Origin of the sequence: Pseudanabaena sp. SR411, assembly GCF_002251945.1 — a bacterium.
Taxonomy (GTDB): Bacteria; Cyanobacteriota; Cyanobacteriia; order Pseudanabaenales; family Pseudanabaenaceae; genus Pseudanabaena.
Map to the genome: position 1 here is coordinate 1 of NZ_NDHW01000111.1, position 56,973 is coordinate 56,973.

The following is a 56,973-nucleotide window of genomic DNA, read 5'->3' on the forward strand; positions in this document are numbered from 1 at the left end:
CCCTGCCACGATCCCTAGATGGTCTAGATTCGATACTTTCATCTCTGTATTAATATTTACCTCCTCTTTTTTGATTTTCGATGATTTTGATTTTCGGTAATTATTTTACCCTTCCATTACGAGCGGAATGTAGGTTATATTGCTATAAAAAGGCAGGGAGTCAAAAAACCGATTTCGGTGCTGGAAACACCAAAATCGGTTTCATAATGAGAATTGCTGTCCTGAACTCAAGTTAATTAAGGATTAGATTCACTAAGGTTCGCACCGCAAAACCAGTACCTCCAGCATTGTTGTAACCCGACTCACGCTCAGTCCAGACTGGACCCGCCACATCAAGGTGCGCCCATGCCGTTGTTTTTTCCACAAATTGCTTCAGGAATAAAGCCCCTGTAATTGCACCACCAGCACGCGAACCTGTATTTTTAAAATCAGCAACCACTGACTTCAACTGATCAAAATAGGGTTCTTCAAGAGGCATACGCCAGAATTTCTCGCCAGCATCTTTTGCCGCTTTGGCGATCGCCTCAGCCCAAGCATCATCAATCGACCACATCCCTGCAATATCTTCGCCTAGAGCAACTACACAAGCACCAGTCAGGGTCGCCAGATCAACGATCGCATCCACACCCAATTTATCGGCATAGACCAGAGCATCCGCAAGGGTCAAACGACCTTCGGCATCAGTATTATTCACCTCAATAGTTTTGCCATTGGAAGCAGTAAGGATATCCCCCGGACGCATCGCACTACCATTGACCATATTTTCGCAAGTAGCCACGATGAAATGCACCTCGATATCAGTGGGTTGGAGTTTAGCGATCACCTTAGCTGCTCCGAGCGCGGCTGCCGAGCCGCCCATATCAGTTTTCATTAGTTCGATGCTACTACCCACACCCGTTTTCAGATTCAGACCACCAGAGTCAAAGGTTAAGCCCTTGCCGACGATCGCCAATTTGCGTTTAGGTGCGCCGTTGCTGTAGGTGAGGTGAATGAACTTCGGTGGAATATCAGAGGCTCTGGCCACACTGAGGAATGCACCCATGCCCAGAGCTTCGCAATCGGCTTGTTCAAGAATCTTGACAGTGAAATAATCTGACTCATTAGCGATCTCGATCGCAGTTTCCGCAAGCGTAATCGGGGTCACAATATTTGCAGGCGCTGATACTAATTCTCTTGCCAAAATCACACCATCGACAATCTGCTGCGCCTTAGCGATCGCAGGGCTTGCTAATTCAGGATCAGTTTCTAAAATCTCAACTTGATCGAGGAACTGGGGGTTAGCATTTTTGGATTTAAACCGTTTGTCTTGATGCGCTGCAAGTAACACACCTTCTGCGATCGCTTGAGCCGTTAAACTCACATCTTGGTTATAGACAGGAAAAGCTAGAGCTAATTTTTTTACCTTCTCCTTATTGGCAAATTTCACGGCAGTTGCCGCAGCTTTACGCCAGATATCTGGATTAGCTTTAGCTGGATCACCCAATCCGATCAAAATCACCTTACGGATGGCATAGTCAATACCCACTCGCCCACTGACCGAAGCCCCAATTTCTCCCGTAAATTCTGACTCAGTAATCAAATCCGTTAAGGTACAAGCTAAAACCTGAATATCCAAGTTTTTTAATGGTTGAGATAGTTGTAAAGCTTTTTTTGCTGAGTTGTCAGCTTGCTCATTACTAGCTTGTGGACTAGCAAAAACAGCGATCGCAAGGGCATCACCATGCCAAGTTTGCGGAGCGGTTACTGATGGGAGAATATTCATTTTAGATACAGTCTGTAAAATTTGTCGCGACGTTATACCTAATATTAAAGCTTAGAAAGCAGAAGGGGCGTGAATTACTGTTTTCCTATCAAAGCAGTTTTGGTATGTGCTGCTTATACCGCACTATAGTAAGACTTGAGTTAGCTAGGACAAACCAAAACCCCAAAGAGTAATGGCGGCGCTTCGCGCCGCCATTACTCTTTGGGGTTTAACAATAGCCTTGCTATACAAGCCCAAACATCATTTTTTGCAATCAAATTTTGTAATCAAAATCTAGAGACTTTTGTGGGTAATATCTCTAAATTTCTAGGTTTATACTACAATCTGTTATGCAAACATACAGATACAAACATCTTTACCCGATAGCATGATGATTGTGATGTAGGAGCTATCAGAAGATGCTTTGACTAAGGTATGTTGGTTGCTATTTTAATGCGAGGAGTGACGGACTGAATTATGCGAATTTCTTCCAGTTGGTTGACGCTTGGTGCGAGTTTATCGCTTCTGATTCCAGCTTGGACAGCCAATGCTCAAGAATTTACCATGCCCATGACACCTTATACAAAGGTCGTCCTAGAGCCTGATGCTACAATCACACACACTTCATTGATCGCTTCAGAAGTGAAGATCCCAGCAAAAGTGGATAGCCTGAAAATTAATACGGCAAATACTGGATTAGTCAGTAATCAGCAACCGATCCTCCAAGATATCCAGTTAATGATCGCGGCTTTACCCAAAGTCGCACCTCCAGACGAGTCAAAATTACCTGCTTCAGAGTCAACTATCCTGCAAGATAGCCTGCGATCGCAACCTGAAAAAGTCAGTTCTTCGACCGAACCTGCCAGAGTGATTCCTAGCGCTGCCGCGTCTAATTCAGGGCAACTCGATCCTGCACAGACACTAGTTGTACCTACTACCCCTAGTCAAGTCAAGCTAGACAGCACCAAACCTGTCTCCCTCACCGAACTTCTGGACTTAGTTGAAAAGACTAATTCTGATGCAATTCGAGCCAGAATTGCAATTGATCGCGCTCGTGCAGTCTTACAAGAAGCCGAAACCTTGCGATCACCCACGGTTTCAGGCTCAGTGCAATACAGTTATAGCGATTCAGCCCAAGCGCGTCTAAATAGTATTAACAACAATACGCCACTAGGTAAAACCACTAGTAATCCACTCACTGGCACTATCGGAGTTGACTACAATATTTTTGATTCAGGGGCTAAGGATGCGGCCATTCGGATCGCAGAAAACAACTTACGCATCGCTGAAGCAGATCTCAGTCGGATCAGACAAAATATTCGCCTCAGTATTGTTACAGGCTATTACAACTTGCAAAATACCGATGAAACCATTCGGATTCAACGCAAAGCTGTTGAAAATGCTGAAAGAAGCTTAAAAGATACCAAAGCTAGAGAAAGAGCAGGTGTTGGCACAAAATTTGATGTATTGCAATCTGAAGTGCAACTTGCTAATGCTAAGCAAGATTTACTCAATGCCGAAGCGGCTCAGTTGGTAGCCAGACGCGAGTTATCTCGTCAACTAAATTACCCTGCGATCGTTGAGATTACGGCTGCCGATAAAATTGCACCTGTACCTGAATGGAAGTTACCAATAGAAGAAACAATCTTACTAGCAGTAAGGAACCGTGCTGAGCTAGATATTCGCAAATTAGAGCGTGAAGTAGCCCGTGATCGCGCTAATAGCTCCCTAGCACAATTAGGACCTCAAGTTAATGTATTTGGGAACTTTAATACTGCTGCTGAATTTACCAGTGGTAGTGGTGTAGGCGTTGGTTACCAAATAGGAGCAAGCCTAAATTGGAATCTCTATGATGGAGGTAAAGCCGCCGCGCAAGTAAATCAATTTAAAGCCGATCAAGCTATTGCCGAAACTCGTTTTGAGCAAGATGCTCGCCAAGCTCGTTATGACGTAGAAGAGTCATACATCAATCAGCGATCGCGCCTTCAACAAATTGACACAGCAACTAAAGCTGTCCAACAAGCAGAAGAAGCCTTACGTTTAGCTCGTCTCCGCCTTGACGCAGGAGTCGGCACACAACTTGAGGTAATTACTGCCGAGGCAGCACTCACTACTGCTGATGTCAACCGCGTACAAGCAATCATTGGCTACAACCAGTCTCGCGCTAACCTTGAACGAGCCATTAGTGGTTTATAAAAAGAGATTTTTGAAAAGTGTTGCTTTGCAACACTTTTCAAAAATCTCTTGGTTTGAGAGCGATGCACTGTAAGATTTCTATTATTAGAATTGCTATTATTTGGTGTAAAGCTCCAAAGCTAGAGCTTAATTTTATGATGACGGTAACAGATGCGGTTATTTATACTTGTCTCTTCACGATTGTGTTGATTACCTTTAGTCTCCAATCAAGCATTAAGCAACTTGAGAAAAAGATAAAACGAATGGATCTTTCTTTAAGCTTGCTATTAAATCGCATGGAAATTGAAGTTCCTTCTCAACTCTCGGATCGAGTCAAGCAAGTGGCTCTTGATCCCTATAGAAAGCTAGAAGCCATCAAGCTCTACCGAGAAGAAACGGGAACAGGGCTTAGAGAAGCTAAAGAAGCAATAGAAGAGTTTATTGAGCATAATCAATAACCTGCAAAGTAAAAGATGAGAGACGACGCTCAGTGTCGTCCCTCATCTTTTGTTTTTTTGAACTGCTATACGAAACCCTAAAAGAGCAATGGCGGCGCTTCGCGCCGCCATTGCTCTTTTGGGGTTTCGTATCCTAAGCAAAACTTGCATTGCTATACATATCACGATCTTTTTTAAGCATGTTAAAAAAATACATGGGTTTGGGTAACATCATGCTTGTTACAAAACAGGGCAGCCATACTCAAAAAGTTGCCAAAGACGATGGGACCTAGTTAAGGTCTAAGATGAGGATAAATCATGAAAGCAGTGCGATTAAATCTTGAAGATAGACAGGCTTGGCAGAAATTGCAGCATGTTCTGACGAGTCTTGCTTCCGATTATATGGATCTAGTGGCTGCTGAGCAAACAGAATTTAAGTTTGAGCAGCAAGTTCTATCCATTGCTTTTACCCTGATAGCTTCTGATATCGATCGCGATCGCCTAAACGAATTTACACAAAATATTGATCGATATTTCAATCGCCTACAATTAATTGGGGTGCGGCGCATTGAATGGGAATTTTATGTAATAGGGGAAGCAGTACCATTTTTAACACAAGGACGCGACATTCGATTGATCGCTGCACCTGCACCTTTACCGCAAAATGCCCTTGCGCGTAATGATGCTAGAAAAACACCTGTACGGAATGTGCAAGCAAGTTCTCTAGCTAAAGGCAAATCGAAAGTTGGTAATATTGTACGCCGTTTTCGTGGCTGGTTAGCTGATCCCAAAACGCTCCAAGCAGCACGCACAGCCAGCCGTATTACAATTCGCGATCCTAGAGGTGCATTGGATGCAGTGCGAATTAATGCGATCACTAAGTTTAATGACACGATTCAATGGGTTGATACTTTCCCTTGGGAAACTTGGACAAAGGAAAAAACTCAGCAAATCAAACGCCGCCATCAACGAAACTTGTTTCGTGCAGTCATTGAAGATATCCTGATTTTGGGAGTAATGCTGATTGCTCTATATTGGTTGACCGAAGCTTTATCAGGTCCAAGCATTAATCTTGCACTCATGCCCAATCGTCATCACGACACCAACATAACCGATGTCCAGTATCGTTGTGGCAATCCTGCTGTGTCTCTGAAAAATTATATTTGTTTAGGGAAGGGGATGCGTTACGACCAAGTAGCAAGTATCTTGGGCAGTGAAGGTAAACCCTTGGGGATCGACCATAATTTTGGCGATCGCGCTGTGGTAGTTAGCTGGGCAGGTTCAGACTTGAGCATGAATGTCACCTTTGTAGACGACAAACTAGTTTCAAGGGCCTATCGTCAACTGACCGCAAGCAAATAAAATACAAAAGGTTCGCTCTGTCAGCCTTTTACATAATTAACATAAAATACAAAAAAGCTCGCAATGCGAGTTTTTTTTGTAACCAACAGGAAATTTGCCTTGAAACGATCGCTAAAAATATTGGGTTGTTTGAATTTGTGCTTAATACTCACAAGCATCATGTCAGGATTACCTGCGATCGCTGCCAATCCTAAAACAAATTTATCGCAGTCTCCCAAATTAAACCCAACCGATAAACGCGCCGCCGATGAGTATCGTCAGATGGGGCTTGCCTATCGTCAGCAAGAACGATTTGATGAGGCGATCGCCGCTTTGCAAAAGTCAGTCACCCTCGATCCTCAAAATCTTGATGGCAGGATCATCCTCGGCTGGACACAGCATCTCGCTAAAAAAGATGAGGCAGCCGCCACATCACTTTGGGAAGCAATTTATTTGTCGCCAACATCACTACAAGCTTTTAATGCGATCGGCATCGTTTACTTAGTGCGTGGCGATTTACCTCAATCTGTGGTTCTGCATAGCTGGGCGGCGATCTTGAAAGCCGACAACGAAATCGCCCATTACAATCTCAGTCTGGCTTATCAACGCTTAAACCAATATGATCTGGCGATCGCCTATGCTCAAAAAGCGATCGAACTTGAACCCAATAATCCCCATCCTTTTGTGGCTAGGGCGATCGCGCAATGGACATCAGGTGATCAGCCCAGTGCCAAAAAAACTTTTCGCGATGCGATCGCTGTTGATCCTCGATATCGTAATCCTGAATTTTTAAACTTTCTTAACGAAGCAGGATTTAGCAGCGATCAAATTCAAACAGCCAAACAAGTTTTATCAAGCTTATAGTTATCCTAAAAGTTAGACAGATCAATGCTTTTCGTGGATCTAGTTGCATTTAAGAACCGAATCTAATTTCTGAATTTTCACTGTCTTATCTGTAGAAAATATGTGATTATTGGGATCGTACTTGTACTAGTGGTGGGTAAGCTATTATTACTTATCTAGTTTAGAATCTTTTAAAATCTGAAAGATATTATTTGGGTAGCGCAACGCAGAGGATAGATAGTGGAAAACCCAAAAACATTTCGTATAGATCGTGGCATCGGTCAATATGACTTTAATGATTACTATGCTGTGTTGGGTCTACCGATAACAGCCGAATCTTCCCTTGTGCGTAGACGATATCTTTTAATCGCCAAATGCTTGCATCCTGATATTCACGGGCGATCGCATTCCGAGAAGCAAGTAGCTACTCAATACCTATCCAAGTTAGTTAATCCTGCCTACAATGTACTGTCCCAAGAACGAGAGCGGACAGAATATTCAGCAATTCTCAAACTGCTGGGCAAACGCTTAATGAAACGTAATCAAAAATTTTCACCACAGTCAGACATTGCCAAAAAGTATTTGATTTCTTCACAGGATGTCAATTATGAGCAAACAATTAATGAAATAGCCAAAGTTCAGTATCAAGATCTAGACCGAGCCTTAGAACACATTGGCTTATTAAGTGAACTGAATTTAGTGCATATTCTGCTGCAAGAGGGTTACAGACACGCCCCAAGTACACCGAATGTAAGTTCTTCCTATACGACTCCTGCGAAGTCTACCAGTGATGATAACACCACCATTCAAACTGGCACTACGGGAATTACAGGGGTTAATAGAACAAGTTCAGCTTATCCCAATAGTGCTGGCAGCAGTTATCAAATGCGGAGTGAGTCTCAAGCACCATTGCGTAATGCCAACACGGGTAATACTACGGCTAATAATTCCGCAAAAAATACTTATCAAGCTAGTAATGCCAGCCAAGCTAGCAGCACAAATAATGCTGCTAATGGTTCACTTAATCAATATATTCGCCAAGCTGAAAGCTACATCAATCAAAAATTATGGGCTTCGGCTTTGAAGGAACTGCGTAGTGCGATCCAAATTGATTGCAACAATAGTAAATGCCATGCTTTGTTGGGATTTGTCTATATGAATCAAAAATTATCAGGCATGGCGAAAGTGAGTTTTCAGCAAGCGTTAAAACTGAATCCTGATGAACCTATAGCCAAGCAGTATATTGACCAAGTAAGTGGTACAAATTCTGGCGGTACTGGTACTAATGGAGCGAAACCAGATCCGAAAGCCAAGAATGATAAGAAAGGTGGATTTTTTGGCTGGTTAGGTGGTGGTTAGCTGCAAACATTATAGGCAGGGCGAAGCTCTGCCTATAATGTTTGCATTATGGAAAATTTATCGCAGGCAGCAATTAAATTAGCGATCCAACAAAAAGCGATCGCCCTTGGTTTTAGTAAAGTTGGAATAGCCAAGGCGGAGTCTGGGATTGAGGCGGAACGCTTGCAGCAATGGCTAGAACTAGGATATCAAGCGGATATGGATTGGATGACCAATCCTAAGCGTCAGGATATTACGCAGGTGATGACGGGGGTAAAGTCAGTAATTTGTGTAGCGCTAAATTACTACACACCTCACCAGCATTCAATCGATCGCACCGTTGGTAAGATTTCCCGCTATGGTTGGGGACGAGACTACCACAAGGTTTTAACCAAGAAGCTCAAAGCTTTGGTAACTTGGTTAAATACTCAAGGGGAGAATATTCAAACTCGTTATTATGTGGATACTGGCCCAATCGCGGAAAAAGCCTTTGCTCAGAGAGCGGGGATCGGTTGGATTGGCAAGCATAGCAATGTGATTACGCGGGACTATGGTTCTTGGTTATTTTTGGGAGAAGTGTTAACTAACCTAGAATTAGAACCTGATCACCCACACACCGATCATTGCGGTACTTGTACGCGCTGCATTGATGCTTGTCCAACAGGGGCGATCGCACAGCCCTTTGTGGTCGATGCCAATCGCTGTATTGCTTTTCATACGATTGAAAATAAAGCCGCACAAATTCCCGAAGCGATCGCCACTAATTTACAAAACTGGGTGGCCGGCTGTGACATTTGCCAAGATGTTTGCCCTTGGAATCAGCGTTTTGCCCAAGAAACTCTTGAGTCAGATTTTCAGCCTTTTCCCCACAATGTTGATCCCCGATTGGAAGATCTAGCAAACATGACGGAAGAGGAATGGGATCAAAATTTTACAGGTTCAGCTTTGAGAAGGATTAAACACGATCGCTGGCAACGCAATGCCAAAACTGCGATCGACTCAGCCATTTAGCTTGTGTAGATTTATTTAATAAAACAGCTTAAATTAGAAGCATCTCCAAACATCAATTTGAGTAATTAAATCATCTTGGCTGATCTAAAGATTGTTCGACATATTAAAGACGGTGCTGAGCGTTGGAATACTTGGCGCGAAAAAACTCAGCCTGATGAGATCGATCTGCAAAAAGCGGACTTATCTGGGTTGAAGCTGGTCGGTGCAAATCTGTCACAAGCAAACTTAAGTAAAGCCAACTTTAGTAAGGCTGATTTAACTCAAGCGGATCTATCGGGTGCAAATTTAAGTGAAACTGCCTTTGTAAATACCAATTTGAAGGGAGCCAATTTAAGTGGCGCAATTTTGCATCAGGTCAATTTTGGGCAAGCAAATCTTCAAGATGTTAATCTCACTGGTACGGATCTGCGATCGCTAGAACTGAGAGGTATAAATCTTGGAGTTGCTAATCTCAGTGGTGCGGACTTACGCGGCGTTAATCTCAGTGGCGAAAGTTTCAAAAAAGCAAATCTCAGTGGTGCAAATTTCAGTGGTGCAAATCTTCAAAATACTGATTTTAGTAGTGCAAACTTAAGTAATGTGAACTTCAGTAAGGCAACGCTAAATCGAGCCAAATTGAGAGGAGCATTATTAACCCGTGCAAATTTATGCGGAGCATCCCTTGATTTTGCCGATATCAGTATGGCGGGATGTCTGATGGCAAATTTTAGTGAGGCAATTTTAAATAATGCAATTTTGAACAACGCAAACTTAGGCGGCGCGATTTTAAGTGGAGCGCAACTAGTTGGAGCATCTCTATGTAATACATTTTTGAATGATGCTTCTCTGAGCATGGCTAATTTTACCAAAGCTAATCTCAGTGATGCTGATTTAAGTCAAACCTATATGTATAGGGCTATTTTGTCACAGACAACTTGTATCGAAACGAAATTTCGTCATGCAGAAATGCAGGAAGTGGATCTGAGTATGGCAATTCTTAAAAAAGCAAATTTTGCGATCGCGAACCTTCAAAATGCATACTTTGGTGGTGCAGATTTGAGTGGTGCGGTCTTAATTGGAACTAATTTAGAAAGTGCAAATCTGGCTAATGCTAATTTAACTGATGTAGTTATTGAAAGCACTATTTGGACAGGCGCAAATCTTCAAGGAGTAATAGGCTTTTCTCAGAAATAATGCTGCTAGATTAGAGGCAGCGCAAAGCGCTTGCTGTTTACATAAAACCCAAAAAGCTTGAGGAAGCGCTTTGCGCCTCCTCAAGCTTTTTGGGTTTTGAAATGCTAGGATTCAGTGACAAGTCATTGTTTATAAATTCTATAGGGATCAGCATGGGAAGCGTTGCATATTTGGATTGCCCAACAGGAATCGCGGGTGATATGTGCTTAGGTGCGTTGGTGAGTGCGGGTGTACCGTTAGAGTATTTACAAGATATTGTATATAAATTAGGACTTGATCGCGAAGTTAAGTTATGGACAGAATCTGTTCATCGAGGTGGTATCGAAGCTACAAAAATGCATGTCGAATTACTCAACTATAGTGGCGTTGAGCCACCCATTGTCGAGCCTAAACAAGCTCATTTTCATGCTGATCATATTCATTCCCATAGCCATGAAGCACATAGTCATGATTCTCATCAAGAGCATTCCCATCCAGTGAATTCTCATCCAGTGCATCGCCACTTACCTGATATTGAGAAGATTATCCGTAATGCTAAATTACCCAAACAGGTTGAGACTTGGAGTTTAGCAACATTTAAAGAACTCGCGATCGCGGAAGGAGCAGTACATGGTATTGCGCCTGAAGCGGTACATTTTCATGAAGTGGGGGCAATCGATGCGATCATCGATATTGTCTGTACCTGTGCAGGATTTGCATGGTTAGAAGTTGAAAAAATCTATTGCTCAGCTTTGCCTGCGGGTGGTGGCTATGTAAATTGCGATCATGGCAAAATGCCAGTCCCAGCACCTGCTACGCTCAAATTATGGGAAATGCATGGGGTAACGACTTTTGACAATGGTATTCGTAAGGAATTAGTCACACCTACAGGGGCAGCGATTGCTGTAACTCTCAGTGAAAAATTTGGCGAAGTTCCCTTAATGAAAATCAAAAAAGTGGGACTGGGTGCAGGTACACAGGATTTAGAAATTCCTAATGCTCTAAGGTTATGGGTTGGTAAAAGCAAGAAAAAAAAAGAGTAAATCTTGAAAAGATTTACTCCCTTGGGAGTGAATCTTTTCAAACAGTCGAAACGATCGCTGTTTTAGAAACTCAAGTCGATGATATGACTGCTCAGGCGATCGCCTATACGATGGAAGAATTATTAAAAAATGGCGCGTTAGATGTTTATACCCAAGCGATCAGCATGAAAAAATCTCGCACTGGCACATTAATTACGGTTATTTGCCCCTGCGATCGCCAAACCATTTGTGAGCAAATTCTGTTTCAGGAAACGAGTACTCTCGGCATTAGGTATCGATTACAGGAGCGTAAAATTCTCTATCGGGAAATTCATGAAGTCGAAACAGAATATGGTAAGGCGAGAGTCAAAATTGCATGGCGCGATGGATTCTGTACGATTCAGCCAGAATATGAGGACTGTGCGAAGTTGGCGCGATCGCATAATATTCCATTAATTCGAGTTCAAGAAGTAGTTAAACTAGCAGGAGCATTGATTAATCGTAGGGGCAATTCATGAATTGCCCCTACGATTAATCAATGCAATGACGTTAGTGAGATGCAGATTTATCGCCTGAAGTCAGTAATAATTTCAACTTGAGATCGATTAAGTTAATATCAGCCAAACCTATTTGCACATCACCTTCTAAAACGATTCCTGTACTAATTAAGCGATCAAGTAATTCCAAAATTGATGATTCACTTGAGGATTTGTCGGGATAATATGCGCCTCGTCTAGGTAGCAGTTTGCCAAATTCTCCCAAATCAAGATTTAGGTCTTCAGGATCAATATCGAGAACTTCGCAAAGATTAAAAATCTGCTGTTCTAAAGCTTGTAAACTATCGGCAGCTTTCTCGATTTCCGATTCAGTTAACTTTTCAGCATCCATCCGTCGAATTACTTGGGCTTCCATTAACTGACGCAACAATTCCACCAATGTGAGAATTAGTGGCGCTAGTCCAGATTTTTTTGGCTTGACAATTAAACTGTCATTACTATCAGTCATTTAAGAATTCCACAGGCTTCTTAGCGTAGTTTATCCTAAAAAACAAAATGGCGTAGCCATTTTGTTTTTTAAAACCTTTACTGGGTTTAGTTTTTAATTCCCAAAAGTGTCGTCACACTTTTGGGAATTGTTACTAGAGCAGGTTGCGACGCGAAGCGTCGCAACCTGCTCTTCTTATATCTTGCCATGGGAAATAGTCCAAGTTTGATCCGCCATTGAGTCAAGCTCTTCAGGATCATGGGTGACAACGAGAATTGTCCAATTTTTTTTAAGTTCTTGCAGAATGCCAAGGATTTGCTTACGCATTGACCAGTCTAAGCCTGCGGTAGGCTCATCAAGCAATAACAAACTAGGTTGACGAATTAACTGCACCGCAAGTGCTAATCGTCTCTGCTGACCACCACTTAGAGACTGTGGCGAGGTACTGGGACTGAGATGGCTTAAGCCGACAGAACTTAATGCTCCCTGTATGCGATCGCCATCCAGATCAATATGCCCTAGTCTTAATTCTTCTAAAATTGTACTTCCACAAAAATGACGCTCAGGAAACTGAAATACTAACCCACATATTTGCTGCAAGTGGTCAGGCATTAATTCTTGAGAGTGCCAGTAAATGCTGCCACTAGTCCAATCAACAAATCCTGCCAAAATCTCCAGTAAGGTACTTTTGCCAGAACCACTGGGTCCCACCATCAAGCCCAATTGCCGATCCTGCAACTCAAAAGATATATTTTGGAGAATTGCTTCAGGGGTAGCAGGTGGGTGATAGCAAAGATTGCGGATAGAAAGCATAAAAAATATGAAGGTTAGAATGGCTTAGCCATTCTAACCTTCATTCTTAAAAAGAAGAAATGGCAGCGCTTTGGGCTACCACTTTTTCAAATGCTAAGGACTTCGCAGTAAAATTATGAACCTTTTGTGGCGCAGCAAAGCCGCGCCACAAAAGGTTCATAATTTTGCAAGTTCTTGACAAGCAATTTGATATTGCTGCTCAATTTGGGTGAAGAGTTCGGGCAAGCCTTCGGGATCTTCACGTTTACCCTTTAGCTCAACTTCGAGACAGAGCTTACCCAGAGCCTTAGCCCCCAAAATATTGCTACTTCCTTTCAAGGTGTGTGCGTTATAGCTCACCTCTTGCAGATCGTTATTGGCGATCGCCTGTCGCAGGTTTTTTAATAGGACAGGTGCTTCTTCGATCGTGAATAAATTGATCATGCGTCCAATCAACTTAGGATTAATTTGTTCAAGATTCTTGATTGCGGCGGGATCGATCGCTGAAAGAATATGCACTTTTTCGTTTATATCTACTGCTGCGATCGCCTCATTAATTTGCTCACCCACAGCCCATTTCTCAATTGTCCGTTGCAGCGAATCCATCATGATCGGCTTGCTGATGTAATCATCCATCCCAGCCCGCAAACACATTTCGCGATCGCCCTGCATTGCACTAGCCGTCATCGCAATAATCGTGGGGCGCTCATAACCTGTATGCAACTCATGCCAATGATTAACCAAATAAGTTGCGGTTTCTAGTCCATCCATTTCAGGCATCTGCACATCTAGCAATAACAAATCATAATGGTTGACCTGCAAGGCTTCTAGCACTGCTAAGCCATTATCGACGACATCGGGCTGATAGCCCATCTTAATCAGCATCGCCATTGCTAGTTCTTGATTAATTAAGTTGTCTTCCGCAATCAAGATTTTTAATGGCACGCGATCGCCCAACCGACTACCACTACTGACGCTCTTATTCATCGCATCTTGCAGGGTATAGCTTGGTCGTTCCTTGGCAATTTGGGTGGTGATTGTAAATGAAAAAGTCGAACCTTGATTAGTTTTGCTTTCGACTTGGATTTTACCTCCCATATTTTCCACTAAATTCTTGCAGATCACTAGTCCCAGCCCAGTACCACCGTACTTGCGGGAGGTAGCCGCCGTGGCTTGCGAAAAGGGCTGAAATAGTCGCTGTATTTGGTCAGTGGTAATGCCAATACCTGTATCAGTTACCGAAAACAGTAATTGAAAAGGTTGATCAGAGGTAGGAACTTGATCAGAGGCTAAACGTACCCCAATTCGCACTGAACCTGTATCTGTAAATTTGAGGGCATTAGAAACCAGATTCAATAGAATCTGTCGCAGTCTTGTCACATCTCCAACGATAAATGGTGGTACATGGGAATGCATACTAACTTCAAACTTCAGACTCTTTTCCTTGGCTTTCGATAACTGCACGTCATAGATATCACGCACCAAAGCTCTGACATCTAGGGCTACACTTTCTAATTCCAATTTGCCAGATTCAATTTTAGAGAAATCCAAAATATCATTGATTACCGAAAGCAGCATTTCCCCACTGACTTGGATCGTCCTTACAAATTTATCCTGTTCGGTGCTGAGATCTGTCCCTGCTAAGAGTTGGGTCATGCCGATCACCCCATTGATCGGTGTCCGAATTTCATGGCTCATCATCGCCAGAAAAGCTGCCTTAGTGCGAACTGCTTCTTCAGCCTCATCTTTGGCTTTACGCAGATCTTCCATTAATTGCATCTGTCGCAGATTTGCTTGTTTTTTGGCGGTGATATCACGAAAGCACCAAATCAAGCCAAAGAATTTATTTTGCTCTGAACTGACAGGACTAGTGTAGTAATCAAATATGCGATCGCCATAAATAATTTCGCCATGTCTGGCTACGTCAGGATCATCGTAAGTGGTCTCTACTAAATTTATCAGTACTTCAGGAAGATCGGATTTAATAAAAAATGTCCCCAATGGTGATCCATTGTGAAACTCATGCTCAAGCCCATCACCAATAAATAAGTCATGGGGAATGTTCCACATTTCGCAAAACCGACGGTTAAAACTAACAATCCGTCCTTGTTCATCGACAGCCAGAATTCCATCGATCGCCGCCTCTTTTTGAGCATGGAGCAGCAGGTTAGTCCGTTGGAGATCCTTGAGCATCCCAATTCTGTCAAAGACAGCCTGCGAGAGTTCATGGTTCTTTTGAGCTAGGTGCATTTGCAGATGCCGCAATGTCAAATGTAAATGCACACGCGCAAATAGTTCGGCAAGCTGAGACAGTTTGACAACGATAAAATCTGCACCACCAATTTCAAAAGCTTGGAGCTTTGCTTCGATATCATCATGGATGCTCGTAAAAATGATCGGAATATTTTCGGTGATCGTATCGGCTTTGAGAATACGACAGACTTCATAGCCACTTATTTGGGGCAAAAATATATTCAATAGGATTAAGTCTGGCGGATGGGATTGCACATATAGCAAAGCATCACTGCTATCTCCAGCCGTTTTGACGATATAGCCACGCTTTTTCAGAGCCGATGCTAGCTCATGGCGAATATCTGGATCATCGTCAACCACAAGTATCGTTGATTGAGAAACATCGATCGCATTTGCTTGCACGACTTGATCACCTTTTGATCACTTTAAGTAGAAAGCTTACAGTGCTTTGCGCTGAAGTAAAACCCAGATTTTTATAAAAAGTCCCACTTTATCCTAAATCAAGAAATGGCGTAGCCATTTCTTGATTTAAAAACCCTTACTGAATTTGGTTTTTAATTCAAGAAAGTGTGTCAACACTCTTGTGAATTGGTATTAGGGATCTTTTATAGCGATCGCCAACCTAAAGGCAGAAAGGCGACGCTCTGCGTCACCTTTCTGCGATATTAGCGTCCCCCGACGGTAATTGCATCAACCTTAATATGAGGTTGTCCAACGGTGACATAGACACTGCCACTGACGGAGCCACAGAAACCTGCGGCAAGTTCTAGATCGCGAGAACTCATCGAGATTTCTTGCATGATTTCTTTAGCATCACCAATCAAAGTGGCTCCTTTGAGTGGTTTGGTAATTTTGCCATTTTCGATCAGGTAAGCCTCGTCAACAGCAAAGTTAAACTGACCAGTCGGCAAAACGCTACCGCCACCCATTTTTTTGCAGTAAATGCCTTTATCCACGGAGGCAAAGAGATCATCTAAAGCAAAATCACCAGCATCAATATAGGTGTTTCGCATCCGACTTGCTGCTGCATAGGCGTAGCTTTGGCGACGACCGCTACCTGTGCGCGGATGTCCTGTGCGTAACTCACCAGCGCGATCGCTGATAAAGTTTTTCAAAATTCCATTCTCAATTAAGAGGGTGCGCTGCGTGGGCATCCCCTCATCATCCATATCGATAGTTCCAAAAGCTTCTTCAGAACGACCTTCATCCCAAGCCGTGAGGTTTTTATGGGCAATTTTTTGACCTTTCATTTCTGCAAAAGGCGTTGTTTTTGCTTCGATGCCCGTAGTTTCTAGTAAATGTCCACAGGCTTCATGGAAGATCACGCCACCAAACTGGTTTGCCATGATGATGGGATAGGAACCAGATTCCACATAATCAGCATAGAGCATTTGCCCTGCGGCTTCGACGATTTCATCGACGACGGGTTCATAGTTCCAATTGCGAAGGTAGCTGGGGTCGCTCGTACCGCCAACACGCTTACCAATGGATGAACGATTTGCTCCATCCGCACAGAGTAAGTTAGAACCTATCGACTGGGTAAGCCGAATATCTCTGGCGAATGTACCATCACTAGCAGCAACTAGAACTTCTTGCCAATCACGGAAATACCCCGATCGCCTTGATTGGATATGTTTACCTTTTTTGGCTATCAGCGCATTGGCTCCAAGCAAGATATCGCCCATTTCCCGCATGGGGCTACATTGCGCGATCCATGATTCTTTATCTTTTTTAGTAGCATAGTCACGGAATAGCTCTAAATGAATAGAAGGAATGATCGAGTTTTGAGAAGGAAGTTGTAATCCTAGGATAGAAAGAGCGCGTTCGAGAGCCGATTTTAGCCCTAGAAAAGTCAAATCATTGGTGCTGACATAACAATCGGCTTTGCCCTTAAAAGCACGAATTCCTGCTCCTGTAGATAGTCGTGGCGAGATGCTCGTAATCGTGTCATCTTCTGCAAGACAGCTAATGTAATTATTCCGTTCTAAAAAAAACTCCACAAAATCTGCGCCTGCGGCTCGCCCAAGCCCCAATAGAATCGACAGTGGGGCTTCCCATGTTTCGTCAAAGCGATCGCTAACGGTTGCATATTGCAGATTTGCTAGCTCTTTGGTCTGGAGCAGGTTACTGATCATGATATTTGGCAGTTTGGTTAATTATTTCTTCTGCAAGTGTAACAAATCAATAAATGCTTACAGTGAATTCTATAAGGTAACGGCTGCACATTTTTGCAACAGAAAGATTGCTACGATAACAAATTAAAATCTTTATCATCAAGAATTTTTATTATATTTTAAGCGCTATAAACGATTGTAAAAAATCAGAGTTCAGAAGCTTTGCTATACTTAATGTTAAGCAATCATTACATATTCCCATTAGTTCTTAGCTTGCTCAGACACTTATCTTTACTGCTCTACCAGAATTTGCCATCACCATAAGCTTTGCAAACTATAAACAAACTGGAGTTATGAGTGAATTTTCATCTAGATTAGATCCTGACGGATGCTTATCACCAAAGGATGCAAAGATTAGTAGTTTAGATAACCATTTAAGTATTGAAATGGAAAAATTCAGATCAAGGATGCTGATATGCTCAGAAATTTTGCAAAGTATGCGCCAGTGCGATAATCAGTGCGATAGCGTAGAAAAAAATTTTCAAGCAATCACAACAAAGTTACTAAATTTAGTTCAGGCTGTTCATGTTTCTATTTATAAGCTCGATAAATTTGCCGATCATCATAGTGGAATAGGGATCAGCGGCAAGATTGTAGCGGAGGCGATCGCGCCATATTGCCAGCCTTGTTCGCAATTGCAGATTGAGAATATTCTCAAAGAAGAATATCAGTGGGGACAGGATACTACGGGACAAATCCTTGATCTTTATACTGCGGGGATGACTAGATGTGAGATCAACTTAGCAGAAATATTTGCAGGTAAGGCTTACTTACTTGTGCCAATTATATTGTCAGATCGCGAGCCAGCGCATCCATTATGGGGATTTTTGACGGTTTACCAATGTACAGCTTGGAGTGGGGATTCTTTTCAAAGCTCATGGGATCAAGACGATGTGCTGATGCTGCAACAAATAGCCATGCAGATCGAGATTATTTTACAACGAGAAAATCGTAGTACTCGTTTGCTAGAACAGGTAAGAGAAGCTGAGCAATCCTATGCAACCTTGTATCGGTGGATGGAGCATTATCGTTATCTCGTGGAGCAGATTCCTAATGTATGTTATGTCTCTCCGATCACGAACACTCCAGAGTTTGCCTATATCAGTCCACAATTGCAGACCCTTTTAGGTATACATCCTTCCAAATGGAATGCAGGTTTTTTTAATACTTGGGCTGAGTATGTGCATCCTGACGATCTCGATCGTGTTCATCAAGCAGTTCGCCACACTATCGAGACAGGCTCGCCTTTTTGTTGCGAATATCGGATGATTGCTAGTGATGGCAAAATTATATGGTTGCGTGATACTGCTCACCTTGGCTTGGCAACGGATGGGAAAACTCAAGTGTTACGTGGTTCTGCTTTTGATATTAGCGATCGCAAAGAAAGCGAATTAAGATTTCAAGGAATTTTTAACAACACTTTTCAATTTGTGGGCTTACTTTCTCTTGATGGTATTTTCTTAGAAGTGAACCAAACAGCCTTGGACTTTGGGGGAATTACTCACGCCGAGGTAATTGGTAAACCTATCTGGGAAACTTATTGGCTGACAATTTCTGAAGCTACACAAAATCGGATGAAGCAAGCAGTTCAGCAGGCTGCTCAAGGTGAATTTGTCCGTTATGAAATGGATATATTTGGTGCGGGTCAAACAATTACAACCATTGATTTCTCTATCCGTCCTCTCACAGATGAATCAGGTCAGGTAATTTTATTAATTCCCGAAGGTAGAGATATTAGTGAACTCAAAGTGATCGAACAAGCTTTACGCAAAAGTGAAGCAAGTCTAGCTGAAGCTCAGCGAGTTGCTTCACTTGGTAGTTGGGAATGGAATATCTTAGATGATGAAATTATTTGGTCAAGGGAGATGTTTAATATTTTCGAGTGCGACCCTGCAATACCAACTCCTAAATATGAAGAACATCTGCAATTCTTTACAATCTCATCGCAGGAAAAATTAAGACAAGCAGTTGATGAAACCATTAATACAGGAAAGTCTTATCATTTAGAGCTAGATTCCCAACGATCTGATGTTGCTTGTCGATACGTTGAAGCGATTGGTCATGCAGAATATGATGATCAGGGGCAAGTAGTTAGGCTTTATGGAACCGTCCAAGACATTAGCGATCGCAAACTTGCGGAATCTAAACTGCTTCAGAATGAAACCTTACTTAAGTTAACACTTGCCAATGCTCCCGTGGGAATCGCTACCTTTGATTTGGAAGGTAAGTTTTTGATGGTAAATCAAGGCTTCTGTAACACTTTTGGATATACCGAAGCAGAATTGCTGAATATGACAGCCCTTGAACTTACACATCCTAGCTCTGGTGAAAAAACGTTAGCAGCTTTAAATCGCTTACTCGATAATGAAGCAATTAGCGTTAAAGTCGAAAAGCAATATATTCATAAAAATGGTCATGCGATCGATGTAATTAGTCGGTTCGGATTAGTGAGGGATGAGAACGGCAAGCCAATTCAATTTGTCGCTGGGGTGGAAGATATCACTGAGCGCAATCAAACTGAAGCAAAACTAGCAGCAGCTAAGGTGGCAGAATCGGCAAACAAAGCTAAAAGCGAATTTCTCGCCGTCATGAGTCATGAACTCCGTACTCCGATGAATGCTGTGATTGGGATGACCGAGATTTTAGGCAATACTCCCCTAACGCGACAACAGCAGCAATATGTCGCGACGATCCGTCAAGGTGGAGAAGTACTCCTATCGGTAATTAATAATATCCTTGATTTTTCACGGATTGAATCAGGACATTTTGAACTCGAAGAGCATCCTTTTAAACTGCAACAATGTATTGAAGAAGTTCTAGAACTGATGTCGTCCCGCACGGCTGAGAAATTCCTAGAACTAGTCACATTTGTTAGTCTAGATGTCCCCCAACAGTTGATTGGAGACTATACACGCCTACGTCAAATCCTCGTCAATTTAGTCAGTAATGCCATTAAATTTACCGAATCTGGGGAAATTATCATTACGGTAAATTCGCAACTAATTGATCGCGAGACTAACACTTATGAATTGCGCTTTGATATACGCGATACAGGAATTGGCATTGCTCCCGAAGCGATCGCCAAACTTTTTAAAGCCTTTAGCCAAGCTGATAATTCGATTGCGCGACAATATGGCGGTACTGGCTTGGGACTAGCGATTTGCAAACAACTTTGCGAACTGATGGGCGGTGAAATTGGGGTTAGCAGCATTGTCGGTGCAGGCTCAACTTTCAGCTTCTCGATCCAAGTACGCGCCATCACTGAGGATGTAGATATCACAGATGCGATCGCCCTAGAACTAAGGGGTAAGAGGATTTTAAGCGTTAACACTAGTGCTACACTCCAGCAAGCGATCGCTCTATATGCACAACCATGGGAGATGAGCGTACAGGCTGCTTACTCAGCCACTGATGCGCTGCAATTTCTGACAACATCGAACTTTGATGCCATTTTAGTTGACCGACAACTTATAGAGTCAGATGGTTCTCAAATTGATGGTTTGGAACTTGCCAAAAATATTCAAGAGATTTTTCCTGATTTAAATTTAATTCTATTAACCCCCATAAATGTCATCCTCAATGAGGGTAACAATGTTAATTCAGTTTACTTTGGAGACTACATCACCAAACCGATATCTGTATCAAAACTCTATCAAGCTTTTTGCAATGTTTTTATCAGCAAAAAAGCTAGAACATTCCCGAATCATATAAGTCCTCAGCCTTTATATGAAAGCGATGAGATTTTAGGGGATGAGAATTTTGCTAAGTGTTATCCATTTAAGATCTTGGTTGTAGAAGATAATCCTGTCAATCAAAAAATTCTGCTATTGATGCTAGAAAACTTAGGCTATAAGGCAGAAGCTACTGAAAATGGGCAGAAAGCCATCAACGCTTTCTTAGATCGAGCCTACGATCTTATTTTTATGGATATCCAAATGCCAATTATGAATGGCTTGACTGCCAGCAAAAGTATCCGTCAGTTGCCAAGTCAGCAGCCTTGGATTATTGGGCTTTCGGCAAATGCTTTCTCAGAATCTCGTGAGTCGGCAATGAGTGCGGGGATGAATGACTATCTCACTAAGCCTTTAAAAAGTACAAGTTTAATCGCTGCTCTCCAGAGAATTCCTCAACAGCAACACCTTGTTATTGATCATAGTCAGCCTCCTATTGACCTATCAATCCTCTCAAATCTAGAAGATTCCGTAGGTACACAGAACTTAGATGAATTAATCAATGTCTACTTAGACCATTCTGCACAGGCGATCGCCACAATGAAAGAAGCTTTTCAAGATCAAGACTTTGTGACTATGGAAGCACAAAATCATGCCCTTAAGGGGGGAAGTGCTACCTTTGGAGCTACACAGCTTTTTAGTTCTTGTCAAGCCCTACAATCTATCTGCAAGATGCTGATCAAGTCCAATACTCATACTGAAGAAGATATCATCAAAATTGCTAGTCTTTTAGAGAATATAGAAGAGCAGTATAACTATGTATATCAAACATTCCAATCTAGGGGATTTAATCCACTCATGTTATAAAAAAGACCTCACAAAGCGCCCCCTTCACGATTTTTGATGGCGCGGCTTTGCCGCGCCATCAAAAATCAGTTTCTTATTTTACGGTGAAGCCCTTAAATATGGGTTTGTCCTGTTTGCAGATTCCATAAACCTGCGTAGATTCCATTGTTAGCAACTAGCTCATCATGAGTTCCCAACTCCACTACTTTGCCCTGATCCATCACATAGATGCGATCAGCATTACGAATAGTAGATAGGCGATGGGCGATCGCGATCGTTGTACGGTTTTTGGTGATTCGCTCTAAAGACTTTTGGATCGCTGCTTCTGTTTCATTATCCACTGCCGAAGTTGCTTCATCAAGAATTAAAATCGGTGGATTGCGTAACACTGCACGGGCGATCGCAATGCGCTGTCTCTGACCACCCGATAGCTTTTGACCTCGCTCACCAACGATCGTATCGTAACCCTTGGGCAAAATTTGGATAAAGTCATGGGCTTCAGCAATCTTGGCAGCTTCCACAATCTGCTCCACAGTTGCATCAAAGGAACCATAGGCAATATTTTCTAAAACTGAGCCATGAAATAGAAATACATCTTGGCTTACCCAACCCATGCAAGAACGTAGCGATCGCAATTCTAAGTCACGAATATCAATGCGATCGAGAAAGATATTCCCTGATTGAATTTCATATAAACGCAGCAGCAGTTTTACTAAAGTACTTTTACCCGAACCCGTTGCTCCGACAATGGCAGTAGTCTTATGGGCGGCGATTTCTAAGGATAGATTTTCTACAATTGGGAAGTTCACAGCATAGCCAAAGGTAACATTTTTTAATTGAATATCGCCAGTGACTAAGGAGTTTAGTACCTGTGAGCCTGAATGAATTGCGATCGGGGTATCTAGTAAATCGAGAATGCGGTTAGTCGAAGCCATCGCCCTTTGATATTGATCGAGGGTTTCACCTAAGCGCGTGAGCGGCCATAAAAGTCGCTGAATTAGATAAATCATCACGGAGTAATTGCCGACAGACAGCCTGTTTGCCTGAACCTCCAAGCCACCATAATAAAGAATCGCAATAAATCCCATAAAGATCAGGATTCTGATCAAAGGAACAAACGCGGCACTATAGGCGATCGCTTTGCGATTACTTTGACGATATTGATTACTTTCCTTCTCAATGCGTTTACGTTCATATCCTTCTGTGACAAACGCTTTAATTGTCGTGATTCCGCCGATATTATTCGATAGTTGCCCATTCAGTAGTCCCACTTTTTCGCGAACTTCCGCATAGCGTGGGGCAAGGAATTTCTGAAACCAAATTGAACCCCATAAAATAAATGGCATTGGTGATAGCGCTAACCAAGCCACATTGGGCGTAATCACAAAAAATGCACCACCAATCAACAGAATCGTCGCCGAAACTTGAATTACTTCATTTGCACCACCATCGAGAAACCTTTCTAATTGATTGATATCATCACTCAATATCGACATCAATCCACCCGAACTGCGATCTTCAAAAAAAGCTAGCTCTAACTCTTGTAAATGCTGATATGCATCAAGGCGCAAGTCATGCTGAATCGTCTGAGCAAGGTTACGCCACTGAAGCGCATAGGCATACTCAAAAATCGACTCTAGTCCCCAGATCACACCACTAATTGCCGAAAGTACTAGTAACTGCGCTGCTAATCCTTGGACACCAAAGGGATTTGCCCAGAAGTTCTCTTTTTGCAGTACTAGATCGATCGCTGCCCCAATCAGGACTGGCGGAGCCAAATCGAAGAATTTATTTAAAATCGAGCAAGTTGTTGCCGTCCAAATCTGTGGGCGATAATTACGGGCATAGCGAGTCAGTCGGATAAACGGATGAACATTAGTCATTGGATGTAAATTAGTTGCGCTGGGCTTACTTTTTAAGATAAGTGATTTTTAGTTATCCAAGTTCAAAATCCCTAAATTTTACTATCAGGACAAATCACCTCAAATGAGTCACGATCACTAATTTGATAAAATAGAAAATCTGAATCTAAAGTCAAAATCTTCTTTAGCCCTGTCTTTTCGGCAGCGAGTACTAAAGTTGCATCGGCAAGATCCATTGGGCGATCGCGATATTGTGCCATCAAAGCAAATAACCTTGCATAGTCTTCTATTTGAATTTGAAATACTTGCAGTGTTTGACTTAAGAGTAAGTTAGCGATTTGCTGTTGCATTATCCATCCGCCACGATGCAAAGCTAGATACATAGTTTCCGTTAAGCACGACCATGTGGTTAATAATGGTTGCTTTGATTTGCGGACTGCTTCTTTACAGGCTTCGTGTTTTGGTTGGGAGCGATCGCATAGGCACAATAAAACTCCTGTATCACACAAAATCATAGCTCTAGCCCTTGTTTTCGATATTTATCAATAAGTAGGGGTGTGTAGTCGTTTTGTGGTTGTTTCGTTGCGGTATGTATTGGCATAGTTTCACATTCTGCAAACCATTGTTCCCATTGTGCTGACCAGTCAATTTCTGGTTGAATGGAATTTTGGATGGTATTGATGAGTGTGTCATGTTGAACATATAAGCCTAGTGCTTCGATAATTGCAACATTAAGGGATTTACCTTTGTTTTGGATGAGATTGCTAAGTTCATCGGGTATTTCAATAGTGATTTGCATAGTTAACCTCTTAGTTCTTGAACTATATTGCAATCTTCTGATTCTAAAACAATTTGATAGTTGAAAGAATGTACATTATCTCCTAAACAGGTGTTTTAGCCCTTGGATATTCAGCCAATACTTGTTTGAGATACTTGCCAGTATAGGATTTTTTGACCTTGGCGACCTGTTCGGGCGTACCCTCAGCGACAATCTCACCACCGAGATCGCCTCCCTCTGGACCTAGATCAATCACCCAATCAGCGCAGCGAATCACATCGAGATTATGCTCAATCGTAATGATGCTATTGCCCTTATCGACTAGGCGCTGCATTACATCTAATAATTTATGCACATCGTAAAAACTTAAACCTGTAGTCGGTTCATCGATTAAATATAAAGTTTTGCCCGTAGCCCGACGCGCGAGTTCTGTGGCTAGCTTCACCCTCTGGGCTTCACCCCCTGAGAGCGTGGGAGCAGACTGACCAAGCCGTACATAGCCTAAACCCACATCCACCAGCATCCCTAATTTGGCATGAGCAGAAGGAATATTCTCAAAGAAATGCATCGCTTCTTCGATAGTCATATCTAACACATCGGCAATCGTCTTCTCTTTGTACTTCACCTGTAGAGTTTCGCGATTATATCTTGCGCCTTTGCAGACATCGCATTGTACATAGACATCGGGCAGGAAGTTCATAGAGATAACATTCACACCTTGCCCAGAGCAAGCCTCGCACCGTCCGCCTTTCACATTAAAGGAGAATTGCCCTGCTTTATAACCTCTCGTTTTCGCAGCAGTGGTTAGCGCAAAGGTTTCACGGATGACATCGAATAGCCCTGTGTAGGTGGCAGGATTAGATCTGGGTGTGCGTCCAATCGGCGATTGATCAATGACGATGAACTTATCGAGATGCTTCAGTCCCTTGACTTCATCAATACCTTTGGGAACTGGTACTTTGCGCGAAAAATTATGTTCAAGGGAATGGTGGAGTAAATCATTAATCAAGGTGGATTTACCTGAGCCTGATACACCCGTAATACATACCAGTTTTCCTAGAGGAATCTGGACATTAATATGTTTGAGATTATTGAGATAGGCGTTGCAAATTTCAAGATACTTGCCATTGCCTTCGCGCCGCTCTGCGGGTGTATGAATTTGTTTTTGTTTAGATAGATAAGCACCTGTGAGCGATTCAGGATTTTCTTCAATTTCTTTAACACTACCCTGAGCCACGATCCTACCGCCATGCACTCCTGCCCCTGGCCCGATATCGACAAGATAATCAGCAGCCCGAATGGTTTCTTCATCATGTTCCACTACGATCAGGGTATTACCGAGATCGCGCAGTTTCGTTAATGTGGCAAGTAGTCGCGAGTTATCGCGTTGATGGAGTCCAATACTCGGCTCATCCAATACATAGAGAACGCCTGTCAAACCTGAGCCAATCTGGGTAGCAAGGCGGATGCGTTGAGCTTCGCCACCTGATAGAGACATGGTAGAGCGATCGAGGGTCAGATAATCCAAACCTACATCTAAAAGGAATTGCAATCTTGCTTCGATTTCTTGTAATACCCGATCGCCTATTTGACGAGTTCGCGCATCAAGATCGAGATTTTTGAGGCGATCGCGACAAGTCCCAATTGGTGCTGACACAAAATCATTAATGTTATAACCACCAATCCGAACTGCGAGAGATTCGGGTTTCAGCCTTGTTCCGTCACAGGTTGAGCAGGATTCTTCGATCAGATAGTTTTCGAGTTTCTGCCTTTGTGATTCTCCTGCTTCTTTGTATTGCTGTTCGAGGATAGCGATCGCCCCCTCGTAGCGTTTGTAATAGCCCTCAGTGCGATCGCGATACAGCGAGTCTGGCTTAATTAAAATCTTCTCGGTAGTGCCATGCAGAATAATATCTATCTGAGCCTGAGATAGCTTTTCCCAAGGTGTGGTAATCTCAAAACCTGCATATTCGCCCACACTTGATAAGAGCGAAATATAGTAGGTATGGGTTTTGTCCGCCCAAGGTGCGATCGCGGCATAAACAGGTAAAGACGGATCAGGAACTAACAACTCAGGATTAAAGGTTTTAATGCTTCCTAATCCATGACAGGCTGGACAAGCGCCATAGGGAGAGTTGAAAGAGAACATACGCGGCGATAGTTCTTCCATGACTGCGCCATGCTCAGGACAGGCAAAGTTTTCTGAAAAAGTTAGTAAATTGCTACCTTTTTCAGATTTAGAGTCTGGGGATGAGGGTAAAATCTCAACCATTGCAATCCCTTCGGCACGTTTTAAACAAGTTGCCAGAGAATCGGTTAAACGTTCTTGAATATCATTTTTGCGAACTAGACGATCAACCACAATTTCAATATCATGGAGTTTGTTCTTATCCAGTTCAATATTGTCGCTCAGTTCACGTACTTCTCCATCCACCCGCACCCTTGCAAAACCTTCACTGGCTAAGCTGGACAATAATTTCTTATGAGTTCCCTTTTTGCCACGAATTACGGGTGCTAATAATTGAAACTTAGTGCGATCGCTAAGCTCCATAATCGCATCCACCATCCGATCAATCGTCTGTGGCGCAATATTGCGATCGCAGATCGGGCAATGGGGCGAACCTGCGCGTCCAAATAACAATCGCAAATAATCATAAATCTCGGTGACCGTGCCAACTGTTGAGCGCGGATTATGGGAAGTTGATTTTTGGTCAATGGAAATCGCAGGACTCAAGCCCTCAATGTAGTCCACATCAGGCTTATCAACCTGTCCCAAAAACTGACGGGCATAGGCACTTAAGGACTCAACATAACGGCGTTGACCCTCAGCAAAAATCGTGTCAAAGGCTAGGGATGATTTACCAGAGCCAGACACACCTGTAAACACGATCAGGCGATCGCGGGGAATTGTGAGATCAACATTCTTGAGATTGTGCTGTCTAGCACCCCTGACATGAATATGAGTATGGTCTGGCATTCGATCGCAGTTATGCTTTAGCTAGCGTAAAGATTTGTTACTAGTGTAGGCGATCGCTGCAATTTTTGTGGTTTCAACTAGTGAAATAATCATGAGGTATGGATTGAGATATAATCAGATGGCTGACTATAGAGTTTAGCGCCATCACCGAACCCTAAGAGAACCTGAGCATGACAGATGTGCAGAAGACCAACAAACCGCTATTTTCGCAGCATTACTTGGATCACAGAATTCAGGAATGTTCTGAATGGCAGCTTGATGTAGTGGGTAAGTTTGAGTCGCTGCAAAAACTTTATTTGTCTAAAAAGGATTTGTTGCCAAAACTAAGTGAAGCCCAGACAGAAGCAGAGTTTATTAAGCCTGTATTGGATATCTTGGGATTTAGTAATATTCCTCAAGTAACAACCCATGGGAAGGGGAGGGCTGAGCGTCCAGATTATGCACTGTTTACTAGTGAAAGCGATCGCAATGATGCTTATCCATTGCAAGGTAATGAGACGGCTTTTTATGCGCGGGTGAGTGCGATCGCTGAGGCAAAGTATTGGGAACGCGCACTTAGTAAAGCTTCGGCAAATGATCAGCGAGATATTTATAAAAATGCTAATCCATCCTTTCAGATTACGAATTACTTAGTGGGAACTGGGGTTGATTGGGGGATTTTGACAAATGGTCGTGAGTGGCGGCTTTATTATCGATTAGCTTCTTCGACTGCGACGGAGTTCTATCAAGTGGATTTGGTGGAATTGTTAGAATCGCAAGATAAGGATAAATTAGAAAAGTTTAAATATTTTTGGTTGTTCTTTTGTGGAGATAGTTTTGTTAAAGATCCACAGGGGCGTAATTTTTTAGAACGAGTACGGGAAGGGAGTAATACCTATGCAACGCAGGTGGGTAAAGAACTAAAAGCTTTGGTGTTTGAGCAAGTATTCCCAAGTGTCGCGGGAGGATTTGCAGCAAATGCTTTCCGATTGCAACATCAAGTAACGTCCGAAGAGATTTATGAAGCAACTTTATCATTTCTCTACAAGCTTCTATTTTTACTTTATGCTGAGGCGAGAAATTTACTACCAATTAATAGCGATTATCGAGATTATAGTCTAATTGAGATGTCCAAAGAAATAGCACAAGGAATAGGTAATCAAAAGAAATTTAGTCAAACAGGAACAGGACTATATGATCGATTGCTAAGCTTATTTCAAATTATTGATCGTGGCGATCCAAGTTTGGATGTACCGCGTTATAACGGTGGACTATTTCACTTTGACTTTAATCAGTCTGACGATCAGGTAGAATATCCTGCCAATCATTTTCTATTTCGATTTAAGCTTGCAGATGCAATTTTAGCGCCTGCCCTAGATAAACTAGCCAGATTTGAAGGACTTCCAATTGACTATAGCTTTTTAGGTGTGCGTCAATTAGGTTCTATCTATGAGGGATTGTTAGAATATCGTGTGGTAATTGACAATGCCGAAAAGGGAGAAGTACATTTAGAAAATGACAAAGGCGAACGTAAGTCTACGGGTTCCTATTACACCCCCGATTATATTGTCAAATACATTGTCAGTCATACTTTGAAGCCAATATTAGAAAAGCGATCACAAAGATTTTCTGAGCTAATGGCAGAGCTTAGCCAATTACATCAACAGTTACAAGACAAGCGTTTAGGCGTACAAAGTCGCAATGGATTACAGAAAGATTTGCAACGTTTAGGAAGGGAAGCCCAAACAACTTTGCTTGACATCAAAGTATGTGATCCATCAATGGGAAGTGGTCATTTTTTAGTCGAAGCTGTGGATTATTTGACCGATGAATTGATTTTGATTTTGAATCACTATCCTGAGCATAATCCGATTTTAGAAATGCTCAATCAGACCCGTGAAAGTATTTTAGATAATTTAGCAAAACAAGGAATTAGGATTAGTCCAGATCGGTTAGAGCCAACTCAACTTTTACAACGTGTGGTGATGAAGCGTTGCATTTATGGGGTGGATTTAAACTTGATGGCTGTGGAATTAGCAAAGGTAAGTTTGTGGTTGCATTCTTTTACCGTTGGCGCTCCGCTTAGCTTCCTCGATCACCATTTACGCTGTGGTAATTCGCTAATTGGTACAACTGTAAAGGAAGCTGAAGCCAGTATGGTACAAGAGTCAACGGGACAGTTTAATTTGCTTGCTGGCCCATTTGTAGGATTGCTACGCGCCGCCGAAATTATGCGTGGGGTGAGTATTCTCAGTGATGCTACCTTTGCTGAACTAGAACAAAGCGAAAAGCTATTTCGCCAATTCGATCAAGCGGCTAAACCCTATAAAAAATTGCTAGACATCTATGTATCGAAATTTTTTGGACTAAAACGTGCCGATCATTTCTTGCGTGTTTTTGGAACAAATGCGATCGCGGCAGATCCTACAAAAATGAACAAAGCTGATGCTGCTGTATATAAAAATTCTCAAAAGTTAAGTGATGAAAAGCATTTCTTCCATTGGGATCTCGAATTCCCAGAGGTATTCATTGATCTAGAAAATGCTTGTTGGCATGACAATGCAGGTTTTGATGTAGTAATTGGCAATCCTCCTTATGGGGCTTCTTTTACTGAACTTGAAATTAATTATATAAAAGAGATTTACGCATATGTTAAGTACAGAGTGGAAAGCTATGTATGCTTTATGGAAAAAACTTTTTCTTGCTTAGTACGCCCATCAGGATTGATATCGCTTATTGTTCCAGATAATTGGATGTATCTTGACTTTACAGAAAATTTAAGAATTGCTTTTTTACAAAAATCTTTATTGAATTCGATTGTTGCACTACCAAACACAGTGTTTTCTGAAGCTACTGTTGACACAACTATTTATGTGCTTGAAAAATCTGTAGATCAAGATGCTTTAGATAATCAAGAAACCTTAGTTATACCTTATGTAAAAAATGAATGTTTGTCAGAAATAAATCATATCAATCAAGAGAGTTATACTAGAAACCAAAACTACTGGCTAAAATCGTACGAGCATATTATCAATCCGTATCTATACCCTAACGATATTTTGATTCTTGAAAAGGTAGATATTATTAGCATCTCTCTGAATTCAATTGTAACTATTAACTATGGACTTAAAGATTATCAAAAAGGAAAGGGTAATCCTTTACAGACCTCAGCAACAATGCAATCTAGACCTTTCTCATCTATAACCAAAATTGATGACACCTTTAGCCCTTTTTTTGAAGGGCAATCTATTAGCCAATATTCGGTTGATTGGAATAATAATAATTGGATTAAATGGGGTAAATGGTTGGCAGAGCCGAGAAATAAGGAACTATTCAATAAAGAACGCCTTCTTTTCAGAAAAGTTGTTGGGGCTAGGCTTCTGGGAACTCTATATACCGAAGAAGCTTATACAAATACGTTGTTATATATTCTCAAGCTACGTTCATCATCAAGTTACAATCTAAAAACATTGTTAACTATACTTAACAGTAGTTTTATTGGTTTTGTCTTCCGCAAGAAATTCTCTATCCGAGAAGATGATACTTTTCCTCAAATTTTATTAGATGATTTTGCTGCTATTCCTATTCGCAATATTAAATTTACTACTCCACCCGATCGCCGTGAGCAGTCATTACAAAATGCGATCGCACTCTATAACCAATACCAAAGCGATCGCCAAATTGAACCTCTCTTAAACCAAGTCAACCATCATCTTAGTCAAGAGCAAGAAGAAGCGGATGTGATCCATGACTTGCTTGCTTATCTAGCCGAGCAAATGATCGAACTCAATAAGCAAAAACAAACTGAAATTAAAAGTTTTCTAAAATGGCTAGAGCGCTTTATCGGATGCGAAATTGATACACTTACCAATAAATCTAAAATTCAAAACTATTTAGGTGACTATTACAAAAATGAATCAAGCCTTAGTTTTGATGACCTAATCGAAGTTCTCAAGAAAAACAAAAAGAAAATTAAAATCGATCCTGTCGCTCGCAAAGAACAACAATCGCTAGAAAAAGAATATCAAGATAGCCTAAATACTCTTTTACCTATTAAAGAACAACTAACAAACTGTGACAAACTGATTGATGCGATCGTCTATCGGTTGTATGGTTTGACAGAAGAAGAGATCGCGATCGTGGAGGGAATGACAAATCCGCCATTAAGAGCCGAATGTGGACTTTAAGCGGTTTCTAAATAGTAGTTCCCAAACTGGGAAACTCAGTGAGGGTTTGTATTAATCTTCCACATTAATCGCTCCATGAAACATATTCATTCCACAGGAAAATTGATAACTTCCTATGGTTTGCGGCGTAAACTCAATCGGTGTGATTACATTTAGAGCCAAATCTTGAGCAATGTGGAAGTCAGGAAATAGAACCCTTTCCAAACAGCTACTAGGATCGCGACGCATGAAATTTAAGCGCACAGGAAGTCCACGTTTTACGGTCACTAGCGAAGGGCTATAACCACCATCTACAGTGATAATAACTTCCTGTACCCCCTCACTAGTTTCTGCTTGTTGAGACTTTGGCTTACTGAAAAGAAACCACCATAGCTGAGCGCTAATTAAGGCTAGTCCACCTACAGTCAAGCCAATTTTAAGCGCGAGTGGTTGTTCAATTCGTTGAAATTGGGTCGATCGCTTAGTATGTTCCTCAGTCATTTCCGTCATTTCTGCTGCCGATGCACTGGAGGCGATCGCCCCCAGAAAAGTGAGGTTAAGCATGAGGTTGATCAATTTAAGTTTTAGCATAGTTGTATTTTCTAGTTAGTAAAATTGGGACGAAATCCGCGTAGCCGCAAAGCATTGGTGACTACAGAGACAGAACTAAATGCCATAGCTCCACCTGCAATAATTGGATTGAGTAGCCAGCCAAAGAACGGGAAGAGAATACCTGCGGCGATGGGAATACCTGCGACGTTATAGATGAAGGCAAAGAAGAGATTTTGTTGGATATTGCGAATCGTGGCGCGACTGAGTTGGATAGCGGTGACAATCCCTTGGAGATCACCTGAAATCAGGGTGATATCACTGGCGGCGATCGCTACATCAGTACCCGTACCGATCGCTAAACCGACATTTGCTTGAGCCAGAGCAGGAGCATCATTAATGCCATCACCCACCATCGCAACAATCTTTCCTTCAGCTTGTAACTCCTTAATTTTTGCTGCCTTTTGATCGGGGCGCACTTGAGCAAAGACTCGCTTAATGCCGACTTCACGAGCGATCGCCTCAGCCGTTGGCAAATTATCACCTGTGAGCATCACAACTTCGATTTTCATCCGTTGTAAAGCATCAACCGCCGCATAGGAAGAAGCCTTAACTTGATCGGCAATGCCAATTAGACCTCGCGCTACATGATCAACCGCAATCAATACCACTGTTTTACCACCCACTTCCCAAGCATCTTGATACTGATGGAGTGCACTCGTATCAATGTTTAGCTCATCCATCCAGCGTCTTGTGCCGACTTGGATCAGCGCACTCCCAACTTTGCCTTGAACTCCGCTACCAGAAATTGCCTCGAACTCAATCACATTAGGTAGATCCAGCCCTTGCTGTTTAGCGTATTCCACAACTGCCTCCGCTAAAGGATGTTCCGAATTACGCTCGATCGAAGCTACCAGTTGTAACAATTCTCGATCATCGGGATTGAGGGCAAAAAAGTCTGTGACAGTGGGCTTACCTTCCGTAACGGTTCCTGTTTTGTCCAAGACAATGGTTTGAATTTTATGGGCTAGTTCCAAACTACCCGCATCTTTAATCAAGATGCCATTTTCTGCACCTTTACCCGTTCCCACCATAATCGAAGTGGGAGCCGCCAAGCCCAGCGCACAAGGACAGGCAATAATCAGCACACCAACGGCGGAGATAGTTGCCAGTGTCAAGTTACCCGTGACATTGAACCAGATCAAAAATGTCGTGATCGCAATGGAAATAACCACAGGTACAAACCAACCTGTCACTTGATCCGCCAATCGCTGAATTGGTGCTTTCGAGCCTTGGGCTTGCTGCACAAGTTGGACAATTTGCGCTAGCACTGTATCTTTGCCCACATGACTAGCTCTAACCTGTAAGCTCCCAGTTCTATTCATGGTCGCCCCAATCACGCGATCGCCACTCTTCTTCTCAATGGGAATACTTTCGCCTGTAATCATGGATTCATCGACAGTGGAGTTGCCTGCGATCGCTTCACCATCAACAGGGATTTTCTCCCCAGGGCGCACAAGCACGACATCACCAATCAGCACATTTTCAATGGGAATATCAAATTCTTGACCATTACGGAGGACTCGCGCCGTTTTTGGTTGCAATCCCATTAACTTGCGAATTGCATCGGAGGTTTCTCCCTTGGCACGATTCTCAAAGAGCTTACCCAATAGAATCAGCGTAATTACCACCACGGAAACCTCGTAGTAAACCTCAGGCTGTAAACCTTGAGCAATAAAGAAACTAGGGTTTAAGGTAACGGTGAGGGAATAGCAGAACGCTGCCATCGTGCCTAAGGCAATCAATGTATCCATCGTAGCGGTATGGTTCTTAAAGGCTTTCCAAGCACCAATATAAAAAGAACTTCCGCACCATATCTGTACAGGTAATGCTAGACAAAGCTGGAACCAAGAGTTATGCAGCCAATCAGGGATAAAGGGAAGATTCAACCCTGTCATCATCGGTAATGAACCGATCACTAAAATTATGCCAATCACACTACCTAAGCCCACTTTGCGAGTTAAGTCCTGTAATTCAGTTAAACGAGCTTTTTTATCTGCGTCCTCTCCATTTGCTGATAAATCTGGCACAAATGCTTCATAACCAAGATTAGCGATCGCTTTTTGAATGACATCGGGACTAGTTTTTTGAGGATTGTAATCAATCGCTATTTGCTCGATCGCAAAGTTGACATTACTGCTAGCCACTCCAGCCAGCGATCTCGTCATTGATTCGATGCTACTGGCACAAGAGGCACAGTGCATTCCTCGTAGTTTCATGGTAATCTTTTTCATTGTTTTTCTTTCCTAAACGAAATAATCCCAATTCACGAAAGTGTGATAACAACTTTTATGAATTAAAAGCAAACCCAGTAAGGGTTTTTTAAACTAAAATAGCTACGCCATTTTTAGTTTTGGTATGATGTGTTTGAGTGATGATGCGATACGCTTGGCGCGATGCATGATCACATCTTCTGTAAAATCGGACAAATCTCGCCTGTGGTTGTATTTACTGGGGGAGTCCAATCTTCGAGCAGTTCGTTAATCTCACCACGCAAAGTCATCAATTCGGCAATGCGCCGATCAATCTCTAGAATCTGCTGCTCTAATTGCTGCTTGATTTCAGCACAAGGAGCTACACCGCGATCGTGAACTCCCAAGATCTCCGCAATCTCTTGGAGGCTCAAGCCTAATTTCTGTAACCTTTTGATAAAAGTAATTCTCTTGATCGTGTCGGGAGTAAACAACCGAAATTTTCCCTCAGTACGTCCTGAAGACTTTAATAAACCAAGTTCTTCATAATAGCGAATCGTTTTAATTGGAACTTGGCTCTGGAATGCAACTTGACCAATTTGCAGTAATACTCGATCTTGATCCTGCGATAATGTCGCTACCATAGCTATCTCCTAGCCTTCGTTAAAACTCAAATAATTTAGATGTAAATCAACTTAAGTTACTTATACACTCTCCAGCCAAATGGAGAGTCAAGCCCTAGAAACTATATTTTTTTAGGTAATTGTGAAATGAGCCTAAAATGCTTGCTAGACAGTATTTTAATCGCGTTAAGTTTCCTTGCAAAAGAGTTAATTTCATTCTGATTTCATTTTCTTGAATTAGTGTAGAAATATAACGTTAGGGAAAATCTATGAACTCTAAAGATTCTCAAGACTCTGCCAGAGAAAGTCAGAACAGTCCCAAAAAACACAAAGCATTACTCTTGGGTATAGTGAGTATTCTCGTTGGTAGTACAGCCATTGCGATCGCAGCTACCAACATCGTTCAAGCAGAGCAAACACCACAACCCTCTACAAATACAAAACCAAGTTCAATTACTCAAAGACCAATGATGCCTCAACAAGGCATGATGATGCATGGCATGATGATGGCAGGTGAGCAAACTGATCGCCATTTCATCGAAATGATGATTCCACACCATGAAGGGGCAGTCCAAATGGCAGATCTAGCCCTCAAACTCTCTAAACGTCCTGAGATTAGAAAGCTTGCCGAGTCAATCAAGAACGATCAAACCCGTGAAATTGGGCAAATGAAGTCTTGGTATAAGCAATGGTATGGTACAGAAGTTCCGACTGCCATGAATCATCGCAGCATGATGGGAATGAAAACGCCAATGGTAACGAAAAGACCGATGGGAATGCAGAACATGATGGCAGTTGATCTGAAAACCCTCGAAACTGCTCCTGATTTTGACAAAGCCTTTATTGCTGAGATGATTCCCCATCACAAAATGGCGTTGATGATGTCTAGCATGATCGTTGACAGCGATCGCGCTGACATGAGATCTCTCTCTAATGCGATCGTTCAATCTCAAAGTAAAGAAATCGAGCAGATGCGTCAGTGGTATCAAACTTGGTATAAATAGCCAGATTCAGCACTTATTGCAAAATTAAAACCCCAAATTCTCTTAAAATCATTTTCCTGTCTTAACGCCTGATTCTCAAAATATGTTGTTCCATAACTGCTAAACGTCGAATTGCTTCACTAATTCTTATACTCACTGCTGTCACAAGTAGCGGATTGACAGCTTGCACATCGGCGAATAATTCTCTACCTGTAACGACAACAGAAACTCAACCTCCAAAAGCTGTAGAGAAACCAACACCAATGCCAACTTCCAGTGGCATAATGTCCCATGGAATGTCCCATAGCTCTATGGATTTGGGTGTTGCTGATGCTGATTATGATTTGCGCTTTATTGATGGCATGACACCACATCATCAAGGCGCGATCGCGATGGCTGAGGATGTCTTAAAAAATTCTCAACGTCCTGAATTAAAGAAGTTAGCGTTGGAAATCATCCAAGCTCAAAAGAAGGAAATTGCCCAGATGGGAGAATGGCGTAAAGCATGGTATCCCAAGGCTGATGATCAGTTAATGATGTGGCACGCAGAAGCTAATCATATGATGGCGATGACTCCCGAATTTCGGAAGAACATGATGATGAGTATGGATTTGGGAAGTGCTGACGATAAGTTTGATTTGCGATTTTTAGAGGCGATGATTCCTCATCATGAAGGGGCTTTAGTGATGGCAAAAGATGCGATCGCCAAGTCAAAACGTCCTGAAATTCAAAAACTAGCTCAAGAGATTCTCAGTTCTCAACAGGCGGAAATCGAGCAAATGCAACAATGGCGCAAAAGTTGGTACGCGAAATAGCTCTTATTCATTCTCCGCAACAAAGGGACGCAAAGCGTCCCTTTGTTGTTTTAATTTTTTTAGCGATCGCATTTGACATTAATCTCAATTTGCGCGATTATAGACAAGCTAATAAATTAATTAGTAATTTAGCTAGTAGATTTCTGGGGCTATAGCGCAGTTGGTAGCGCATCTCAATGGCATTGAGAGGGCCAGCGGTTCGAATCCGCTTAGCTCCATACTAAAATAGGGAAAGTGCAATGCGCTTTCCCTATTTTCTTGTGATAAGAAATTATGTATCAATTTATGTCTAGTGCTGTAGCCGCGATCGCTTTTTTACTTGCTGCTAGCCCATCTCAACCAATTAAAGCCCAAACCCCACCGATCCGTGCTTACCAGACTAAAGCCACGGCGATCGCTAGAGATGCTCAAATACTAGACCAACAACAAAAGGCAAATCCAAGTAGATTTGACCTCAAAAAATATCCGATTACAGACAGTAATGCTACCCATTGGCAAGAGTCCCTATGGGCGATCGGGGTTTTAGCTCTAGACAAAAGCTATGCTCTGCAAGCCCTCGAAAATGTTTTACAGATGACTACGGCGGCAAATCTCAGTGACCCGCAAAAGGGGATCATTGATATGGCGATGCAGGTAAGTTTAGAGCTATATACGCTTAAACCTGAGGTCTATGGCAAGCTGCAACCACATTTTTTACGCACAATTAATTCCAGCGACGATTCGCAATGGGTGGCGCTATCTTTAGCGGCGATCACTAAATCTGCAAATGCTGACCCGAACCAACTTGCAAAACTTAAACTCAAGGTGCAACAACGCTTTCCTAAATGGTCTCAAGATTTACACCTACGAGCGACGCTGCAAAATCTGCCTAGTGATCGCCTCGTAGCCGACAAGCCAAAAACAATTCCCAATCTTACGGATTTACTAAAATGGCAAGTTGCGCCTCAGCAAGCCCATGTGTATGTTCTCTGTCGTCCTAATCGCGATGTTTTATGCCTAATGCTCATCAAGGATCGCAACGGTAAATTTTTAAAACAGGGTCAGCAACTTTGGTCAGTGCCATTATTACTTCAGTCTGTTCGCAATCTGGACTGGTACTTTACAAATGGGCGCACCCCGCAGGGGCTGTATCGGATGGAAGGAATTTCACGGCAACCTGACGATGAGTTTTTTCATGCCTATGGACAATTTTCGCTGGTGAATTTGTTTGTGCCTTTTGAGGATGGCGTGAATGCTTTTTTACCAAATCAAAAAGGTAAATTCACGGGTAATTTACAAGCCTATCAAGCTCTTTTACCCCCAACATGGCGAGATTATGCGCCAATTCAGCAAACCTTTTGGGCGGGGAATGTAGGGCGATCGCTATTTCGGATACATGGCAGTGGTGCAGCGATCGATTTTTTCCGTAATAAAGATAAAGTGGTCAACTCCAAAAACTTTGACTGGAATGCCACCTTGGGATGTCTCTCAGCGATCGAAATTTACGATGATCGCGGCAGTTTGATCAAAGCTGACATGCCCAAAATTTTAAATGCTTTGAATACGGTTGGCAAAGGCAAAATCGAGGGCTATCTAATCGTTGTGGATGTTCCAAGTGTATCGAATGAGCCTGTCAGCGTCGCCGAAATTGCCAAATACCTCAACTAGAAAGTGCGGCGCATTGCACAACACTTCCTAGTTGAGATTGTTGCAAAGCAACAGTTTCAAAAAAACACCTATAGCAATGCAAGTTTTGCTTAGGACATAAAACCCCAAAGATGAGTGGCAGCGCGAAGCGCCGCCACTCATCTTTTTTGTCCGAGCTATCTCTTGCGTTGCTATACATACAAGTCTCTCTGTCTTCATTTCAAAGTATCTAAGCCCCCTTGTATAGCTATAGCCACCTGTATCAAGACAAATCAAAACCCAAATAATGTGAGGCGGAGCGAAGCGCCGCCTCACATTATTTGGGTTTTATGTCCTAACAAGAATAGCGACAGCTATATCTTAGAGAATTGATAGACCACTAGTTTTAGCTTTTCATGAACCTGAAGTAAGTCAGCTCACTGGATTTGGGTTTTAACAGTGTGACGGTTCTTAAAAACTGACATAATTTAGCTTAGTTACTGACTAACTTTATGAGCGATCGCCTGTCAAGCTACATCAATCAAACAACAGATAAAAATTCGGCAATCTCAAATCTATGCCATTCCTTAGAAGGCTGTGTATTGGTTGTAGATGACAACCCCACTAACTTGAGTGTGTTAGTGAATTTATTACGGGATGTGGGGCTGCGGGTCTTAGTAGCAACTGATGGCGAAAGCGCGATCGAACAAATTACATATATTAAGCCTGATCTGATTTTGCTAGATGTGATGATGCCAGGCATTGATGGCTTTGAAACTTGCCAACGTCTCAAGGCAAATCCTGAAACTGTCAAGATTCCGATTATTTTTATGACAGCCCTTTCGGAGACAGTTGACAAAGTGCGTGGCTTATCTTTAGGGGCTGTGGACTATGTGACTAAGCCCTTTGAACATGAAGAAGTATTAGTCAGGATTCGCACCCATTTAACGATCGCCAAACAACGTCAAACCATTGAGTCCCAAAATCTTGATTTACAAGCGGAAATTGCTGAACGCAAACGAGCCGAGGAGGCCCTAACTATTTTTCTCCATGCAGTTTCCCATGATTTACGAAATCCTGTGACGGGCTTGATGATGGTGTTAGATAATTTGGCGAAAACGGCAAGTAGTCCAGATGCGAATATTCTATTGTCCCGAACGACCTTGGAACGAATGCAACAAAGTGGCGATCGGCAATTAGCATTAATCAATTCATTGTTAGAGTCCCACGTGAATAATGTCCATGGGATTGTGATTCATCCGTATCCAATCGCCATTAAGGAGGTCATTCAAGCATCAATCAATGATCTTCAGCCACTGTTAGACAAAGAAGAAGCAGAAATTAATTTGCAAATCCACCCAAATCTACCGATCGCTCTAATTGATTCTGCTCATATCTATAGAGTTTTCCAAAATCTAATTGTCAATGCGATTAAACATAATCCCCCTAATCTCAAACTCACAATTTCCGCAGAGGTGAGCGACGAAAAGATGATGCTTTGCACCGTTGCTGATAATGGCGTAGGCATGACCAGCACTCAAAGCGAGAATTTATTTGAGCTTTATGCCCAGGGGAAAGACCACAGTAGACTCAATCGGCGATCGCTTAGTCTTGGCTTAGGGCTTTATATTTGTCGTCAGATTGTCCAAGCTCACGGCGGGGCGATCGGGGTGATTGGAGAACCAAATATTGGTTCTCAGTTTTGGTTTACGTTACCAATTGCTTAGTACTGTGGAAAAGAGCCGCGCTTAGCGCGGCTCTTTTCGTTCCTATGTCGTGTACTCAGCGTTGATCTTGACGTAATCGTAGCTGAGGTCACAGCCCCATGCTGTGCCACGGCTATCACCATCACCGACACCGACATTGATGATTACAGTGTCATTTTTGAGATATTCACTAGCAGCATTGCGATCGTATTCCTGCGGCGAGCCATCCTTCATCATCACAAAATCGCCCAGTTGAATATTCAATACATCTTGATTGAAGTCTACACCCGATCGCCCTGCGGCGGCGGCGATTCTGCCCCAGTTAGGATCGTTACCAAAAACTGCGGATTTGACAAGGGATGAACCAACAATGGTTTTGGCAATTTGACGAGCGGCGACGGTGCTAGATGCGCCAGTCACATTCACCTCGATCATGCAGGTTGCGCCTTCACCATCACGGGCGATCGCCTTAGCCAAGCTCATACAAACTTCTTGCAACATCGCCTGTACCTGCTGTGCTGCATCAGAATTTTCATCCTCGATAGTTACGCCCGACTGTCCATTGCATAGCGCCAATACCATGTCATTGGTGCTGGTATCGCCATCAACGGTAACTTGGTTGAAGCTAGCATCAATGGAGCTTGATAGCATCTTTTGCCACAGCTTCGGTTCGACACCAGCATCGCATGTCACAAAACCTAGCATTGTCGCCATGTTGGGATGAATCATCCCCGAACCTTTACAGATGCCGCCGATTCTCACGGGCTTGCCATCGATCGCAGTTTCTAGAGCAATACTTTTGGGCAAAGTGTCCGTGGTCATGATCGATCGCGAGGCATCTTCACCACCATCGGGCGAAATCAGAGGGGCAATTTTGGCAATACCTGCACGCATTTTGTCCATCAGCAATTGCTTGCCGATGACACCAGTAGAAGCCACTAAAACACCATCTTCCGTATTTAAAGCCTTCTGCACTAGTTCGGCACATTCCACCGCATTTTGCCAACCTTCTGCACCTGTACTAGCATTGGCTTGACCCGCATTACAGAGGATGGCGCTGACATGGCAACCCTTTGCCAATACTTCGCGGTTGAAGTCTACACAGGCGGCTCTGACGCAAGACTTGGTAAATACCCCTGCGGCGATCGCAGGGACATCTGATGCGATCAAAGTTAGGTCAGGAGCGCCCGATGGTTTCAGTCCTGCGGTGATTCCTGCGGCTTTATAGCCCTTTGCTGCGGTCACGCCGCCTGCAATTACTTGCCAATTTGCCATGATTTGATTGAGTTCCTCAGTTACTATGCATTTGCATCTCGCGAAGCGAGATGCAAAACTTAAATTCCCGTTAATTTGGCGATCGCCCCTTCCAATGAACTTGGTAGCGATCGCAACAACTTACGTTTTTCAAAATCTACAGGTACGAGGGTAACCACTGCTGTTACACATAGATCTGTTTCAGTACGAATTTGATATTCCCAGTTCAGGCGGACTTTATCGGGCGTAAGCTTAGTCATCACCAGCAAATTATCGCCCATCCGCGCCGAGCGGTGATAGCGCAAAGACATTTCCACTACGGGCAGATCCACACCTGCGGAGACTAACTCTTCAAAGCTCATGCCGACGGTTCGCAAGCATTCTACTCGCGCCTCTTCCATCCAATTGATATAAGAGCCATGCCAAACTACACCCGAATAGTCGGTATGGTGAGGATAGACATGCACTGCATAGTTAAACCAGCCTTCGTTATCAGAACTCGGTTCAAATTTAGTAATTGCGTTGGTTAAAGGATTAGAAGTAAGTTCAGCCGTCATAATTTATACCCAAAACAAATTCTAGTCATGTCTTAAAGAACTTGTCCCGAAGGGACGCATTCTTAAGACTTATAGTAAATTTTCTAAACGGCGACGCATCATTGCAATTACGGGATCTTCTACCTCAATTTCATCTTCTGGTTCTGACAGATTTTGATCGTGATCGGCTGACCAATCAGTTTTATCAACATTTTTTTCAGGTGGAACTAACAAAGCGTCGGTTGGTACGATGTTTAAGTCATAGCCTGCTTCTTCGCAAAATTCTTCTAAATCTTTACTGTCAATGCTTTCTACTGTCGGCGACAAAAAATCCTGTGCTTCCAATAAACCTGCATAACGAATTGCATCATCCTCTTGCTCAAAGGCGACAATAATATTATTGCCCTCAATTTCTAGAGTATAAATACCTTCATTATCGGTGTTAGCGTTAAACAGCAATACCCAAACTTGCATATCAAAAACTCGACCATTAGAAAAGCTCTAATATTGTATAACATGCCTACTGCAAGATTTTTGTTGAGAGTGTTGCTTTGCAACACTCTCAACAAAAATCTTGGATTTTATTTAAGTACAAAGCGCAGTAAGGAGTTTAACTTTGCGTCTTGATCGCTATACGACGGGTACATACACAACAGGGGCAAATATCCTTCAACAGTTGCTTTGGTACTTTGTGGGAGCGCCTTTATTGCGTAGTTATTTAATTCCTTTTTCAGTTTTAAAAGTTAACATTTTGCGCTGGTTTGGTGCAGAAATTGGGCAGGGTGTCCGCATTAAAACGGGAGTGCGGGTCAAATTCCCTTGGCGTTTAGTGATCAAAGATTTCGTTTGGATTGGTGAAGATGTTTGGCTCGATAATCTCGATTTGATTACGATCGAGAGCCATTGCTGCATTTCGCAGGGTGTTTATCTCTGTACGGGTAATCACGACTGGCGCGATCGCGATTTTGCTTTACAGACTGCACCAATTTATATTGAGACAGGAAGCTGGATCGCGGCACGAGCGACGATTGCGGCGGGGGTGCGAGTCGGTCAGGGTGCGGTGTTGGGCTTAGGCAGTGTGGCAACGCGATCGCTAGAACCGATGACGATTTACAGTGGCAATCCTGCGATCGCCATTAAGTTGCGTAAAATTAATCCTTAAGGCTATAGCAATGCAAGAGTTGGATAGAACAAATCAAAACCCAAAATACAAGTAGCGCCGCTACTTGTATTTTGGGTTTATGTCCTAAGTAAACCTTTGGTTGCTATATTTCAAGAATGAATAGGCAAACCATAAAAGTAACCATAAGTACTTATTCCCTATATCGAGATTATAAATCGCTAAAAATCCTTCACTACTGTCTACATTTGTAGCAGGGTATAATCGTTTCCTATCTCAAATACAGCGATCGCAAATAATCATGATTCCAGAATCGGGCGAAGGTTTTAAATCGGGCTTTGTAGCATTAGTAGGACGACCAAATGTCGGTAAGTCTACGCTGCTCAATGCCCTCATCGGTCAAAAGATTGCGATCACTTCGCCTGTTGCCCAAACTACACGCAACCGTCTACGCGGGATTTTGACATTGCCTGAAGCCCAAATCGTCCTTGTCGATACTCCTGGAATTCATAAACCCCACCATTTACTCGGTCAAACCATTGTCAAAAATGCGATCGGTGCGATCTCTTCAGTGGATATGACAGTTTTGCTGGTTGATGGCAGCGATCGCATGGGAACAGGCGATCGCTTTGTTGCCGAAACAATCTTACAGAGCAACGTTCCGACAATTTTGGGTATCAATAAAATCGATATTCTTAATGATGATTCGGGGGATACCTTTACTGGTTATGAGAGCTTTGCTGAGGAGCATGGTTGGCAAGTTGCTAAGTTCTCATCGGTCACGGGGGAAGGCTTAGAAGCCTTGCAGACAATGATGTGCGAGCGCTTGCCCCTTGGTCCCTATTATTATCCACCTGATTTAGTCACCGATCAGCCTGAGCGGTTCATTATGGGTGAGCTAATTCGTGAGCAGATTCTCCTGCTTACTCGCGAAGAGATTCCGCATTCTGTGGCGATCAGTATTGATCAAGTGGATGAACAGCCGAAAATCACAAGGGTAATGGCAACAATTCATGTGGAACGAGATTCGCAAAAGGGAATTCTCATTGGCAAGAAGGGACAAATGCTGAAGGAGATTGGGACTCAGGCAAGATTGCAAATGCAGAAGATGATTATGGGTTCTGTGCATTTGGAAATGTTTGTTAAGGTTCAACCCAAATGGCGATCGTCAAGGTTTCAGCTATCAGATCTGGGCTATCGCGTAGAATAAAAAGGAAAGAATTGCAAAGCAATTCTTTCCTTTTTAGAACTCATTGCCATAGTAAATTCTGACACCCCACATTGCGACTAAGAGAACTAGTAGCACGATATCGCGAAGAAAGAATTTGAGAGGATTCCAAACGACAACGTGAGTATTAGGAGTTGTAAAGCCTCGTACTTGCATAGCGCTTGCTGTCTGTGCGGCGCGGATGAATAGATTGTCTATCAGTCGCTCTGCAAGGATTAGCCAAATTTGAGTAGTGCGCTTAAAACCCAGTCTTTTCCAATTAATTGAACGGGTTCGCATGGCTCGACCAAGGTTTTGAACTTCTTCTAAAACTAAGGGTACAAAGCGTAGTGCAAGGGTCAGCGTCAGGACTATTTCAACAACAGGAACCTTGAGGAATTTTAATGGAGCAAAAATTGCGGCGATCGCGGCTGTAATTTCTTCGGGAGCCGTGACCAGCAAAAATAGAGTTGGTGCGTAGAGATAGGTGAAAATTAATGTGCAAACCCGCACACCTAAATCCAGAGATTTGCGGGTAATCGTAATGCTGCCAGCCTTCCAAACTACATAACTATAGGGTGTTGGTTGAGGAAGTTTGATCGTTAGTGATGGCGTGTTTTGAGCTTGGCTAGCGGTGATATTTACGTCAGGGATGGGGCGACGAGGCTGGACAGTGACATTAAACCCATCAGGGGAAATGGTGGCGATCGCTAAAGTCATAAAGGAAAGTAATAGCAAAATCCCCATTTGCTGTTTCCAAACTCGCAAGGGAATTTGTGAAGCTAAGGTTAGGATGATCAATAAAACGGCGATCGCCACGCGCCAAGGTTCATTAGCTTGAATGGGTGATAGTAAAAAAGTGAGGAGTCCAAACAGTTTGATGCGTGGATCGAGTCGATGTAACCATGTGATCGGCTGTTCGAGGTAAAGTCCAATAGGAAGCGATCGCAGTATATCCACTATATTCTGATATTTTTCGGGGCTTGTATTCTTGCAGTTTCCAATATACCAAAAACGCTGTAAAACCAAATCGAAAGTTGCGGCGCTTTGCGCCGCAACTTTCGATCAGTTAACTTGAACCTGCATACTTTCCCATTGGGATAAGCTATAGGTTTTTAGTTGTAATGCGTGAATTGCACCAGTATCCAGATGCTCTTGGATTGCTCCGTATACAAGTTTGTGTTGCTTAATCATGGATAAGCCCTCAAATTGCTCAGCAACGACGATCGCCGCAAAGTGTTGACCATCATGATTAGGATCTTCAACCTGAACTTTGGCATTAGGTAAAGCGGCGCGAATTAGTTCGGCAATGTTGTTATGGGAAATCATGCGAGGCAAACTCAAAATTTAGAAAATATAAATTACTGTTTAAATTGTGACATGAACCATAATGTTTATGTTGTTATAGCAATCCTAAATGGTTTGAGAGAGTGCGCCCCCAAGGGGCGCACTCTCTCAAACCATTTGATCTCACATAAGAATTTGATATATAAATTTCATGAAAATTGCCACTTGGAATGTTAACTCAGTTCGCACAAGAATCACCCATGTTTGTGATTGGTTACAAGCCAATCCTGATGTTGATGTGTTGTGCTTACAAGAAACTAAGGTAATCGACACAGACTTCCCCCATACCCCATTTACAGACTTAGGCTACCAAACCTACATTTATGGACAAAAATCCTATAACGGTGTAGCCATGATTTCGCGATCGCCGTTACAGGATATCCAAACAGGTTTTGCAGCAGTATTAGGCGAAATTGACGATCCCAGCTTGGATGAGCAGAAACGTCTCATCACTGCTAAATGTGGCGATGTCCAGATCGTGAATATGTATGTCCCAAATGGCTCAGAGGTGGGAAGTGAGAAATATGCTTATAAATTGCGTTGGCTAAAGCTATTAAAAGCATATTTGCAAGCCTTGCTAGATAAAAATGCCAATGTGCTGATTTGTGGCGATTTTAATGTGGCGATCGCTGATCTAGATATTTACGATCCCAAGGGACGCGAAAACAAAGTAATGTCCACGGATATTGAGCGAGAAGCTCTTGCTGAAGTCTTAAATCTTGGCTTTAAAGATATATTTCGGAAATTTGAAACTGATGGCGGTTACTATAGCTGGTGGGATTATCGTTCTGGAGGATTTCAACGCAATCGTGGCTGGCGAATTGATTATCACTTCTTAACAGAGTCTCTATATGAGAAAGCTACAGCCTGTGTGATTGATATAGAACCCCGCAAACTTACTCAGCCCAGCGATCACACGCCTGTGATTGTGACAATTGATTAGATGATAATGTTTTTAGGGTTTCGCCGTTTTTGATGGCACAGCTTCGCCGCACCATCAAAAATGGATTTGTTAATAGATGTAAATATAGAGATCTTTAGATATGAAATACCGCATCTTTTTGGCGATCGTGCTACTCATTTTATTTTTGTTTCCCTTGCCAGCATGGGCTTTGAATCCTAGTCAAGTTGTCCAATTACAAACCACTAAAAACTGCCAAGTTTGTGATTTGACTGGAGCTTATCTTCCAGTTAGCAAATTAGACTATACCTATTTACTCGCCTCTGATCTCAGTGACGCAAATTTAGTAGGTGCGAGTATTACTTTCTCTAATCTGAGTCGCGCTAATTTGAGTGGAGCAAATCTGAGATATGTCAATTTTAAGCATACCAAAATGTTGTTAGCTAACTTTTCCAACGCTATCTTTGATAAAACTGACCTTACTGAAGCTGACCTCACTAGCGCCACTATATCGGAAGCACAATTAGCCAAAGCAAAGCTCTGTAAGACAGTTTTGCCGAATGGATTAGCATCAAATCGTGATTGTTAAAGCGCTTTGCGCTCAACCCCAAACCAAGAGTTTGTGAGAAAGTGTTGCATTGCAACACTTTCTCACAAACTCTTGTGGTGTAAATAGAGGCGGCGCTTTGCGCCGCCTCTATTGGTTGTTAGCAAGATGCTCTAACGCATCCCCTGTAACTCTACAAATGCGCCAATCTGGAAGAATATCTGCACCAATACGAGTATAAAAAGCGATCGCAGGTTCATTCCAATCTAAAACTGACCACTCAAAGCGACCATAACCTCTGGATACGGCAATTTGAGCAAGATTGGAAATTAACGCTTTGCCAATACCCATACCACGATATTCAGACAGCACAAATAAATCTTCTAAATAGATACCGCGACGGGTGAGGAAGGTGGAATAGCTGGTGAAAAACAGAGCAAATCCTACAATTTGATTGGGTTCTATCTCCGCCATGATCGCTTCTATACAAGAGTTATTACCAAACAGATCTGTTTGCAAAGTTTCGATATTGCCTGTCACTTTATCAGTGAGCTTTTCATAGTCAGCAAGTGCCAAAATCAACGAAAAAATAGCTGATGTGTCAGCAATAGTTGCAGGACGGATTACAAATTGAACTGGAGACATAATTTAAAGAGTATATAGCAATATAAAACCACAAAGATAAGTGGCGGCGCTTTGCGCCGCCACTTATCTTATAGCTATCTCTTGTATTGCTGCTATACATACTAAAACAAACGAAATGGAAGTGGTCGAGATGCCTTGAAACGATCAATTTCAGTATCCATTTGGGTAGCAATTTCCTCATTACTTTTTGAAGGTGTTGCCGAAGAATGCAAAACATTAAACTTGATCGTTACCTGCTTGACCATTAGTTTCTGAGCATCAAGGTCAATATCCATATGCAGGGTATTACTGCCAAGAATTTTAGCTAGTTCACTTTCTACAAAAGATTCGGTTACATTCTCAAGAGTGTTATTGATTAAGTCGCGATTTCCTAAAAGGGAGTCTTGTAGCCGTTTCTTTAAGTCTCCAAACTTTGATAATTGTACCAATTTGTCGGCGATCACTAGGAATTTAGGATCAATTACCTGTGCTAATGCGCTATTCCAATTAAATTTTGATTCTACCTGCCGAATTAAAGATTCAGCTTCTGATTTACGCAGTTGGACGTTCTCAACTAACGGGAGAATAGATAAAATTGTCTCTGGTAGTAAATTCTGTAATTGATTAGGGTGAACTTTCCGAGCATAAGCATTAAGGGTATTGAGTACTTGATCTTCTAACGACTGTCGCCATTGGTTTACTTCTTGCACCAATGTATCAGTAGTTGCATCAATAACAGGAGATAGAGATTCTGATTGAAACTGATTGACTACTTGATGAATTAAAGCTTCAGTTTGATTAGGTTCGATCTTGATGCTACTTCCTTGTTTTTGTTGAAAGGTCAAAATCGAACTCGCGATCGCAAGGAGATCTTCAGGAGAATTTGATGTGTCAAAACGATTCACATAGGCTTGGAGACTATTCAACAGCGATCGCTCTGCATCAGTACTCATCACGGGATACCCTAAAGAAATTCCTTCACTATAGCAAAATCAAAACCAAAACATGGTGGCGGCGCGTAGCGCCGCCACCATGTTTTGGTTTTGATAAGGGTTCTACGATTTAACAAAAATCCGATGTTGGTAACATCGGATTTTTGTGTTATGGGCGCGATTCAAGGCTATAAGCCTTAAAATAGAAGAAGTTTTAAATTGCTTGATCAAACCCAGAATGAATTTGACTTTTTCTCCATCACAGATATTGTTATACGGTATTGCGATCGCGGCGGGACTGGTGTATTTGCCTTATATTCTTGTTGCCTACGGACGGGTGAGTGTTGGCTATGACGTAAATGCACCCAGAGCAATGTTTGATCGCTTGCCAGACTATGCCAAACGTGCCACATGGGCGCACCAAAACTCCTTTGAAGTATTTGCCTTATTCGTAGCGGCGGCTCTTACTACCTATGTTAGTAATGTCGCTTCCGATCAAACTTCGCTCTATGTATTTGTTTTTTTAGCAGCGAGATTTTTATTTAGTTTGTTTTATATTCTTGACTTGCCTTGGTTGCGATCGCCGATGTGGGCGATCAGCATGGTCTGCATTGGCGGATTATTTTCAGCAAGTCTTTTATAAACAAGAAGCGGCGCTTTGCGCCGCTTCTTGTTTTAATGAGAAAGCGCAGAAATATCCAGCCCTTCCATAGGTTGCAAAAATTCTAATAACCTCTTTGCAATCTTTGTAACACCGCCTTGGACATTAGATTCAATATTCAGGGGCATGACGGGATCATGCAATGAGAGCCTAAGCAGAAACCAACCATGCTCATCATCAGAAGTACAGGAAATGCGGATGCCTTCATAATTGTTAGGAACGATTTTCCAGTCAGGTTGGGTTGCGGCAAATGTTGTTAAATCGCTAATTACGCGATCGCCTAAAGCTTTAAAATCCTCCACAAGCATTTTGATGCGAAACTCTTCACTTTCGGCTGGTTCTTGTAAATTGGCAATTAAATCAGTGAGCGATTTTCCTGCTAATTTCGACTTGGCTAATTCAATCAAAAGCTTACTGACTAAATAAGCGCCATCATCAAGAAAATAGTTTTCCTTCATCGCGCCATGTCCAGAAGTCTCGATCGCTAGCCAAGACTCTTGCCCTGATTGATTGAGGCGCATGGATTCATTAATCACATTTTTGTAACCACGTTTGAATCGATGATGTACGCCTTGCAAATCCTGCTCAATAAATTTAGTCAGTCCATCGGAAGTTATGGAATCGGTGACAATCGTTGAGTTGGGATGCTCCTTGAGGACAATTGCAGAAATAAGGGCAATCAAGCGATTACGATTAAGCTCTTTGCCAAATTGATCGACTGCTGCGCTGCGATCGACATCAGTATCAAAAATAATCCCAAAATCTGCTTGATGTTTAACAACTGCTTCACAAATGGAAGCCATCGCTACTTTATCCTCAGGATTAGGAACGTGATTAGGAAATGTACCATCGGGATCGAGAAATTGACTGCCCGTGATATCTGCACCAAGAGGCTCTAAGACTTTACTAGCATAGAAACCGCCAGCCCCATTACCTGCATCGACAATGATTTTTAATCCCTGAAGTGGTTGTTCGTAATGGTCAGGATGCTTGACTGCTTCACGGACTTTGGTGACAAATTGATTCGCATAGACTGAGATGAAATCATGCTTTATGATATTTCCTTGAGAAGCGGAAATTGCAAATTCATTCTTTTCGGCAAGATTGAGAATATCGCTAATATCTTTTTTCTCTAAGCCACCCTGAACCGTAAAAAACTTTAAACCATTGCGATTGAAGGGTAAATGACTTGCTGTGAGCATGATTGCGCCATCGCAGTTAAAGCCATCGGTAATCGTACTCATAAACATCGCTGGTGTAGAAGCGATCGCAAAATCATACACTTGACTACCAAGGGAATTAATTCCTTCCATGACTGCTTGCATTAACTCTGCGCCCGATAGCCGACTATCGCGCCCTACGGAAATTAGTAAGTCTGAGGTAGGTTTGTTTAGTTTCTGAGATAGCCAAGTGGTAAAGGCTTGACCTAAAATTTTGGCAATTTCAGGTGTTAGGTTTACATCTTCATTGGGGACACCTGCGATCGCTACGCCACGAATATCGGAACCATTTTGAAGCTTTTTCCAATTGAAATCTTGCATGAATTTTTACCTGCATTATGGTGCTTTTCCGCTTTGTAATGGCAATTCATGAATTGCCATTACAAAAATTTATTTGTAACCTGCTGCTTGCAGCGTAAAAAGATGGGCATAGCGTCCATCTGCTGCTAATAGCTGCTCGTGACTGCCTTGCTCGATAATTTTACCATCTGCCATCACGATGATTTTGTCCGCCATACGCACTGTCGAGAACCGATGGGAAATCAACACTACCATTTGATCCTTAGTGAGGGAACGGAAATGATTAAAAATATTCATCTCGGCTTCTGCATCCATCGCCGCCGTTGGTTCGTCGAGGACGAGAATATCTGCTTGCGATCGCATAAAGGCTCTAGACAATGCAATCTTTTGCCACTGCCCACCCGATAGCTCTTGACCACCTTTAAACCATTTACCTAACTGCGTTCCAAATTTCTGCGGCATATTGTTAATAAAGGGTTTTGCCATCCCTTTTTCTGTGGCGACTTCCCATTCTTGATACTCATTTAAGCGTTCCACATCCCCAACACCGACATTCTCACCGACTGTAAATTGATACTGTACAAAATTCTGAAAAATTACACCGATTCGCTTACGCAAAACATCAATATCCCAATCATTGAGATCAACGCCATCTAATAAAATCCTGCCATTTGTAGGCACGTATAACCGTGTCAGGAGCTTAATCAAAGTGGTTTTGCCAGAACCATTTTCACCAACGATCGCTAGTTTTTCGCCATGTTGCAGATGCAGTGAAATATCCTTTAAAACTGGCTCTTGGCTTTCAGGATAGCAAAAAGACACATTTTCAAATCTGATGCCATCTTTCTCAATTCCTCTGGTAATCCTCCCATCAGATTGAGGAATCGGCTGTTCGAGAAATTCGTAGAGATTGGCTAAATAAAGATTGTCCTCATACATGCCACCGATGGAGGTTAATGCTGAAGCAAAAGTAGACTGACCTTGACGGAATACGACTAAATACATTGTCATTTCCCCTAAGCTAATTTTGCCTGCGATCGCCTCCATCACAATCCATGCATAGGCGGCATAAAACGCGCCCGTACTAAGCAATCCCAACAGATAGCCCCAAAATCCCTTTTGAATAGTAAGATTGCGATCTTCGTCAAATAGGCGATCAAAAATATCGCGATAACGCTGCAACAGCATTCCACCTAATTGATAAAGCTGGACTTCCTTGGCATAGTCTTCTCGCGCCAGTAAAGTTTCTAGATAATGCTGCTGACGAGTTTCAGGCGATCGCCATTTGAACAGACGGAATGAATGCTCCGAAAACTTGGTTTCAGCGATAAAAGAGGGAATCGCCGCTAATACTAAGACAATCACTGCCCAAACCGAAAAGTTGAGTAACAATCCGCTAAAGGTCAATAGAGTCAGTGCTGACTGACCTAAACCAAAGATGCGACTGATTAAGGACAATGGACGACTAGAGGCTTGCGATCGCGCCTGAGACATCTTGTCATAAAATTCCGAATCCTCAAAATGAGCGAGATCGAGGGTGAGCGCTTTTTCTAAAATCAAGACGTTCACTCTTTGCCCAAGTAGCACGCGCAGCAATGATTGAGATACGGTCAATCCCTTTTGCGCTGCCGCCAAAATCACAATTAAAATCGCTTCAAATCCGACATAACTCAATGCCAAGTTGCGATCGCTTAACAATCCACTCCGTGAAGCCAACACCACGCTATCGACAATCAACTTGCCCACATAGGCGATCGCTGCTGGTAATAGCCCACTCATGATTGTGAATATGGCGATCGCCACAGTTAAAACTCGGCTAGTTGTCCAAACTAGTCCTAAAGCCTTGATTCCGTAGCGAAATATCGATACAGACTTCCGTAAAGTCTTGTGGAATGATTTCCATCCTTTAGAGTTATTTTTATTCTTTTTTGCCATATTGCCATTTTATGCCATAGGTAGAGGCAATTCATGAATTGCCTCTACCTATAAATGATCGCGTAATTGATCGCCAGTAAGCGCCGATGGGAAACTGGGTGTAGTCGCGAGTAATTGATAACAGCACAAATAAATGACCGCAAAATGTGGCGATCGCCCAAAACTTGGGAAACCACGCTAAAGGAACATCAGGTTCTGGGGCAAAAAAATAAGCCGCAAGGGAGGCGATCGCGGTGGGGATGATTACTAACAAAATTCCTAAAATGCTCAACCAACGACTGTTGTAAACCTGCACAGCGTTTGCATTTTCCCAGCGCTTACCAGTCCAAGCCCATCGCAATGTAGAGATGGTATCTGCCATTCTCAAAAACTGCTGACGCTGATCTTCACTTTGCTCCAGCAAAAAAATATGACTACAAAAGTCGCAAGCCAGAGACTCCATCATCGGCATGGGGGCAATCTGTCCACGCATACAGACAGGGCAAGGTGCGGCAGGCGATCGCGAACTAAAATAACTCATGGCTTCAGCAATTAATGATAGGGGTGACACTTCGTGTCACCCCTATCATTATTCAACAGCAAAGGTAATCGCAACCACAGCCCGAATATCTTTGTCGATGGAGGTAGTGTTGTAAGAGCCACTGTTGCTGACTTCGGTAGAATATCGCGCCGTAATTTGAAAGACATCGGTTTCCGCCTTGCGAATTGTGCCAAGGCGACTACCTGAGACATTGACGATCGCATCACCTCTAGCTTTAGCGTCTTTGGTGGCTTCGGAGATCATTTCCACGCGCAACTGACTAAGCTGTGTATAGAGATATTCCGCAGGTTCTGAGGTGAAGGGAATGCCCTCGTTAATCAAATCGGTACTTGATTGGGCGATCGCACTAATACCATCGACATCCTTGGAGCGAATCTCAAAGCGTTGGATTAGTCGATAGGCGATGTTTTTGCCAGTTTGCACCCCGTTACTATTGGTTTCAGGAATAGGCTGGGTTTCGATCGCACTCACGGTGATCGCGTCATCAGGAATATTTTTGCTCTTGAGATAGGTACGCACGCGCTCGTTATAGCGTTTGAGTTCTTGGAAGGCAAGGGGCAACGTTGTCTGTTGACTAGAAACGGAGCTACGCCAGATCACAAAATCAGCACGGATCGGGCGGGTCGATGAACCGATTACGGTCAAGATGTCATTTGACCTAAGCGATCGCAGGGCATTACCAGCGAGATAGGCACTACCGACAAGGGCGATCGATAGGGCAAGCATTCCGCTAAATAATTGGGGAAATGGCGCAACTGGTTTGGGGAGGTTGGATTCTGGTTGCATGGCTTTGTGGGGAATTAAGGCTACGTTAGTTGACGTAAAGTAGCCTTGTGTAGTTACTGATTGCAATAAAACGCAAAACTATAGCTAGCGATCGCCTTTTTCATTTTTACTTCCCGTAAGCACAGGTTTTACATTTTGCTTTTTGGGGTGCAAGTGTTTGATAACTTCTTGCTGTACTGCTACGAATAAGCTCTTGCGAAGGATATCCGATAAATCATCCCAATTTGGAAGGGAGCCTTGAGTAGAGGCAGTAGTTACAATCGTGATCGCGGAGTTGATGACAACTTTGTAGGCGAGGCGCTTGGTAAAGTTGCAAACTGCTTTTGTAGAGAATTTAGACATTTGAGAAAACTATTGAAATCAATGTGCTAATTCAACAGTTTTTCCTCAAAGGCTTGTACCCAAAGGTTTTCTAGCTTTGCACTTATATTTCCTAATATTCTCAAAGTTGTCCTATTATTTCCTAGATTGCCCTTATCATTGAAATTAATGCTTTGCTAAGGCTTGATAAAAGCATAATTTCGCGAGATGAAACTAGCAAATTCGTTAGCTTATTACCAAGATTGAAATGGGGTTGAACTATGGAGTGGCAGGAATTTTTAACAAGGCTTGCTAACGAATATATTAAGAACCTCAAGGATTTAGATCCTAAAGCCCCAAATGAATCAACGGTACGAAAAACTTTTATTGAGTCATTTCCTGCATATCAAGATGTACCAGAAAATCCATTTAAAGACGTTAAGGCAAAAGCAGCGCATCAAACCTTGATTTATCGGTACTTTGAGTCAGATTGTACTGAGTTAGTAAAGAGAACTAGAGATAAGTGGGATGTTTTACGGGATTGGCTTAACGATAAATTTGCATCACTAAGTTCACCTCAAAAGAAAGATCGATTTCGGGCTAATGAGCCTTTGCCTTCGATTCCTGTGTGGCATGGGCGGGAGTTGATGCTCACTCAGTTGCAGGAGTTTTTGAAAGAGTCTACTTTGCGGGTGTTGGTTTTATTGGGGCAGGGTGGAATTGGCAAGACGAGTTTGGCGATTAAACTGATGGAAAAGATTGCGCCGCAGTATAAGCAGGTGTTTTATTTTCGGGTGCGGGAAGGGACGAGTTTTGATGATTTAGCAAATTTGATACTGGGTGATTTACAAGCCAATTTCCCCAAGGTTGAGGACAAGATTTATGGGATATTGCAATGCTTGGAGAAAGATCGTTGTTTATTGGTGTTGGATAATTTGGAGGAGATTTTGCAGCCAGCTTGTGAAGACAATGGCTATGGTAATGGGGTAAGTCAGCCCAGAAAGTCGCGATTAGAACCTGTGGGCGATTTGTTGAATGCGTTGGTTTATGGGCGACATCATTCTCATGTTTTGCTGACTAGTCGGGAGATGCCCTATGACTTGGCAGAGCGGCGCAGTGATGGGGAAATCGATCCGCTTTTGGTGCGAGTGGAGAGAATAACGGGGGTATCTCAATCAAATAGTGTCCAAATCTTGAAGGATTTGAAATTGCCAGATAGTGAGGCGGATTTGGCTTGGGTTGCAGAGCAGGTGGATGGTCATGTGTTGTTGCTCAAGCTATTGGTGGGGGCTAGCCAAGGAAGACGAGGATATTTGCGGCAAAATCCTCAACTGGTGACGAAAAAAGCAGAACCAATTCTACGGGCGCAATTGGGACGGCTTAGCAAGACGGCAAAGGATCTATTGGTGCGGATGTGTGTGTTGCGGGTGGGGATTGATGTGCATGGATTAACTTTTTTGCGTTTGTATACCGATGACTGGGAAAAGGATGATCGCTTTGAGATGGCAGCGATAACTGAGGAACCTGTGGAATTGACTACTGCGGAAGTTGAGGAAACAGAATTACTGATCGAGCAGTTGGTAGCGGCGAGTTTGGTACAGAGTCGTTATGATGAAACGCGCTATCGAGATTTTTACGATCTGCATCCTGTAATCTTGCAGTTTTTGCAACGGGAATATGCGGACAATATTCCCGAACTGATGGGAAATGTGTATAAGTTCTACTGCACTGGCAAAACCCTAGACAATCCGAAAACTCTGGAAGACTTGCGCCCTGTTTTAGAAGCACAGTATTTTGCCTTTCAGTTAGGGAATTATGATGAAGCAAAAAGTTTGATTTATCAAATAGAAGATTATTTGAAGTTTTGGGGTTATTGGTCGCTCTTATTGGAACTTTGCGAGCAGGTTCTACCATATCTAGAAAAGTCTAGCCAGCCTTATATTTTGCAGCGTATTGGCTCTAGACATAAAGCTTGGGGCAATTGGAATGAGGCAGAAAAATATTATCAAGACGGCTTATCTATTGCTAAGGAACTAAACAATCAGAGCTTTATCGCAAATTTAATTGGACAGTTAGGAGACATCGAGCGCAATCGAGGCAACTGGGATGCGGCGGAATCTCTCTACAGGCAATGTTTAGCAGTTGAAGAAGAATTAGGCGATCGCGCGGGCATGGCAAATTCTTGGGGACAATTGGGAGACATCGAGCGCAATCGAGGCAACTGGGATGCGGCGGAATCTCTCTAYAGGCAATGTTTAGCAGTTGAAGAAGAATTAGGCGATCGCGCGGGTATGGCAGAACTTTGGGGAGTATTGGGAGACATCGAGCGCAATCGAGGCAACTGGGATGCGGCAGAATCTCTCTACAGGCAATCTTTGCAATTAAGAACTGAATTAGGCGATCGCGCGGGTATGGCAGAACTTTGGGGAGTATTGGGAGACATCGAGCGCAACCGAGGCAACTGGGATGCGGCGGAATCTCTCTACAGGCAATGTTTAGCAGTTGAAGAAGAATTAGGAGATCGCGCGGGTATGGCAAGTTCTTGGGGACAATTGGGAGACATCGAGCGCAATCGTGGCAACTTGGATGCGGCGGAATCTCTCTTCAGGCAATCTTTGCAATTGAGGACTGAATTAGGAGATCGTGCAGGTATGGCTGCTGTTTGGGGAGCATTGGGAGACATCAAG

General features: G+C 42.7%; 45 protein-coding genes and 1 tRNA gene. 22 read left to right on the forward strand and 24 right to left on the reverse strand.

Annotated elements, in window-relative coordinates; translation table 11 throughout:
* Positions 1-232 precede the first annotated feature (232 nt).
* Positions 233-1,762, reverse strand: coding sequence for a leucyl aminopeptidase (locus B9G53_RS11290; RefSeq protein WP_094532219.1), 1,530 nt, complete (start codon positions 1,760-1,762; stop codon positions 233-235).
* 456 nt (positions 1,763-2,218) lie between these two features.
* On the opposite strand from B9G53_RS11290, the gene B9G53_RS11295 reads away from it, so the two are divergent.
* The 9 genes from B9G53_RS11295 to larC (B9G53_RS11335) all read left to right on the forward strand — a co-directional run bounded on the left by B9G53_RS11295 (position 2,219) and on the right by larC (B9G53_RS11335) (position 11,578).
* Positions 2,219-3,937: a TolC family protein gene (locus tag B9G53_RS11295; RefSeq protein WP_094532221.1), complete on the forward strand. Its 1,719-nt coding sequence runs from the start codon at positions 2,219-2,221 to the stop codon at positions 3,935-3,937.
* Positions 3,938-4,071: 134 nt separating this feature from the next.
* Complete coding sequence (locus tag B9G53_RS11300; RefSeq protein WP_141211764.1) at positions 4,072-4,374, forward strand: hypothetical protein; 303 nt, start codon at positions 4,072-4,074, stop codon at positions 4,372-4,374.
* A 297-nt stretch (positions 4,375-4,671) separates the two neighbouring features.
* Positions 4,672-5,715 (forward strand): hypothetical protein, encoded by a 1,044-nt coding sequence (locus tag B9G53_RS11305; RefSeq protein WP_094532225.1) that lies wholly within the window; start codon positions 4,672-4,674, stop codon positions 5,713-5,715.
* Positions 5,716-5,874: 159 nt separating this feature from the next.
* Complete coding sequence (locus B9G53_RS11310) at positions 5,875-6,558, forward strand: tetratricopeptide repeat protein (RefSeq protein WP_176453182.1); 684 nt, start codon at positions 5,875-5,877, stop codon at positions 6,556-6,558.
* Between the two features lie 219 nt (positions 6,559-6,777).
* The gene (locus tag B9G53_RS11315; RefSeq protein WP_094532229.1) at positions 6,778-7,896 is read left to right on the forward strand and encodes a J domain-containing protein; all 1,119 of its coding nucleotides are present in this window, start codon (positions 6,778-6,780) and stop codon (positions 7,894-7,896) included.
* A gap of 48 nt (positions 7,897-7,944) precedes the next feature.
* Complete coding sequence (queG, locus tag B9G53_RS11320) at positions 7,945-8,886, forward strand: tRNA epoxyqueuosine(34) reductase QueG (protein WP_094532232.1); 942 nt, start codon at positions 7,945-7,947, stop codon at positions 8,884-8,886.
* A gap of 75 nt (positions 8,887-8,961) precedes the next feature.
* Entirely contained in the window at positions 8,962-10,059 is a 1,098-nt protein-coding gene (locus tag B9G53_RS11325; protein WP_094532234.1) for a pentapeptide repeat-containing protein, read from the forward strand.
* Positions 10,060-10,211: 152 nt separating this feature from the next.
* Positions 10,212-11,081 carry a nickel pincer cofactor biosynthesis protein LarC gene (gene larC, locus B9G53_RS11330; protein ID WP_094532236.1) on the forward strand — a complete coding sequence of 290 codons (870 nt, stop codon included), beginning with the start codon at positions 10,212-10,214 and terminating at the stop codon, positions 11,079-11,081.
* A gap of 53 nt (positions 11,082-11,134) precedes the next feature.
* A complete protein-coding gene (gene larC / locus B9G53_RS11335; RefSeq protein ID WP_303396074.1) occupies positions 11,135-11,578 on the forward strand; it encodes a nickel insertion protein in 444 nt (147 codons plus the stop codon).
* A 31-nt stretch (positions 11,579-11,609) separates the two neighbouring features.
* On the opposite strand, the gene gvpJ is transcribed toward larC (B9G53_RS11335), so the two are convergent.
* The 4 genes from gvpJ to B9G53_RS11355 all read right to left on the reverse strand — a co-directional run bounded on the left by gvpJ (position 11,610) and on the right by B9G53_RS11355 (position 17,224).
* The gene (gvpJ, locus tag B9G53_RS11340) at positions 11,610-12,065 is read right to left on the reverse strand and encodes a gas vesicle protein GvpJ (RefSeq protein WP_094532240.1); all 456 of its coding nucleotides are present in this window, start codon (positions 12,063-12,065) and stop codon (positions 11,610-11,612) included.
* Positions 12,066-12,239: 174 nt separating this feature from the next.
* Complete coding sequence (locus B9G53_RS11345) at positions 12,240-12,857, reverse strand: ABC transporter ATP-binding protein (protein WP_094532242.1); 618 nt, start codon at positions 12,855-12,857, stop codon at positions 12,240-12,242.
* A 156-nt stretch (positions 12,858-13,013) separates the two neighbouring features.
* The gene (locus B9G53_RS11350) at positions 13,014-15,491 is read right to left on the reverse strand and encodes a response regulator (protein ID WP_094532244.1); all 2,478 of its coding nucleotides are present in this window, start codon (positions 15,489-15,491) and stop codon (positions 13,014-13,016) included.
* A 263-nt stretch (positions 15,492-15,754) separates the two neighbouring features.
* Entirely contained in the window at positions 15,755-17,224 is a 1,470-nt protein-coding gene (locus tag B9G53_RS11355; RefSeq protein ID WP_094532246.1) for a TldD/PmbA family protein, read from the reverse strand.
* A gap of 332 nt (positions 17,225-17,556) precedes the next feature.
* Between B9G53_RS11355 and B9G53_RS11360 the strand changes: the two genes are divergently transcribed.
* Positions 17,557-21,801 carry a PAS domain S-box protein gene (locus B9G53_RS11360; RefSeq protein ID WP_094532248.1) on the forward strand — a complete coding sequence of 1,415 codons (4,245 nt, stop codon included), beginning with the start codon at positions 17,557-17,559 and terminating at the stop codon, positions 21,799-21,801.
* A 92-nt stretch (positions 21,802-21,893) separates the two neighbouring features.
* Here the strand turns inward: B9G53_RS11360 and B9G53_RS11365 are convergent, their stop codons facing one another.
* The 4 genes from B9G53_RS11365 to uvrA all read right to left on the reverse strand — a co-directional run bounded on the left by B9G53_RS11365 (position 21,894) and on the right by uvrA (position 27,397).
* Positions 21,894-23,663 (reverse strand): ABC transporter ATP-binding protein, encoded by a 1,770-nt coding sequence (locus tag B9G53_RS11365; protein WP_094532250.1) that lies wholly within the window; start codon positions 23,661-23,663, stop codon positions 21,894-21,896.
* Positions 23,664-23,734: 71 nt separating this feature from the next.
* A complete protein-coding gene (locus B9G53_RS11370) occupies positions 23,735-24,157 on the reverse strand; it encodes a type II toxin-antitoxin system VapC family toxin (protein ID WP_094532253.1) in 423 nt (140 codons plus the stop codon).
* Positions 24,154-24,441, reverse strand: coding sequence for a hypothetical protein (locus B9G53_RS11375; protein WP_094532255.1), 288 nt, complete (start codon positions 24,439-24,441; stop codon positions 24,154-24,156). The genes B9G53_RS11370 and B9G53_RS11375 overlap by 4 nt, the downstream gene beginning before the upstream one ends.
* An 82-nt stretch (positions 24,442-24,523) precedes the next feature.
* Positions 24,524-27,397, reverse strand: coding sequence for an excinuclease ABC subunit UvrA (uvrA, locus tag B9G53_RS11380; protein ID WP_094532257.1), 2,874 nt, complete (start codon positions 27,395-27,397; stop codon positions 24,524-24,526).
* Between the two features lie 170 nt (positions 27,398-27,567).
* On the opposite strand from uvrA, the gene B9G53_RS11385 reads away from it, so the two are divergent.
* On the forward strand, positions 27,568-31,563 hold the full coding sequence (locus tag B9G53_RS11385) for a TaqI-like C-terminal specificity domain-containing protein (RefSeq protein WP_094532259.1): 3,996 nt from the start codon (positions 27,568-27,570) through the stop codon (positions 31,561-31,563).
* A 51-nt stretch (positions 31,564-31,614) separates the two neighbouring features.
* Here B9G53_RS11385 and B9G53_RS11390 read toward each other — a convergent pair whose 3' ends face one another.
* The 3 genes from B9G53_RS11390 to B9G53_RS11400 all read right to left on the reverse strand — a co-directional run bounded on the left by B9G53_RS11390 (position 31,615) and on the right by B9G53_RS11400 (position 34,987).
* The gene (locus B9G53_RS11390) at positions 31,615-32,133 is read right to left on the reverse strand and encodes a cupredoxin domain-containing protein (protein ID WP_094532261.1); all 519 of its coding nucleotides are present in this window, start codon (positions 32,131-32,133) and stop codon (positions 31,615-31,617) included.
* A gap of 11 nt (positions 32,134-32,144) precedes the next feature.
* On the reverse strand, positions 32,145-34,385 hold the full coding sequence (locus B9G53_RS11395) for a heavy metal translocating P-type ATPase (RefSeq protein WP_094532263.1): 2,241 nt from the start codon (positions 34,383-34,385) through the stop codon (positions 32,145-32,147).
* Positions 34,386-34,555: 170 nt separating this feature from the next.
* Positions 34,556-34,987: a heavy metal-responsive transcriptional regulator gene (locus B9G53_RS11400; protein ID WP_094532265.1), complete on the reverse strand. Its 432-nt coding sequence runs from the start codon at positions 34,985-34,987 to the stop codon at positions 34,556-34,558.
* A gap of 248 nt (positions 34,988-35,235) precedes the next feature.
* On the opposite strand from B9G53_RS11400, the gene B9G53_RS11405 reads away from it, so the two are divergent.
* From B9G53_RS11405 to B9G53_RS11435, 5 genes are all read left to right on the forward strand, one after another.
* The gene (locus B9G53_RS11405; RefSeq protein WP_094532267.1) at positions 35,236-35,970 is read left to right on the forward strand and encodes a DUF305 domain-containing protein; all 735 of its coding nucleotides are present in this window, start codon (positions 35,236-35,238) and stop codon (positions 35,968-35,970) included.
* Between the two features lie 155 nt (positions 35,971-36,125).
* Entirely contained in the window at positions 36,126-36,764 is a 639-nt protein-coding gene (locus B9G53_RS11410) for a DUF305 domain-containing protein (RefSeq protein ID WP_254923632.1), read from the forward strand.
* Between the two features lie 145 nt (positions 36,765-36,909).
* Positions 36,910-36,982: transfer RNA gene (locus tag B9G53_RS11420), tRNA-Ala, on the forward strand.
* Positions 36,983-37,049: 67 nt separating this feature from the next.
* Entirely contained in the window at positions 37,050-38,411 is a 1,362-nt protein-coding gene (locus B9G53_RS11425) for a hypothetical protein (protein ID WP_254923633.1), read from the forward strand.
* Between the two features lie 470 nt (positions 38,412-38,881).
* Positions 38,882-40,096 (forward strand): hybrid sensor histidine kinase/response regulator, encoded by a 1,215-nt coding sequence (locus B9G53_RS11435; RefSeq protein WP_094532275.1) that lies wholly within the window; start codon positions 38,882-38,884, stop codon positions 40,094-40,096.
* Between the two features lie 42 nt (positions 40,097-40,138).
* Here the strand turns inward: B9G53_RS11435 and argJ are convergent, their stop codons facing one another.
* From argJ to B9G53_RS11450, 3 genes are all read right to left on the reverse strand, one after another.
* Positions 40,139-41,350 carry a bifunctional ornithine acetyltransferase/N-acetylglutamate synthase gene (gene argJ / locus B9G53_RS11440; RefSeq protein WP_094532277.1) on the reverse strand — a complete coding sequence of 404 codons (1,212 nt, stop codon included), beginning with the start codon at positions 41,348-41,350 and terminating at the stop codon, positions 40,139-40,141.
* Between the two features lie 59 nt (positions 41,351-41,409).
* Positions 41,410-41,886: a thioesterase family protein gene (locus B9G53_RS11445; protein ID WP_094532279.1), complete on the reverse strand. Its 477-nt coding sequence runs from the start codon at positions 41,884-41,886 to the stop codon at positions 41,410-41,412.
* A gap of 69 nt (positions 41,887-41,955) precedes the next feature.
* The gene (locus tag B9G53_RS11450; RefSeq protein ID WP_094532281.1) at positions 41,956-42,339 is read right to left on the reverse strand and encodes a DUF3110 domain-containing protein; all 384 of its coding nucleotides are present in this window, start codon (positions 42,337-42,339) and stop codon (positions 41,956-41,958) included.
* Positions 42,340-42,481: 142 nt separating this feature from the next.
* Between B9G53_RS11450 and B9G53_RS11455 the strand changes: the two genes are divergently transcribed.
* Together B9G53_RS11455 and era are read left to right on the forward strand one after the other, a co-directional pair.
* The gene (locus B9G53_RS11455) at positions 42,482-43,027 is read left to right on the forward strand and encodes a WcaF family extracellular polysaccharide biosynthesis acetyltransferase (RefSeq protein ID WP_094532283.1); all 546 of its coding nucleotides are present in this window, start codon (positions 42,482-42,484) and stop codon (positions 43,025-43,027) included.
* A gap of 259 nt (positions 43,028-43,286) precedes the next feature.
* Complete coding sequence (gene era, locus B9G53_RS11460; protein ID WP_176453183.1) at positions 43,287-44,195, forward strand: GTPase Era; 909 nt, start codon at positions 43,287-43,289, stop codon at positions 44,193-44,195.
* 33 nt (positions 44,196-44,228) lie between these two features.
* Here the strand turns inward: era and B9G53_RS11465 are convergent, their stop codons facing one another.
* Positions 44,229-45,152: an energy-coupling factor transporter transmembrane protein EcfT gene (locus B9G53_RS11465; RefSeq protein WP_094532287.1), complete on the reverse strand. Its 924-nt coding sequence runs from the start codon at positions 45,150-45,152 to the stop codon at positions 44,229-44,231.
* 105 nt (positions 45,153-45,257) lie between these two features.
* The gene (locus B9G53_RS11470; protein WP_094532289.1) at positions 45,258-45,521 is read right to left on the reverse strand and encodes a BolA family protein; all 264 of its coding nucleotides are present in this window, start codon (positions 45,519-45,521) and stop codon (positions 45,258-45,260) included.
* Positions 45,522-45,690: 169 nt separating this feature from the next.
* Between B9G53_RS11470 and xth the strand changes: the two genes are divergently transcribed.
* Complete coding sequence (gene xth / locus B9G53_RS11475; protein WP_094532291.1) at positions 45,691-46,482, forward strand: exodeoxyribonuclease III; 792 nt, start codon at positions 45,691-45,693, stop codon at positions 46,480-46,482.
* Between the two features lie 100 nt (positions 46,483-46,582).
* Positions 46,583-47,029 (forward strand): pentapeptide repeat-containing protein, encoded by a 447-nt coding sequence (locus B9G53_RS11480; RefSeq protein WP_094532293.1) that lies wholly within the window; start codon positions 46,583-46,585, stop codon positions 47,027-47,029.
* 108 nt (positions 47,030-47,137) lie between these two features.
* Here B9G53_RS11480 and B9G53_RS11485 read toward each other — a convergent pair whose 3' ends face one another.
* Together B9G53_RS11485 and B9G53_RS11490 are read right to left on the reverse strand one after the other, a co-directional pair.
* Positions 47,138-47,632: a GNAT family N-acetyltransferase gene (locus B9G53_RS11485; RefSeq protein WP_094532295.1), complete on the reverse strand. Its 495-nt coding sequence runs from the start codon at positions 47,630-47,632 to the stop codon at positions 47,138-47,140.
* 101 nt (positions 47,633-47,733) lie between these two features.
* The gene (locus B9G53_RS11490) at positions 47,734-48,564 is read right to left on the reverse strand and encodes a hypothetical protein (RefSeq protein WP_094532297.1); all 831 of its coding nucleotides are present in this window, start codon (positions 48,562-48,564) and stop codon (positions 47,734-47,736) included.
* Positions 48,565-48,781: 217 nt separating this feature from the next.
* Here B9G53_RS11490 and B9G53_RS11495 point away from each other — a divergent pair, with 217 nt between their 5' ends.
* Entirely contained in the window at positions 48,782-49,186 is a 405-nt protein-coding gene (locus B9G53_RS11495; RefSeq protein WP_094532299.1) for an MAPEG family protein, read from the forward strand.
* 32 nt (positions 49,187-49,218) lie between these two features.
* On the opposite strand, the gene B9G53_RS11500 is transcribed toward B9G53_RS11495, so the two are convergent.
* From B9G53_RS11500 to B9G53_RS11520, 5 genes are all read right to left on the reverse strand, one after another.
* Positions 49,219-50,745, reverse strand: a complete 1,527-nt coding sequence (locus B9G53_RS11500; protein WP_094532301.1) for a phosphomannomutase/phosphoglucomutase — start codon at positions 50,743-50,745, stop codon at positions 49,219-49,221.
* 69 nt (positions 50,746-50,814) lie between these two features.
* Positions 50,815-52,659: an ABC transporter ATP-binding protein gene (locus B9G53_RS11505; RefSeq protein ID WP_094532303.1), complete on the reverse strand. Its 1,845-nt coding sequence runs from the start codon at positions 52,657-52,659 to the stop codon at positions 50,815-50,817.
* 31 nt (positions 52,660-52,690) lie between these two features.
* A complete protein-coding gene (locus B9G53_RS11510; protein WP_094532305.1) occupies positions 52,691-53,209 on the reverse strand; it encodes a hypothetical protein in 519 nt (172 codons plus the stop codon).
* 18 nt (positions 53,210-53,227) lie between these two features.
* Positions 53,228-53,986, reverse strand: coding sequence for an SIMPL domain-containing protein (locus B9G53_RS11515; protein WP_094532307.1), 759 nt, complete (start codon positions 53,984-53,986; stop codon positions 53,228-53,230).
* A gap of 84 nt (positions 53,987-54,070) precedes the next feature.
* A complete protein-coding gene (locus B9G53_RS11520) occupies positions 54,071-54,328 on the reverse strand; it encodes a hypothetical protein (RefSeq protein WP_094532309.1) in 258 nt (85 codons plus the stop codon).
* A 239-nt stretch (positions 54,329-54,567) separates the two neighbouring features.
* Here B9G53_RS11520 and B9G53_RS11525 point away from each other — a divergent pair.
* Positions 54,568-56,973: tetratricopeptide repeat protein (locus tag B9G53_RS11525; protein ID WP_141211765.1), on the forward strand; the 2,406-nt coding region annotated here is incomplete at its 3' end.

Coding starts and splice junctions, on each gene's coding strand:
- B9G53_RS11450 (WP_094532281.1), bottom strand. CDS start 42,339: ATGCAAGTTTGGGTATTGCTGTTTAACGCTAACACCGATAATGAAGGT.
- xth (WP_094532291.1), top strand. CDS start 45,691: ATGAAAATTGCCACTTGGAATGTTAACTCAGTTCGCACAAGAATCACC.
- B9G53_RS11435 (WP_094532275.1), top strand. CDS start 38,882: ATGAGCGATCGCCTGTCAAGCTACATCAATCAAACAACAGATAAAAAT.
- B9G53_RS11400 (WP_094532265.1), bottom strand. CDS start 34,987: ATGGTAGCGACATTATCGCAGGATCAAGATCGAGTATTACTGCAAATT.
- B9G53_RS11370 (WP_094532253.1), bottom strand. CDS start 24,157: ATGATTTTGTGTGATACAGGAGTTTTATTGTGCCTATGCGATCGCTCC.
- B9G53_RS11405 (WP_094532267.1), top strand. CDS start 35,236: ATGAACTCTAAAGATTCTCAAGACTCTGCCAGAGAAAGTCAGAACAGT.
- B9G53_RS11355 (WP_094532246.1), bottom strand. CDS start 17,224: ATGATCAGTAACCTGCTCCAGACCAAAGAGCTAGCAAATCTGCAATAT.
- B9G53_RS11295 (WP_094532221.1), top strand. CDS start 2,219: ATGCGAATTTCTTCCAGTTGGTTGACGCTTGGTGCGAGTTTATCGCTT.
- B9G53_RS11515 (WP_094532307.1), bottom strand. CDS start 53,986: ATGCAACCAGAATCCAACCTCCCCAAACCAGTTGCGCCATTTCCCCAA.
- B9G53_RS11360 (WP_094532248.1), top strand. CDS start 17,557: ATGAGTGAATTTTCATCTAGATTAGATCCTGACGGATGCTTATCACCA.
- B9G53_RS11505 (WP_094532303.1), bottom strand. CDS start 52,659: ATGGCAAAAAAGAATAAAAATAACTCTAAAGGATGGAAATCATTCCAC.
- B9G53_RS11480 (WP_094532293.1), top strand. CDS start 46,583: ATGAAATACCGCATCTTTTTGGCGATCGTGCTACTCATTTTATTTTTG.
- era (WP_176453183.1), top strand. CDS start 43,287: ATGATTCCAGAATCGGGCGAAGGTTTTAAATCGGGCTTTGTAGCATTA.
- B9G53_RS11310 (WP_176453182.1), top strand. CDS start 5,875: ATGTCAGGATTACCTGCGATCGCTGCCAATCCTAAAACAAATTTATCG.
- B9G53_RS11290 (WP_094532219.1), bottom strand. CDS start 1,762: ATGAATATTCTCCCATCAGTAACCGCTCCGCAAACTTGGCATGGTGAT.
- uvrA (WP_094532257.1), bottom strand. CDS start 27,397: ATGCCAGACCATACTCATATTCATGTCAGGGGTGCTAGACAGCACAAT.
- argJ (WP_094532277.1), bottom strand. CDS start 41,350: ATGGCAAATTGGCAAGTAATTGCAGGCGGCGTGACCGCAGCAAAGGGC.
- B9G53_RS11500 (WP_094532301.1), bottom strand. CDS start 50,745: ATGCAAGATTTCAATTGGAAAAAGCTTCAAAATGGTTCCGATATTCGT.
- B9G53_RS11485 (WP_094532295.1), bottom strand. CDS start 47,632: ATGTCTCCAGTTCAATTTGTAATCCGTCCTGCAACTATTGCTGACACA.
- B9G53_RS11425 (WP_254923633.1), top strand. CDS start 37,050: ATGTCTAGTGCTGTAGCCGCGATCGCTTTTTTACTTGCTGCTAGCCCA.
- B9G53_RS11445 (WP_094532279.1), bottom strand. CDS start 41,886: ATGACGGCTGAACTTACTTCTAATCCTTTAACCAACGCAATTACTAAA.
- B9G53_RS11520 (WP_094532309.1), bottom strand. CDS start 54,328: ATGTCTAAATTCTCTACAAAAGCAGTTTGCAACTTTACCAAGCGCCTC.
- B9G53_RS11385 (WP_094532259.1), top strand. CDS start 27,568: ATGACAGATGTGCAGAAGACCAACAAACCGCTATTTTCGCAGCATTAC.
- B9G53_RS11375 (WP_094532255.1), bottom strand. CDS start 24,441: ATGCAAATCACTATTGAAATACCCGATGAACTTAGCAATCTCATCCAA.
- B9G53_RS11305 (WP_094532225.1), top strand. CDS start 4,672: ATGAAAGCAGTGCGATTAAATCTTGAAGATAGACAGGCTTGGCAGAAA.
- larC (WP_094532236.1), top strand. CDS start 10,212: ATGGGAAGCGTTGCATATTTGGATTGCCCAACAGGAATCGCGGGTGAT.
- B9G53_RS11390 (WP_094532261.1), bottom strand. CDS start 32,133: ATGCTAAAACTTAAATTGATCAACCTCATGCTTAACCTCACTTTTCTG.
- B9G53_RS11345 (WP_094532242.1), bottom strand. CDS start 12,857: ATGCTTTCTATCCGCAATCTTTGCTATCACCCACCTGCTACCCCTGAA.
- B9G53_RS11395 (WP_094532263.1), bottom strand. CDS start 34,385: ATGAAAAAGATTACCATGAAACTACGAGGAATGCACTGTGCCTCTTGT.
- B9G53_RS11495 (WP_094532299.1), top strand. CDS start 48,782: ATGAATTTGACTTTTTCTCCATCACAGATATTGTTATACGGTATTGCG.
- B9G53_RS11470 (WP_094532289.1), bottom strand. CDS start 45,521: ATGATTTCCCATAACAACATTGCCGAACTAATTCGCGCCGCTTTACCT.
- B9G53_RS11490 (WP_094532297.1), bottom strand. CDS start 48,564: ATGAGTACTGATGCAGAGCGATCGCTGTTGAATAGTCTCCAAGCCTAT.
- B9G53_RS11300 (WP_141211764.1), top strand. CDS start 4,072: ATGATGACGGTAACAGATGCGGTTATTTATACTTGTCTCTTCACGATT.
- B9G53_RS11365 (WP_094532250.1), bottom strand. CDS start 23,663: ATGACTAATGTTCATCCGTTTATCCGACTGACTCGCTATGCCCGTAAT.
- gvpJ (WP_094532240.1), bottom strand. CDS start 12,065: ATGACTGATAGTAATGACAGTTTAATTGTCAAGCCAAAAAAATCTGGA.
- queG (WP_094532232.1), top strand. CDS start 7,945: ATGGAAAATTTATCGCAGGCAGCAATTAAATTAGCGATCCAACAAAAA.